Source organism: Pseudothauera lacus (assembly GCF_003034845.1).
Taxonomy (GTDB): Bacteria; Pseudomonadota; Gammaproteobacteria; order Burkholderiales; family Rhodocyclaceae; genus Pseudothauera; species Pseudothauera lacus.
Map to the genome: position 1 here is coordinate 1 of NZ_PZKC01000013.1, position 54,905 is coordinate 54,905.

At 66.5% G+C, this 54,905-nt stretch carries 63 protein-coding genes (1 of these 63 running past the window's edge); 10 read left to right on the forward strand and 53 right to left on the reverse strand.

Features of this window, described 5'->3' with window-relative positions:
* Window positions 1–214: 214 nt before the first annotated feature.
* The gene (locus C8261_RS14205; protein WP_107494394.1) at window positions 215–1,774 is read left to right on the forward strand and encodes an AAA family ATPase; all 1,560 of its coding nucleotides are present in this window, start codon (window positions 215–217) and stop codon (window positions 1,772–1,774) included.
* Window positions 1,775–1,795: 21 nt separating this feature from the next.
* Here the strand turns inward: C8261_RS14205 and dnaB are convergent, their stop codons facing one another.
* The 8 genes from dnaB to C8261_RS14245 form a co-directional block, all read right to left on the reverse strand.
* Entirely contained in the window at window positions 1,796–3,202 is a 1,407-nt protein-coding gene (gene dnaB / locus C8261_RS14210; protein ID WP_107494395.1) for a replicative DNA helicase, read from the reverse strand.
* A gap of 121 nt (window positions 3,203–3,323) precedes the next feature.
* The gene (gene rplI / locus C8261_RS14215; RefSeq protein WP_107494396.1) at window positions 3,324–3,776 is read right to left on the reverse strand and encodes a 50S ribosomal protein L9; all 453 of its coding nucleotides are present in this window, start codon (window positions 3,774–3,776) and stop codon (window positions 3,324–3,326) included.
* Window positions 3,777–3,791: 15 nt separating this feature from the next.
* Window positions 3,792–4,064, reverse strand: coding sequence for a 30S ribosomal protein S18 (rpsR, locus tag C8261_RS14220; RefSeq protein ID WP_107494397.1), 273 nt, complete (start codon window positions 4,062–4,064; stop codon window positions 3,792–3,794).
* A gap of 2 nt (window positions 4,065–4,066) precedes the next feature.
* The gene (gene priB / locus C8261_RS14225; RefSeq protein WP_107494398.1) at window positions 4,067–4,381 is read right to left on the reverse strand and encodes a primosomal replication protein N; all 315 of its coding nucleotides are present in this window, start codon (window positions 4,379–4,381) and stop codon (window positions 4,067–4,069) included.
* A gap of 1 nt (window position 4,382) precedes the next feature.
* Window positions 4,383–4,772, reverse strand: coding sequence for a 30S ribosomal protein S6 (gene rpsF, locus C8261_RS14230; protein ID WP_107494399.1), 390 nt, complete (start codon window positions 4,770–4,772; stop codon window positions 4,383–4,385).
* 123 nt (window positions 4,773–4,895) lie between these two features.
* The gene (gene hrpA, locus C8261_RS14235) at window positions 4,896–9,041 is read right to left on the reverse strand and encodes an ATP-dependent RNA helicase HrpA (RefSeq protein ID WP_107494400.1); all 4,146 of its coding nucleotides are present in this window, start codon (window positions 9,039–9,041) and stop codon (window positions 4,896–4,898) included.
* A gap of 24 nt (window positions 9,042–9,065) precedes the next feature.
* Window positions 9,066–9,449, reverse strand: a complete 384-nt coding sequence (crcB, locus tag C8261_RS14240; protein WP_107494492.1) for a fluoride efflux transporter CrcB — start codon at window positions 9,447–9,449, stop codon at window positions 9,066–9,068.
* 8 nt (window positions 9,450–9,457) lie between these two features.
* Window positions 9,458–10,612, reverse strand: coding sequence for a mechanosensitive ion channel family protein (locus C8261_RS14245; RefSeq protein ID WP_107494401.1), 1,155 nt, complete (start codon window positions 10,610–10,612; stop codon window positions 9,458–9,460).
* A 127-nt stretch (window positions 10,613–10,739) separates the two neighbouring features.
* On the opposite strand from C8261_RS14245, the gene C8261_RS14250 reads away from it, so the two are divergent.
* The 6 genes from C8261_RS14250 (at window position 10,740) to C8261_RS14275 (ending at window position 18,209) form a co-directional block, all read left to right on the forward strand.
* On the forward strand, window positions 10,740–11,993 hold the full coding sequence (locus C8261_RS14250) for a cation:proton antiporter domain-containing protein (RefSeq protein ID WP_107494402.1): 1,254 nt from the start codon (window positions 10,740–10,742) through the stop codon (window positions 11,991–11,993).
* Between the two features lie 95 nt (window positions 11,994–12,088).
* Complete coding sequence (locus C8261_RS14255) at window positions 12,089–13,813, forward strand: glutamine--tRNA ligase/YqeY domain fusion protein (RefSeq protein WP_107494403.1); 1,725 nt, start codon at window positions 12,089–12,091, stop codon at window positions 13,811–13,813.
* A gap of 118 nt (window positions 13,814–13,931) precedes the next feature.
* Window positions 13,932–15,086: an efflux RND transporter periplasmic adaptor subunit gene (locus C8261_RS14260; RefSeq protein WP_107494404.1), complete on the forward strand. Its 1,155-nt coding sequence runs from the start codon at window positions 13,932–13,934 to the stop codon at window positions 15,084–15,086.
* A gap of 8 nt (window positions 15,087–15,094) precedes the next feature.
* Entirely contained in the window at window positions 15,095–15,796 is a 702-nt protein-coding gene (locus C8261_RS14265) for an ABC transporter ATP-binding protein (RefSeq protein ID WP_107494405.1), read from the forward strand.
* A complete protein-coding gene (locus tag C8261_RS14270) occupies window positions 15,796–17,004 on the forward strand; it encodes an ABC transporter permease (RefSeq protein ID WP_107494406.1) in 1,209 nt (402 codons plus the stop codon). Before C8261_RS14265 ends, C8261_RS14270 begins: the two co-directional genes overlap by 1 nt.
* 5 nt (window positions 17,005–17,009) lie before the next feature.
* Window positions 17,010–18,209, forward strand: coding sequence for an ABC transporter permease (locus C8261_RS14275; RefSeq protein ID WP_107494407.1), 1,200 nt, complete (start codon window positions 17,010–17,012; stop codon window positions 18,207–18,209).
* 17 nt (window positions 18,210–18,226) lie between these two features.
* Here the strand turns inward: C8261_RS14275 and C8261_RS14280 are convergent, their stop codons facing one another.
* The 4 genes from C8261_RS14280 to C8261_RS14295 all read right to left on the reverse strand — a co-directional run bounded on the left by C8261_RS14280 (window position 18,227) and on the right by C8261_RS14295 (window position 22,613).
* Window positions 18,227–20,221 (reverse strand): EAL domain-containing protein, encoded by a 1,995-nt coding sequence (locus tag C8261_RS14280; RefSeq protein WP_181358955.1) that lies wholly within the window; start codon window positions 20,219–20,221, stop codon window positions 18,227–18,229.
* Between the two features lie 158 nt (window positions 20,222–20,379).
* Window positions 20,380–20,760 (reverse strand): sirohydrochlorin chelatase, encoded by a 381-nt coding sequence (locus tag C8261_RS14285; protein ID WP_107494409.1) that lies wholly within the window; start codon window positions 20,758–20,760, stop codon window positions 20,380–20,382.
* Complete coding sequence (locus C8261_RS14290; protein WP_107494410.1) at window positions 20,760–21,569, reverse strand: tRNA threonylcarbamoyladenosine dehydratase; 810 nt, start codon at window positions 21,567–21,569, stop codon at window positions 20,760–20,762. Before C8261_RS14290 ends, C8261_RS14285 begins: the two co-directional genes overlap by 1 nt.
* A 78-nt stretch (window positions 21,570–21,647) precedes the next feature.
* On the reverse strand, window positions 21,648–22,613 hold the full coding sequence (locus tag C8261_RS14295) for an MBL fold metallo-hydrolase (protein WP_107494493.1): 966 nt from the start codon (window positions 22,611–22,613) through the stop codon (window positions 21,648–21,650).
* 115 nt (window positions 22,614–22,728) lie between these two features.
* Between C8261_RS14295 and C8261_RS14300 the strand changes: the two genes are divergently transcribed.
* On the forward strand, window positions 22,729–23,871 hold the full coding sequence (locus C8261_RS14300) for a MalY/PatB family protein (RefSeq protein WP_107494411.1): 1,143 nt from the start codon (window positions 22,729–22,731) through the stop codon (window positions 23,869–23,871).
* On the opposite strand, the gene C8261_RS14305 is transcribed toward C8261_RS14300, so the two are convergent.
* From C8261_RS14305 to C8261_RS14325, 5 genes are all read right to left on the reverse strand, one after another.
* Complete coding sequence (locus tag C8261_RS14305; RefSeq protein ID WP_107494412.1) at window positions 23,872–26,364, reverse strand: two-component system response regulator; 2,493 nt, start codon at window positions 26,362–26,364, stop codon at window positions 23,872–23,874. It lies immediately after the preceding gene.
* 8 nt (window positions 26,365–26,372) lie between these two features.
* Complete coding sequence (locus C8261_RS14310; protein ID WP_107494413.1) at window positions 26,373–26,813, reverse strand: response regulator; 441 nt, start codon at window positions 26,811–26,813, stop codon at window positions 26,373–26,375.
* The gene (locus tag C8261_RS14315) at window positions 26,810–29,044 is read right to left on the reverse strand and encodes a sensor histidine kinase (protein ID WP_107494414.1); all 2,235 of its coding nucleotides are present in this window, start codon (window positions 29,042–29,044) and stop codon (window positions 26,810–26,812) included. Before C8261_RS14315 ends, C8261_RS14310 begins: the two co-directional genes overlap by 4 nt.
* A 176-nt stretch (window positions 29,045–29,220) precedes the next feature.
* Window positions 29,221–29,697: a single-stranded DNA-binding protein gene (gene ssb / locus C8261_RS14320; protein WP_107494415.1), complete on the reverse strand. Its 477-nt coding sequence runs from the start codon at window positions 29,695–29,697 to the stop codon at window positions 29,221–29,223.
* 15 nt (window positions 29,698–29,712) lie between these two features.
* Window positions 29,713–30,915, reverse strand: a complete 1,203-nt coding sequence (locus C8261_RS14325; protein WP_107494494.1) for an MFS transporter — start codon at window positions 30,913–30,915, stop codon at window positions 29,713–29,715.
* Window positions 30,916–31,050: 135 nt separating this feature from the next.
* Here C8261_RS14325 and uvrA point away from each other — a divergent pair, with 135 nt between their 5' ends.
* Window positions 31,051–33,870, forward strand: coding sequence for an excinuclease ABC subunit UvrA (uvrA, locus tag C8261_RS14330; protein WP_107494416.1), 2,820 nt, complete (start codon window positions 31,051–31,053; stop codon window positions 33,868–33,870).
* Window positions 33,871–33,964: 94 nt separating this feature from the next.
* Window positions 33,965–34,264: a hypothetical protein gene (locus C8261_RS14335; protein WP_107494417.1), complete on the forward strand. Its 300-nt coding sequence runs from the start codon at window positions 33,965–33,967 to the stop codon at window positions 34,262–34,264.
* Window positions 34,265–34,332: 68 nt separating this feature from the next.
* Here the strand turns inward: C8261_RS14335 and C8261_RS14340 are convergent, their stop codons facing one another.
* The 36 genes from C8261_RS14340 to rpoC form a co-directional block, all read right to left on the reverse strand.
* Window positions 34,333–34,716, reverse strand: coding sequence for a DUF2237 family protein (locus C8261_RS14340; protein ID WP_107494418.1), 384 nt, complete (start codon window positions 34,714–34,716; stop codon window positions 34,333–34,335).
* Window positions 34,717–34,774: 58 nt separating this feature from the next.
* A complete protein-coding gene (gene galE, locus C8261_RS14345) occupies window positions 34,775–35,803 on the reverse strand; it encodes a UDP-glucose 4-epimerase GalE (protein ID WP_107494419.1) in 1,029 nt (342 codons plus the stop codon).
* Between the two features lie 72 nt (window positions 35,804–35,875).
* Window positions 35,876–36,280, reverse strand: a complete 405-nt coding sequence (gene rplQ / locus C8261_RS14350) for a 50S ribosomal protein L17 (RefSeq protein WP_107494420.1) — start codon at window positions 36,278–36,280, stop codon at window positions 35,876–35,878.
* A 25-nt stretch (window positions 36,281–36,305) separates the two neighbouring features.
* Window positions 36,306–37,286 (reverse strand): DNA-directed RNA polymerase subunit alpha, encoded by a 981-nt coding sequence (locus tag C8261_RS14355; RefSeq protein ID WP_107494495.1) that lies wholly within the window; start codon window positions 37,284–37,286, stop codon window positions 36,306–36,308.
* Between the two features lie 40 nt (window positions 37,287–37,326).
* The gene (rpsD, locus tag C8261_RS14360; protein ID WP_107494421.1) at window positions 37,327–37,956 is read right to left on the reverse strand and encodes a 30S ribosomal protein S4; all 630 of its coding nucleotides are present in this window, start codon (window positions 37,954–37,956) and stop codon (window positions 37,327–37,329) included.
* Between the two features lie 14 nt (window positions 37,957–37,970).
* A complete protein-coding gene (gene rpsK, locus C8261_RS14365; protein WP_011237995.1) occupies window positions 37,971–38,360 on the reverse strand; it encodes a 30S ribosomal protein S11 in 390 nt (129 codons plus the stop codon).
* A 12-nt stretch (window positions 38,361–38,372) separates the two neighbouring features.
* Window positions 38,373–38,735, reverse strand: a complete 363-nt coding sequence (gene rpsM / locus C8261_RS14370) for a 30S ribosomal protein S13 (protein WP_107494422.1) — start codon at window positions 38,733–38,735, stop codon at window positions 38,373–38,375.
* Window positions 38,736–38,788: 53 nt separating this feature from the next.
* Window positions 38,789–38,902, reverse strand: coding sequence for a 50S ribosomal protein L36 (rpmJ, locus tag C8261_RS14375; protein WP_004258276.1), 114 nt, complete (start codon window positions 38,900–38,902; stop codon window positions 38,789–38,791).
* 22 nt (window positions 38,903–38,924) lie between these two features.
* Window positions 38,925–39,143, reverse strand: a complete 219-nt coding sequence (gene infA / locus C8261_RS14380; RefSeq protein ID WP_002931617.1) for a translation initiation factor IF-1 — start codon at window positions 39,141–39,143, stop codon at window positions 38,925–38,927.
* A gap of 3 nt (window positions 39,144–39,146) precedes the next feature.
* On the reverse strand, window positions 39,147–40,472 hold the full coding sequence (gene secY / locus C8261_RS14385; RefSeq protein WP_107494423.1) for a preprotein translocase subunit SecY: 1,326 nt from the start codon (window positions 40,470–40,472) through the stop codon (window positions 39,147–39,149).
* Between the two features lie 14 nt (window positions 40,473–40,486).
* The gene (rplO, locus tag C8261_RS14390; protein ID WP_107494424.1) at window positions 40,487–40,927 is read right to left on the reverse strand and encodes a 50S ribosomal protein L15; all 441 of its coding nucleotides are present in this window, start codon (window positions 40,925–40,927) and stop codon (window positions 40,487–40,489) included.
* Window positions 40,928–41,110: a 50S ribosomal protein L30 gene (rpmD, locus tag C8261_RS14395; protein WP_107494425.1), complete on the reverse strand. Its 183-nt coding sequence runs from the start codon at window positions 41,108–41,110 to the stop codon at window positions 40,928–40,930. It abuts the gene before it with no gap.
* Between the two features lie 3 nt (window positions 41,111–41,113).
* On the reverse strand, window positions 41,114–41,638 hold the full coding sequence (gene rpsE / locus C8261_RS14400) for a 30S ribosomal protein S5 (RefSeq protein WP_107494426.1): 525 nt from the start codon (window positions 41,636–41,638) through the stop codon (window positions 41,114–41,116).
* Window positions 41,639–41,650: 12 nt separating this feature from the next.
* A complete protein-coding gene (gene rplR, locus C8261_RS14405; protein ID WP_107494427.1) occupies window positions 41,651–42,004 on the reverse strand; it encodes a 50S ribosomal protein L18 in 354 nt (117 codons plus the stop codon).
* A 12-nt stretch (window positions 42,005–42,016) separates the two neighbouring features.
* Window positions 42,017–42,550 (reverse strand): 50S ribosomal protein L6, encoded by a 534-nt coding sequence (rplF, locus tag C8261_RS14410; protein WP_107494428.1) that lies wholly within the window; start codon window positions 42,548–42,550, stop codon window positions 42,017–42,019.
* 9 nt (window positions 42,551–42,559) lie between these two features.
* On the reverse strand, window positions 42,560–42,955 hold the full coding sequence (rpsH, locus tag C8261_RS14415; protein ID WP_107494429.1) for a 30S ribosomal protein S8: 396 nt from the start codon (window positions 42,953–42,955) through the stop codon (window positions 42,560–42,562).
* Between the two features lie 14 nt (window positions 42,956–42,969).
* A complete protein-coding gene (gene rpsN / locus C8261_RS14420) occupies window positions 42,970–43,275 on the reverse strand; it encodes a 30S ribosomal protein S14 (RefSeq protein WP_107494430.1) in 306 nt (101 codons plus the stop codon).
* A 7-nt stretch (window positions 43,276–43,282) separates the two neighbouring features.
* Window positions 43,283–43,822 (reverse strand): 50S ribosomal protein L5, encoded by a 540-nt coding sequence (gene rplE / locus C8261_RS14425; protein ID WP_107494431.1) that lies wholly within the window; start codon window positions 43,820–43,822, stop codon window positions 43,283–43,285.
* 9 nt (window positions 43,823–43,831) lie between these two features.
* Window positions 43,832–44,149 carry a 50S ribosomal protein L24 gene (rplX, locus tag C8261_RS14430; protein ID WP_107494432.1) on the reverse strand — a complete coding sequence of 106 codons (318 nt, stop codon included), beginning with the start codon at window positions 44,147–44,149 and terminating at the stop codon, window positions 43,832–43,834.
* 12 nt (window positions 44,150–44,161) lie between these two features.
* Window positions 44,162–44,530, reverse strand: a complete 369-nt coding sequence (gene rplN / locus C8261_RS14435) for a 50S ribosomal protein L14 (protein ID WP_107494433.1) — start codon at window positions 44,528–44,530, stop codon at window positions 44,162–44,164.
* A 144-nt stretch (window positions 44,531–44,674) separates the two neighbouring features.
* Window positions 44,675–44,944: a 30S ribosomal protein S17 gene (gene rpsQ / locus C8261_RS14440; RefSeq protein ID WP_107494434.1), complete on the reverse strand. Its 270-nt coding sequence runs from the start codon at window positions 44,942–44,944 to the stop codon at window positions 44,675–44,677.
* A complete protein-coding gene (gene rpmC / locus C8261_RS14445) occupies window positions 44,941–45,135 on the reverse strand; it encodes a 50S ribosomal protein L29 (protein ID WP_107494435.1) in 195 nt (64 codons plus the stop codon). The genes rpsQ and rpmC overlap by 4 nt, the downstream gene beginning before the upstream one ends.
* 3 nt (window positions 45,136–45,138) lie before the next feature.
* Window positions 45,139–45,552 (reverse strand): 50S ribosomal protein L16, encoded by a 414-nt coding sequence (gene rplP, locus C8261_RS14450; protein WP_107494436.1) that lies wholly within the window; start codon window positions 45,550–45,552, stop codon window positions 45,139–45,141.
* Window positions 45,552–46,325 (reverse strand): 30S ribosomal protein S3, encoded by a 774-nt coding sequence (gene rpsC, locus C8261_RS14455; protein ID WP_107494437.1) that lies wholly within the window; start codon window positions 46,323–46,325, stop codon window positions 45,552–45,554. The genes rplP and rpsC overlap by 1 nt, the downstream gene beginning before the upstream one ends.
* 9 nt (window positions 46,326–46,334) lie before the next feature.
* Window positions 46,335–46,664: a 50S ribosomal protein L22 gene (gene rplV, locus C8261_RS14460; RefSeq protein WP_107494438.1), complete on the reverse strand. Its 330-nt coding sequence runs from the start codon at window positions 46,662–46,664 to the stop codon at window positions 46,335–46,337.
* Between the two features lie 9 nt (window positions 46,665–46,673).
* On the reverse strand, window positions 46,674–46,949 hold the full coding sequence (gene rpsS, locus C8261_RS14465) for a 30S ribosomal protein S19 (RefSeq protein WP_107494439.1): 276 nt from the start codon (window positions 46,947–46,949) through the stop codon (window positions 46,674–46,676).
* 10 nt (window positions 46,950–46,959) lie between these two features.
* Window positions 46,960–47,787, reverse strand: coding sequence for a 50S ribosomal protein L2 (gene rplB, locus C8261_RS14470; protein ID WP_107494440.1), 828 nt, complete (start codon window positions 47,785–47,787; stop codon window positions 46,960–46,962).
* A 6-nt stretch (window positions 47,788–47,793) separates the two neighbouring features.
* Window positions 47,794–48,099: a 50S ribosomal protein L23 gene (rplW, locus tag C8261_RS14475; protein WP_107494441.1), complete on the reverse strand. Its 306-nt coding sequence runs from the start codon at window positions 48,097–48,099 to the stop codon at window positions 47,794–47,796.
* Window positions 48,096–48,716, reverse strand: a complete 621-nt coding sequence (gene rplD, locus C8261_RS14480) for a 50S ribosomal protein L4 (RefSeq protein WP_107494442.1) — start codon at window positions 48,714–48,716, stop codon at window positions 48,096–48,098. Before rplD ends, rplW begins: the two co-directional genes overlap by 4 nt.
* An 11-nt stretch (window positions 48,717–48,727) precedes the next feature.
* The gene (rplC, locus tag C8261_RS14485; RefSeq protein WP_107494443.1) at window positions 48,728–49,372 is read right to left on the reverse strand and encodes a 50S ribosomal protein L3; all 645 of its coding nucleotides are present in this window, start codon (window positions 49,370–49,372) and stop codon (window positions 48,728–48,730) included.
* Window positions 49,373–49,484: 112 nt separating this feature from the next.
* Complete coding sequence (gene rpsJ, locus C8261_RS14490; RefSeq protein ID WP_107494444.1) at window positions 49,485–49,796, reverse strand: 30S ribosomal protein S10; 312 nt, start codon at window positions 49,794–49,796, stop codon at window positions 49,485–49,487.
* A 54-nt stretch (window positions 49,797–49,850) separates the two neighbouring features.
* Entirely contained in the window at window positions 49,851–51,041 is a 1,191-nt protein-coding gene (gene tuf, locus C8261_RS14495; protein ID WP_107494445.1) for an elongation factor Tu, read from the reverse strand.
* A gap of 27 nt (window positions 51,042–51,068) precedes the next feature.
* Window positions 51,069–53,168, reverse strand: a complete 2,100-nt coding sequence (gene fusA, locus C8261_RS14500; RefSeq protein ID WP_107494446.1) for an elongation factor G — start codon at window positions 53,166–53,168, stop codon at window positions 51,069–51,071.
* A 106-nt stretch (window positions 53,169–53,274) separates the two neighbouring features.
* Entirely contained in the window at window positions 53,275–53,745 is a 471-nt protein-coding gene (gene rpsG, locus C8261_RS14505; protein ID WP_107494447.1) for a 30S ribosomal protein S7, read from the reverse strand.
* A gap of 33 nt (window positions 53,746–53,778) precedes the next feature.
* Window positions 53,779–54,156 (reverse strand): 30S ribosomal protein S12, encoded by a 378-nt coding sequence (gene rpsL / locus C8261_RS14510; protein WP_107494448.1) that lies wholly within the window; start codon window positions 54,154–54,156, stop codon window positions 53,779–53,781.
* A gap of 132 nt (window positions 54,157–54,288) precedes the next feature.
* Window positions 54,289–54,905, reverse strand: partial view of a DNA-directed RNA polymerase subunit beta' gene (gene rpoC, locus C8261_RS14515; RefSeq protein WP_107494449.1) — the end only. 3,598 nt of this gene lie beyond the right edge of the window; 617 of the gene's 4,215 nt are visible here — the last part of the coding sequence; the start codon falls outside the window, past its right edge — the gene reads right to left on this strand; it ends in the stop codon at window positions 54,289–54,291.

Sequence of the window (54,905 nt, forward strand, 5' to 3'; positions counted from 1 at the left end):
AACCGCAAAACCGCTGAAAGTACCGCCCTTCGCCGCTCCGAGCCCGTTTCCGGACTTGCCGGAAAACACCGCTCGGCGCTGAAGAGGGGCGAATTATAGACACTCGATCAGGGGTGTCAACAGGGAACGCGAAGAACTTTATCCGCCACCTTCGCGACAGGCGCGCGCGGGATCGACGATAATCCTTCCGTCATCCATCACGAACTGCCGCACCATGAACGATCAACGCGACCTTGCCGCCCTGCTGCGCTCCCGCACGCCGATCATCGTCATTGAAACCATGGAAGAGCTGCGTGCGTTGCGTCTCCTGGAGCAGCTCGGCAACAGTCTGGACATTCCCCTCTACCGCTGGTCCGCGGCAAGCGGACTGGTGCATGCGAACTTCCGCTACGGTCCGCGCGACAGCGGCCGCCAGGAAGGGCGTGGCTTCGGCATTGTCGGCGACTATCCGCGCAACCAGGGCAGCGCCGGCAGCGAGCGGCGGGAGCATGCGGTGGAGGACACCCGCAAGCTCGGCCAGGCCCTCGACTTCATCGACAAGCGCGGACAGAAGGGCATCTACGTGCTGCTCGACATCCATCCCTATATGGAGGATCCGGTGGTGCTGCGCCTGCTGCGCGAGATCGCCCTCGACCATGCCATCGACGGGCGGACCCTGGTACTGATCAGCGCCCGCCTCGAACTGCCCACCAAGCTCGCCCGCCACGCCGCCAGCGTGCGCCTGTCCTTGCCCGACGAAGCGCGCATCCGTGCGCTGATGGAAGAGGAGTTCGCCCTCTATGCGCGCCAGGGCAAACCGGCACGCCGCGATGGCGCCGTCGAGGACGCCATGGTGCGTTACGTCAGCGGCCTGTGCGAGGAGGACGTGCGTCATCTGCTGCGCCAGTCCATCCACGACGACGGCGCCCTCACCCGGGAGGACCTGGCGCGCGCCGCACGTTACAAGGAGACCGCCCTGCCCGGCCTGAGCCTGGAAAGCGTGGTCGACACCCCCGACGCCATCGGCGGCCTGCTGCGCCTGCGGCGCTGGCTGGCGCAGCGCCGGCCGATCTTTCTCGGCGAGGTCGAGCGCCCGGGTCTGCCGCCCCCCCGCGGGGTGCTGATCATGGGTGTACAGGGCACCGGCAAGAGCCTCACCGCCAAGGCTACCGCTGCTTCATGGGGGCTGCCGTTGCTGCGTCTGGACATCGGCGCGCTGTACGACAAGTTCCAGGGCGAGACCGAGCGCAAGTTGCGCGAAGCGCTGCAGGGCGCGGAGAACATGCAGCCGCTGGTGCTGTGGATCGACGAGATCGAGAAGGCCGTAGCCACCGACGACAACGACGGCGGGGTGTCGCGGCGTGTGCTCGGCACCCTGCTGACCTGGCTGGCGGAGCGCCGTGCGCGCATCTTCATCGTCGCCACGGCCAACGACGTGCAGGCGCTGCCGCCGGAACTGGTGCGCAAGGGGCGCTTCGACGAGCTGTTCTTTGTCGATCTGCCCGATGCGCCGGCGCGTGACACCATCTTCCGCATCCACCTCGGCCGCCATCGCCTCAACCCGGCGAACTACGCCCTTGCCGAACTGGTTGCCGCCAGCGCGGGCTTCTCCGGTGCCGAGATCGAGCAGGCCGTGGTGGCGGCGCTTTACGAAGCGCTGCCGGACGGGCGCGAGCCTGACAGCGCGACGCTGCTCGCCGAGATCAGGCGCACGCGTCCCCTGTCGGTGGTGATGGAGGAGAAAATCGCCGCCCTGCGCGCCTGGGCCGCCGAGCGCTGTGTGATGGCCGACTGAGGGCGCGATCGCGGCTCGCCCTCAGTAGCCCCCGGGGGCGCCGCCGGCGTAGTTCTCGAAGCGCGTGCTTTCGCCGATGAAGGTCATCCGCACCGTGCCGGTCGGGCCGTTACGGTGCTTGCCGATGATCAGTTCCGCGGTGCCCTTGTCGGGCGAATCGGGGTTATAGACCTCGTCGCGGTAGATGAACATGATGATGTCGGCGTCCTGTTCGATGGCGCCCGATTCACGCAGGTCGGACATCACCGGGCGCTTGTTGGGGCGCTGCTCGAGACTGCGGTTGAGCTGCGACAGGGCGATGATCGGCACGTGCAGCTCCTTGGCGAGCGACTTCACCGAGCGCGAGATCTCCGACAGTTCGGCGGCACGGTTGTCACCGTCGCGCGTGCTGCTCATCAGCTGCAGGTAGTCGATGACGATCAGGCCGAGCTTGCCGCACTGGCGCGCCAGGCGGCGGCAGCGCGCGCGCAGGTCGATGGGATTCAGGCCTGGCGTCTCGTCGATGTAGATCGGCGCCTCGTAGAGCTTGCCCATCGCCGCGGTGAGGCGCTGCCAATCCTCATCGCCGAGGCGCCCCGAGCGGATCTTGCTCTGGTCGATGCGGCCGATCGAGGAGATGAAACGGGTGGCCAGCTGGGTGCCGGGCATTTCCATCGAGAAGATTGCCACCGGCAGACGGCACTCGACGGCGATATGCTCGGCAACGTTGAGCGCAAAGGTAGTCTTGCCCATTGCCGGACGGCCGGCAACGACGATCATGTCGGAGGGCTGCAACCCGGAGGTCATGCCGTCGAGGTCCACCAGGCCGGTCGGCACGCCGGTGACGTCGCTGGGGTTGTCGCGGTCGTACAGTTCCTGGACGCGGTCGACCACCTGCTTGAGGATGGGCTGGATGGAGACGAAGCCGCTGCTGTGGCGCGCGCCGGCCTCGGCAATCTCGAACACCTTGGCCTCGGCCTCGTCGAGCAGGATCTTGGCATCCTTGCCGGAGGGCGCGAGCGCGCTGGCGGCAATATCGTCGCCGACGGCGACCAGCTTGCGCAGGATGCTGCGCTCGCGGACGATCTCCGCGTAGCGGCGGATGTTCGCCGCCGACGGTGTGTTGTTGGCGATCTCCGCCAGGTAGGCCAGGCCACCGGCCTGCTCCGCCTCGCCGCTCTTTTCCAGCGACTCGAACACCGTCACCACGTCGGCAGGCTTGCCGAGGTCGATGAGGCGGGCGATGTGGCGGTAGATGCGCCGGTGGTCGTCGCGGTAGAAGTCGACCTCGCCGACCAGGTCGGCAATACGTTCCCAGGCCGCGTTGTCGAGCAGGATGCCGCCGATCAGCGACTGTTCGGCCTCCAGCGAATGGGGCGGCAGCTTGAGGGCGCTCATCTGCGGATCGGCGCCGCCATCTGGGAATCTGCTGCGTGCGGAAGTGGCCATGGGGGGTGTGCTGAAACTGCGACGAAGGTGGGATTCTACCCGTGCGGAGCGACGCGCGCTGCGCCCCAAAGACAAGGGGCTGCCGAAGCAGCCCCCTGGGACAGACGAAGCAGGCTTGCGCTTACTGCTGGTCGCCGAGCACCGAGACGGTGATGGTAGCCAGCACGTCGGCGTGCAGGGACACTTCGAGCTGCACGTCGCCGACCTGCTTGAGGGCGCCGTCGGGCATGCGGATGGCGGAGCGGTCGATGTCGTAACCGAGGGCCACCAGGCCTTCGGCGACGTCGGCGTTGTTCACCGAGCCGAACAGGCGGCCGTCCATGCCGGCCTTGCGGGTCACCTGGACGGTGACGCCTTCGAGCTTGCCGGCCAGTTCCTGGGCGGCAGCCAGCTTCTCGGCCTGTGCGCGCTCCAGCTCGGCGCGACGGGCTTCGAACTCGGCCATGTTGGAGGCGGTGGCACGCTTGGCCTTGCCTTGCGGGATCAGGTAGTTGCGGGCGTAACCGTCCTTGACCTTGACCACGTCACCGAGGCCACCGAGGTTCACGACCTTTTCGAGAAGAATGATCTGCATGTTTCCGTTCTCCTCTTACTGGTGCAGGTCGGTGTACGGCAGCAGGGCCAGGAAGCGCGCGCGCTTGACGGCCACGGAGAGCTGACGCTGATAGCCGGCCTTGGTGCCGGTGATGCGCGCCGGCATGATCTTGGCGTTCTCGGTGATGAAGTCCTTGAGGATGTCCACATCCTTGTAGTCGACTTCTTCGATCTTCTCCGCGGTGAAGCGGCAGAACTTGCGACGCTTGAACAGACCGCGACCGCGGTCGTCCTTCTTCTTGAACTTGGATTTGGGCTTGAAAGCCATTTTCAGTTTCCTTCCAGAAATTCGATCTTGTTCAGGTGCAGCACCGGCGCCCTGCTGCGCAGACTCTTCGCTGCGAGAAAGCCGCTGGCCCGCAATTTCACGCCTGGAGCCGCCACCGCCAGCACATTGGCCAGCTCGCCGACTGCCACCGCCTGCAACTCCACCGCAACCTCACGCTTCACGGCAGCTTCGATCTGTTGCGACTGGTGCGCCAGCAGGCAATTCACCACTGGCACCCCGGCGGGGGTTCGACGCAGCGGCTGAAGTTCGGCCAGCACGACGTCGATGCGGACTTGGTTGAGCTCCGGCTCAGACACCTCAGGCAGATTCGGTTTCGCTCGCCGGTGCTTCCTCGCCGGCAGCGGCGGGAGCGGTCAGCGAACGCGACTTCTCTTCCTTCATCATCGGCGACGGGGTGGTGACGGCCTTCTTCATCTTGACGACGAGGTGGCGCAGCACGGCATCGTTGAACTTGAAGGCGTGCTCCAGCTCAGCCAGGGCTTCGCCGTCGCATTCGATGTTCATGAGCACGTAGTGGGCCTTGTGCACCTTCTGGATCGGGTAGGCCATCTGGCGGCGGCCCCAGTCTTCCAGGCGGTGGATCTGGCCTTCGCGGGCGGTGACGATCGCCTTGTAGCGGTCGATCATCGCCGGCACCTGCTCGGACTGGTCCGGGTGGACGATGAAAACAACTTCGTAGTGTCGCATGTAGACTCCTTGCGGTTGATTGCAGCCCCCCGGCATGCGATGACCGGTGGGGCAAGGGAAAGCCGGGCAGCGTAGCAGAAACAGGCACGCCCATCAATGGTTTTGTCAAGCCCTGCGGCAGGGTCAGCGCGGGCGCGCATCCCAGATCTTCTGCAGGCGCTTCACCGATACCGGCATCGGTGTCTTCAGCTCCTGGGCGAAGAGGCCGACGCGCAACTCTTCGAGCAACCAGCGGAATTCCTCGAGCTGCGGGTCGTCCACCCCGGCGCGGCGCTTGGCAGTGCACTCGCGCTCCCACTGCTGGGCGAGTGCGCGCCACTCGGCGAGAAGTTGCGCGTCACGCGCGGGGTTGTTGCGCAGCTTGTCGAGACGGCTCGCCGCCCCTTTCAGATAGCGGGGAAACTGTGCCAGGCGCTCCCATGGATAGGCGAGCAGGAAATCCTTCGGCATCAGGGCGCCGACCTGGACCTGGATGTCGGCCACCGCCTCCGGGAAGGTCTTCAGCCCTGCAAGGCGCTTCTGCAGCGCGCCGTGCTCGGCCACCAGCTGGCCGGCCAGACGCATGAACTCCTGCGCCACCAGGGCGATGCGCGGCTTGGCTTCGGCGCAGCGACGCGCAAAGGCTTCGGCGTCCACCGGCAGCGGCTCAAGCAGGCAGCAGCGGCGCAGCGTGGCGGCGACCAGGCGGGCCTTGAGCTCGGTCTCCGAACCGAAGCTCATCATCTGCAGCGCCAGCTCGCGGATGCCCGGCAGCTTCTCGATGGCGCGCACCTGGTCCTTCAGGTTGAGGGCGAAGAGGCGCGCCAGCCCGGCGCGGTGGACGCGTGCGGCCTCTTCCGGGGTGTCGTAGGGACGCAGCGAGACGCTCTCGCCGTCGTCGTGCAGGGCGGGGAAGCCGATCACCTCACGCCCCGCCACACGCACTTCGAGCAGTTCCGGCAGCGCCCCGAAGGTCCATGCGGTGAAGCCGCTCAGCCCGCCTTCGGCATCCGCAGGTGCAGTGACCGCGGGCGGCGCGACCTTCTTCGCCCCCGCTGCGACCGGCACCTCGGTGGCTGGCGCAGCCACACCCTCGATGCGCGCGGCGCGGAACTGGCTGGCGACCTGCTCGCGGAACTTGGCCCGCAGTTCCGCGAGGTTGCGCGACTGGCCGAGCACCCGGCCGTGCTCGTCGACCAGGCGGAAGTTCATGAAGCAGTGCGGCTTGAGGTTCTCGGCGCGGAAGCTCTCGGCCGGCAGCTTGAGCGACACGCGTTCCTCGACGAAGCGCTGCAGGGCGCGCAGCAGCGGCTCGTCGACGTCCAGCTCGCCGGCCTCGAACCGCGCCATGAAGGCCGCTGCGCTGTCGGCGATCGGCTGCAGGCGGTGGCGGTGCTTCTGCGGCACGGTGCGCAGCAGCGCGGCGACCTTCTCTTCCAGCAGGCCGGGCACCAGCCATTCACAGCGCGCCGCGGGAATCTGGTTGAGCATGGCGAGCGGCACGGTCAGCGTGACGCCGTCGTCGGCCTCGCCTGGCGCGTGCAGGTAGGCCAGCCGGAGCGTCTGGCCGAGCACCTCGAAGTGGGCCGGGAAGCGCTCGGTGGTGATGCCCTCGGCCTCGTGGCGCATCAGCTGCTCGCGCGACAGATGCAGGATCTTCGGCTCCGCCTTCTCGGCCTGCTTGCGCCAGCGCTCGAAGCTGGCCAGGTCGACCAGCTCGGGCGGCAGCTTGGCGTCGTAGAAGGCGTGGATCAGTTCCTCGTCCACCAGTACGTCGGGGCGGCGACTCTTGTGTTCCAGACGCTCGATCTCGGCGACCAGCTTGAGGTTGTGGCGCAGGAAGGGCATGGCGCGCGCCGCCCCCTCGGCAATTTCGCCCTGCACCAGGCCTTCGCGGATGAACAGTTCGCGGCACAGCGCCGGGTCGGTGTCGCGGTAGGACACCCCGCGCCGCGCATAGAGCACCAGGCCATGCACCGTGCCTCGCTCCCAGGCGCGCACCGCGCCGCTGCTCTTCGACCAGTGCGGCTCGAAGACGTGGCGGCGCAGCAGATGGGCGCCGACCTCCTCCACCCATTCCGGCTCGATGCGCGCCAGGCAGCGGCCAAACAGGCGCGTGGTATCGACCAGCTCGGCCGCCATGATCCACTTGCCCGCCTTCTTCGCCAGCGCCGAACCCGGGTGCGGCCAGAAGCGGATGCCGCGCGCGCCCAGGTAGCTGCCGGCCTGCGGCCCGGAGGCGTCTTCGGCGCGACAGCCGATGTGACCGAGCAGGCCGGCGAGCAGCGCCTTGTGCAGGGGTTCGTAGGCGATCGGGCGCGGTTCGGCGCCGGCCTCGCCCGCTGCGGCCTTGGCGCCGCGCGACGGCGGTACGGCCTCGGCGGCGGTCTCCGGATGCCAGCCGTGCTCGGCGCACAGGGCATGGAGCTGGGTGTGCACATCGCGCCATTCGCGCATGCGCAACCAGGACAGGTAGTGCTTCTTGCACCAGGCCTTCTGCTTGCTGCTGCTCTCGTGGCGCAGCACCTCGCTCCAGGCGCGCCACAGATGGATGTACCAGAGGAATTCGGAGCGCTGGTCCTGCTCGCCGCCGCGAAAGCGCGCATGCGCCTGATCGGCCGCGCCGGGACTGTCCTGCGGGCGTTCGCGCGGGTCCTGCACCGACAACGCGGCGGCCACCACCAGCATTTCGGCCAGGCAGCCGCGCTCGCGCGCGGCGAGGATCATGCGTCCGACCTTGGGGTCGAGCGGCAGCTTGGCCAGTTCGCGCCCCACCGCGGTGAGCTCGCGCGCGTCGTCGTCGCTGACCGCGCCCAGTTCGGTGAGCAACTGGTAGCCGTCGCCGATCATGCGCGGCGAGGGCGGATCGATGAAGGGGAAATCCTCCACCGCGCCGAGCTTCAAGGCCTTCATGCGCAGGATCACGCCGGCCAGCGAGGAGCGCAGGATCTCCGGGTCGGTGTGTGGTGGGCGGCGCTCGAAATCTTCCTCGTCATAGAGGCGGAAGCAGATGCCGTCCATCACCCGGCCGCAGCGTCCGGCGCGCTGGCGCGCGGCGGACTGGGCGACCTTCTCGATCTGCAGCTGCTCGACCTTGTTGCGGTAGCTGTAGCGCTTGACCCGCGCCAGGCCGGTATCGACCACGTAGCGGATGCCGGGCACGGTGAGCGAGGTTTCCGCCACGTTGGTGGCCAGCACCACGCGCCGCCCCTTGGAGCCGGCGAACACCCGCGCCTGCTCCTGCGCCGACTGGCGGGCGAACAGCGGCAGGATCTCGGTGCCGGCGGCGTGATGCGCATGGCGCAGGGCTTCGGCGGCCTCGCGGATCTCGCGCTCGCCGGGCAGGAAGACCAGCACGTCGCCGGGGCCGCTCAGCTGCGCCTCGTCCACCGCGTCGACCAGGGCTTCGTAGAGGTCGCGCTTCTTCGCGTCGCGTCGCGCGGGGGAGTTGGTATTGGCGTTGGCGCTGTCGCCGTCGTCCTCGGCGACCGGGCGGTAGCGCATCTCGATCGGGTAGAGGCGGCCGGAAACCTCGATCACCGGCGCCGGCTGACCGGCGGCATCGGCGAAGTGGCGGGCGAAGCGCTCGGCATCCAGCGTGGCCGAGGTGACGATCACCTTCAGGTCCGGGCGGCGCGGCAGCAGGGTGCGCAGGTAGCCAAGCAGGAAGTCGATGTTGAGGCTGCGCTCGTGGGCCTCGTCGATGATCAGCGTGTCGTAGGCCGACAGCCAGGGATCGCCCTGGGTTTCCGCGAGCAGGATGCCGTCGGTCATCAGCTTGATGCTCGACGCCGGGCTGAGGCGGTCGGTGAAGCGGATCTTGTAGCCCACCGCCTGGCCGAGCTCGCTCTTCAGCTCCTGGGCGATGCGTGCCGCGGTGCTGCGCGCGGCGATGCGGCGCGGCTGGGTGTGGCCGATCAGGCCGTGCACGCCACGCCCCAGCGCCAGGCAGATCTTGGGCAGCTGGGTGGTCTTGCCGGAGCCGGTCTCGCCGCACACGATGATCACCTGGTGCGCGGCGATCGCCGCGGCGATTTCCTCGCGGCGCTGGTTGACCGGCAGATCGGCGGGGAAGTCGGGCACCGGCAGGGCGGCGCGGCGCGCAGCCACCGCGGCGCGCGAGCGTTCCAGCAGCGCCTCCAGGTCGGCCTGCAGCTTCGCCCGCTTGTCGCCGGTGGCACGGTGCAACGCACGCGCCAGGCCGATCAGGCGGCCGCGGTCGGCGGCCAGGCAGTCATCGGTGTTCAACGCGGCGCGCGGCGCGGCCTGCGGGGACGAGGAAGAGGTCATCGATACGGCGGAACGCGATGCGGATCAGCTGCGCAAGGCATTGAACAAGGTATAGCCGGCCCAGGTCATCAGCAGCGCACCGGCCACATGGGCGAGCAGGTGGCCGGCGAACCAGCCCCACTCACCACGCTGGACGAGGTGAAAGGCCTCGGCGGAGAAGGTCGAAAAGGTGGTCAGCCCGCCCAGCACGCCGGTGGTCATCAAGAGCTTCAGTGCCGGACTCATTGCCGGCCAGGCCTGGATCACCGCCAGCACCACGCCCATCAGGAAACCGCCCAACAGGTTGGCCACCAGCGTGCCGAGAGGCAGCAGCGGGAACAGACCATTGAGCAGCAGGCCCAGCCCCCAGCGCAGCCAGGCGCCGCAGGCTGCGCCGATGCCCACCGCGGCAAAGGCGGCAAAACCCAGATGGGCACTCATGCCGCACTCGCGGGCGCCGCAGCGGCGGCAAGCGCCGCCTCCGCGGCCGGCCCGTCGACATGCACACCTTCGGGCAGGTGCAGGGTGCGGGTCGGGAAGGCAATCTCGGCGCCATGTGCGGCAACGATGTCGGCAATCTTCAACATCACGTCCTGCTTGATCTCGTGGAACAGCACCCAGGCGGTGGTCTTGGTGAAGGTGTACACCATGATGTCGAGCGAGGACGCGCCGAACTTGTTCAAGTTCACAATCATGGTCTGGCTCTGGTCGATATCGGGGTGCTCACGCAGCATGGCCTTGATGCCGGCGGCGATAGCCTCCACCCGATCCAGATCGTCATAGCGCACGCCCACGGTCTCGAAGATGCGCCGGTTGGTCATGCGCGAGGGGTTCTCCACGGTGATCTGGGTAAACACCGCGTTGGGCACGTAGAGCGGGCGCTTGTCGAAGGTACGGATACGAGTGAGACGCCAGCCGATCTCCTCCACCGTACCCTCGATCTCCTTGTCCGGCGAGCGCACCCAGTCGCCCACCGCGAAGGGACGATCCAGATACACCATCAGCCCGCCAAAGAAGTTGGCCAGCAGGTCCTTGGCCGCGAAACCCACCGCGATGCCGCCGATGCCTCCGAAGGCGAGCACGCCGGAAATCGAAAAACCCAGACTCTGCAAGCCGACCAGGGTGGCGGTGATCAGCACCGACACGCGCAACAGCTTGCCGATGGCGTCCACCGTGGTGCGGTCCACCGGTTCGCCACGCGCCACGCGCTGCTGCACGATGCTGTCCTGCACGTTACGGATGAACTGGATGAGGAACCAGGTGATGCAGGCGATCACCCCGACCGTGCGCGCCGGACCAACCGCCTCGAAGATCGCCGCATCGGTCTCGGTGTGCACGATCTGCGCGGCAAAGGCAATGCCTATGATCCACGCCAGCACGGTGAGCGGCTTGCGCGCCGCCGACACCAGGGCGTTGTCCCACGGCGTGGCGGTATGCAGGGTGCGCTCTTCCAGTTTCGCCAGCGCGCGGCGCAGGAAGAAATTGGCCACCACCACCGCCAGCACCACCAGGAAGATCTGCGTGATCAGCATCAGGGTGGCATCGCCCCCGGTGATCTCGGCGATGAACTTGTCTACCGTGCTTTCGTCCATGTGTCTGCGAACCGTCAAACGTGCGGCAAAGTGCGCATTCTACCGGACCCCCTCCGGAACCGCCGTCGCGATGGTGTAGCATGGCCCACCGCCTATCCGGCACGGACGCCTTCCGGACCCAGGACGCATGGCCCTGACCTTCTTCTCCCTCGGACTGATCGTCTTTCTCGCCTACCTGTTCCGGGCGCTGTTCGATCGCACGCGCATACCCGACGTGCTGCTGCTGATGCTGCTCGGCATCCTCATCGGCCCGGTGCTGGGTTGGGCGGAGGGCGACGACTTCGGCAAGGCCGGGCCGGTGCTGGCCACCCTGGCGCTGATCGTGATCCTGCTGGAGAGCGGCACCTCGCTGCACCTGACCACGCTACGGCGCTCGCTGTCCAGCACGCTGGGGCTCACCCTGGCATCCTTCTTCGGCACCATGGCGGTGGTCGCCGCCATCGGCCACCTGCTCTTCGGCCTGCCGCTGCTGCTCGCGCTGGTGCTGGGCGGCACGCTGGGCGGCACCTCGTCCGCGGTGGTGATCCCCATGGTGCAGGGCCTGCGCATGAGTGAGCGCAGTTCCACCGTGCTGGTAATGGAGTCCGCGCTCACCGACGTGCTGTGCATCGTCGCGGTATATGCGCTGCTCGACGCCAAGCGCTACGGCGAGCTGGCGCTCGGGCCGATGAGCTTCGGCATCGCCCAGTCGCTGGGGCTGGCGGTGCTCGCCGGGCTGGCCGGCGGGGTGTGCTGGCTGCTCATCCTGCGCGCCGTGCGGCGCATCCCCGCGAGCCTGTTCGCCTCCATCGCCTTTGCGATGATCCTCTACGGCGCCGCCGAACACCTGCAGATCTCCGGTGCCATCACCGTGCTGGCCTTCGGCATCACCCTCACCAACCGCTCGCGCCTCGGCCTGGCGCGGCTGGGCAAGCTGCCGGCGCTGTCCGGCGCCGATCTGGGTTACTTCCGCGAATGGGTGTTCCTGCTCAAGGTGTTCTTCTTCATCTATCTCGGCCTGGCGCTGGAGTTTACCGACTGGCGCCTGTTTGCCATCGCCGGCGCGCTGGTGCTGGGCATCTACCTGCTGCGCCTGCTGCTGATCAACTTCGTAGCCGACCGCAACACGCCGCGCAGCGAAGGGCCGGTGATGGCGGTGATGGCGCCGAAGGGGCTCGCCGCCGCGGTACTGGCGGGGGTGCCGCTGCAGTACGGCATCGAGGAAGGCATGCTGATGCAGGACTTCAGCTTCGTCGTGGTGTTCGTCAGCATCACCCTGACCGCATTGCTCATCCCGTTGCTGAGCCTGCCGGCGGTGCGACGGCCGTGGGAACTGCCGCTGCGCAGGCTGACGCCCGACAGCACACCGGCAAGCGACGGCACGCCGGGCGAGACACGCTGAAGCCGTATTGAGCCCGCGGCCCGCCCGCCGGGCTTGGGCTACAATTGCGCGCTATTCACGCCGGATGCGGCGTGGCAACCTCCTCCGAACAGCACATGAACCCCAATACGCCCAAGGACGCCGCCCCCGCGGCCGCCAGCAACTTCATCCGCAACATCGTCGAAGAAGACATGCGCAGCGGCAAATGGAACGGCCGCGTGGAAACGCGCTTCCCGCCCGAACCGAACGGCTACCTGCACTACGGCCACGCCAAGTCGATCTGCCTGAACTTCGGCCTCGCCGAACAGTACGGCGGCGTCTGCCACCTGCGCTTCGACGACACCAACCCGGAGAAGGAAGAGCAGGAGTACGTCGATTCCATCGTCGAGGCGGTGCAGTGGCTGGGCTACGACTGGGGCCAGCACCTGTATTTCGCCTCGGACTACTTCGAGCGCATGTACGAGTACGCCGAATACCTCATCCGCGCCGGCAAGGCCTACGTCGATTCGCTCTCCGCCGAAGAGATGCGCGCCTACCGCGGCACGCTCACCGAAGCGGGCAAGGACAGTCCCTTCCGTACCCGCAGCGTGGACGAGAACCTCGACCTCTTCCGCCGCATGCGCGACGGCGAGTTTCCCGACGGCACGCACATCCTGCGCGCCCGGATCGACATGGCCAGCCCCAACATCAACCTGCGCGATCCGGCCATCTACCGCATCCGCAAGGTGGCGCATCACCGCGCCGGCGACAAGTGGTGCGTGTACCCGATGTACACCTTCGCGCACCCGATCGAAGACGCCATCGAGAACATCACCCACTCCATCTGCACGCTGGAGTTCGAGGACCAGCGCCCGTTCTACGACTGGCTGCTCGACGCGCTCGCCGAAGGCGGCCACTTCGCCCGCCCGCTGCCGCAGCAGATCGAGTTCGCGCGCCTTAACCTGACCTACGTGGTGCTCTCCAAGCGCAAGCTGATCCAGCTCGTCGATGAAGGCCATGTCGCCGGCTGGGACGACCCGCGCCTGCCCACGCTGATCGGTGCACGCCGCCGCGGCTACACGCCGGAAGGCTTCCGCCGCTTCGCCGAGCGCATCGGGGTGTCGAAAGCCGATTCGTGGATCGACATCAGCGTGCTCGAAGAGTGCATGCGCGAGCACCTCAACGAAGCGGCCGAACGCCGCGTCGCCGTGCTCGACCCCTTGAAGCTGATCATCACCAACTACCCGGAAGGCGAGAGCGAGCTCTGCCAGGCGCCCAACCATCCGCTGAAGCCGGAACTCGGCAAGCGCGACATGCCCTTCACCCGCGAACTGTGGATCGAGCGCGAGGACTTCATGGAAGCGCCGGTCAAGGGCTACCACCGCCTCTACCCGGGCAACATGGCGCGCCTGCGCTACGGCTTCGTCATCCAGTGCACCGGCTGCGAGAAGGATGCCGACGGCAACATCACCGCGGTGCTCGCCGAGTACATGCCGGACTCCAGGTCCGGCACGCCGGGCGCCGACAACTACAAGGTCAAGGGCAACCTGCACTGGGTCTCGGCCGCGCACGGCTACCAGGCCGAAGTGCGGCTCTACGACCGCCTCTTCGCCCACCCCAATCCCGGCGCGCGCCGCGAGGGTGATGCGGAAGGGCTGGAGCGCAGCTTCCTCGACGACATCAACCCGGACTCGATGCGCGTCATCCAGGCCTGGCTGGAGCCCGCGCTCAAGCATGCCCGGGCGGAGGAGCGCTTCCAGTTCGAGCGCCACGGCTACTTCGTCGCCGACCGCCGCGATTCGCGCGACGGCGCACCGGTGTTCAACCGCACGGTGACCCTCAAGGACACCTGGAAGAAGTAGGTCGACAGCCCGCCTGAGGGCATCGCGAGCAGGCCCGGAAGCCCTTTCCGGGCACCCGGGCTACGCAAGGACGGTGCGATCCGGGTAGCATGGGCGTACCGCAGCACGGAAGCGCCCCATGACACGCAGCTCGCGCGGCATCCTCATCGCCCTCGCCATCATCGCGGCGCTCGCCGCCGCCGCGATGTGGCTGACCCGCCCCCAGCCCCTGCCGGTGATCGCCAAGGCGGTCGACCGCGGGCGGGTGGAGGCCAGCGTCTCCAACACCCGCGCCGGCGAGGTTGAAGCCTGCCAGCGCACCCGGCTGTCCACCATCCTCGGCGGACGCATCGAATACCTCGGCGTCAAGGAAGGCGACCGGGTCGAGGCCGGCCAGGTGCTGATGCGCCTGTGGCACCAGGACATCCAGGCACGCGCCGAGGTGGCCGCGGCGCAACTGGCCACCGCACGCAGCCGCGCCAACGAGGCCTGCGCCGTCGCCGCCAATGCGGAGCGCGAGGCCGAGCGCCAGGAGGCGCTGGCCGCGCGCGGCTTCGTCTCGCCCTCGCGCGCCGAGGGCGCACGCAGCGAGGCCGAGGCGCGGCGCGCCGGCTGCAGCAGCGCGCGCGCCGACATCGCCACCGCGCAGCGCCAACTCGACGCGGCCGGCACCGACCTGGGGCGCATCGTCATCGCCGCGCCCTTTGCCGGCACGGTGGCGCGCATCACCGGCGAACTGGGCGAATACTCCACCCCGTCGCCGCCCGGCGTGCCCACGCCGCCCGCCATCGAGCTGCTGGACGATTCCTGCCTGTACGTGAAGGCGCCGATGGACGAGGTGGACGCCCCGCGCATCCAGCCCGGCCAGGCCGCCCGGGTCAGCGTCGATGCGCTGCCGGGACGGCAGTTCGAGGCCACCGTGCGGCGCGTCGCCCCTTACGTCTCGGCGCAGGAACGCCAGGCGCGCACGGTGGACATCGATGTCGACTTCGCCTCGCAGGACGAGGCACGCGGCCTGCTGGTGGGCTACAGCGCGGACGTGGAGATCATCCTCGCCACCCGCGAGGATGTGCTGCGCGTGCCCACCGCGGCGCTGCGCCCGGGCAACACGGTGCTGGTGGTGGGCGCCGACGGCATACTGGAGGAGCGCAGCCTGCAGACCGGGGTGGCGAACTGGGAGTACACCGAGGTCACCGGCGGTCTCGCCGCGGGCGAGCGCATCGTCACCTCGCTGGAGCGCGAAGGCGTGCGCCCCGGCGTGCGGGTCACAGTGGAAGGCGCGGACGGGGGCTGACGGCGGCGATGGCGCTGATCGAACTCGACGGCATCGAGCGCACCTTCACCCTCGGCGACAGCCAGGTGCATGCGCTGCAGGACGTGAGCCTGCGCATCGAAGCGGGCGAGTATCTTTCGGTGATGGGTCCGTCCGGCTCGGGCAAGTCCACCCTGCTCAACCTGCTCGGCCTGCTCGACCGCCCCAACGCCGGCCACTACCGCCTGGAGGGACGCGACGTCACCACGCTCGACACCGACGAACAGGCGCGCGTGCGCCGCGAGCGCATCGGCTTCGTGTTCCAGAGCTTCCACCTGGTGCCGCGCCTGTCCGCCGCGGAGAACATCGCCCTGCCGCTGATGCTGGCCGGCATGCCGGCTGCCGAGCGCCAGCAGCGGGTGGCGCGCGCGCTCGCCGACTTCGGCCTGGAGACGCGCGCCGGCCACCGCCCCGAGGAGCTCTCCGGCGGCCAGCGCCAGCGCGTCGCGATCGCGCGCGCCACCATCATGCACCCGGCGCTGCTGCTGGCCGACGAACCCACCGGCAACCTCGACCGCGCCACCGGGCAGGAGGTCACCCGCCTGCTCGAAGAACTCAACACCGCCGGGGTGACCCTGATCGTGGTCACCCACGATCCGCTGATGGGCGCGCGCGCGCGGCGCCGCATCACCATGGAGGACGGGCGCATCGTCGGCGACCTGCGCCAGCCGGCCGGTGCGGAAGCGCCCTGATGCGCGCCGCCGACACCCTGCGCTTCGCCACCCGCGCGGCCACCGGCAACCCGCTGCGCACCGCGCTGATGGTGCTGGCGATGGCCATCGGGGTGGCCGCGGTGGTGGTGCTCACCGCGCTCGGCGACGGCGCGCGGCGCTACGTGGTGGGCGAGTTCGGCGCGCTCGGCAGCAATCTCATCATCGTGCTGCCCGGGCGCTCCGAGACCGGCGGCATCAACCCGGGCAGCTTCGTCACCTCGACGCCGCGCGACCTCACCGTGGGCGACGCCGAGGCCCTGCTGCGCTCGCCCTGGGTACGCCGCGTGGCGCCGTTGTCGGTGGGCAACAGCGAGATCTCCGCCGGTGGGCGGCTGCGCGAAGTGGTGGTGCTGGGCACCAGCGCCGACTACACCGCGGTGCGCCAGACCGATGTCGCGCTCGGCCGCTTCCTGCCGCGCGAAGACCTGCGCCGCGCCACCAACGTGGCGGTGATCGGCGCCACCGTGCAGCGCGAGCTGTTCGGCAACACGCCGGCGGTGGGCCGCCTGGTGCGCATCGGCGACCGCCGCTTCCGCGTCATCGGGGTGATGGCCTCGGCCGGCCAGGGCCTGGGGATGAACACCGACGAGCTGGTGATCGTGCCGGTGGCCGCAGCGCAGGCGATGTTCGACACCAACACCCTGTTCCGCATCCTCGTCGAAGCGCGCGAGCGCGCCGCACTCGAGGTAGCCAAGGACGACATCGCCGAAATCATCCGCAACCGCCACGCCGGCGAGGAGGACGTCACCCTGCTCACCCAGGATGCGGTGCTCGACACCTTCGACCGCATCCTCGGCACGCTGACCCTGGCGGTGGCCGGCATCGCGGCGATCAGCCTGGCGGTGGCGGGCATCCTGGTGATGAACGTGATGCTGGTCGCGGTGACCCAGCGCACCGCCGAGATCGGCCTGCTGAAGGCCCTCGGCGCCGAGACGCACACCATCCGCAACGCCTTCCTGGTGGAAGCCAGCCTGCTCTCGCTGGCCGGCGGGCTGGCCGGGCTGGCGCTCGGCCACGGCGGCGCCGCCCTGCTGCGCCTGACCTGGCCGGTGCTGCCGGCGTGGCCGCCGGACTGGGCGGTGGCTGCCGGCCTCGGCACCGCGCTGTTCACCGGCATCCTCTTCGGCGTGCTGCCGGCGCGCCGCGCCGCCCGGCTGGACCCGGTGCAGGCGCTGGCGAAGAGGTAAGCAGCATGCCCTGGCGCGACTTCGCCCTGCTCGCGCTGCGCGCGCTCACCGCCCACCGCCTGCGCAGCTTCCTCACCCTGCTCGGCATCGCCGTGGGCATCGCCGCGGTGATCCTGCTCACCTCCATCGGCGAGGGCGTGCACCGCTACATGCTCACCGAGTTCACCCAGTTCGGCACCAACATCATCGAGATCACCCCGGGCCGCCAGGGCGCGCGCGGCGGCCCACCCGGCGTGCCCAACACCGCGCGCGAACTCACCCTGGACGATGCCGCGGCGCTGGAACGCCTGCCCAACGTCACCGGCGTCACCCCGGTGGTGTTCGGCAACTCCGAGGTACACGGCAACGGCCGCGTGCGGCGCACCTCGATCTACGGCGTGGGCAGCGACTTCGTCCGCGTGGTCGCCCTGCAGGTGCGCGCCGGGCGCTTCCTGCCGCCCGACGACCCGGCCCATGCACGTGCCTTCGTGGTGCTCGGCGCCAAGCTGAAGCACGAATTGTTCGGCGAGGCCAACGCGCTGGGCGAACGCGTGCGCATCGGCGGCGAGCGCTACCGGGTGATCGGCGTGATGGAGGAAAAGGGCCAGGTGCTCGGTTTCGACCTCGACGACACCGCCTACATCCCCGCCGGACGGGCCCTCGCGCTCTACCAGCGCGATGGCCTGATGGAGATCAATGTGGCCTATGCCGAGGGCGTACCGGCAGCCAGCGTGGCCGCCGACATCCGTCGCGTGCTGAGCGCGCGCCACGGACGCGAGGACTTCACCCTGACCACCCAGGAAGACATGCTGCGCACGCTGTCCAACATCCTCGACATCCTCACCCTGGCGGTGGGTGCGCTGGGCGGCATCTCGCTGGCGGTGGGCGGGGTGGGCATCGTCACCATCATGACCATCGCCGTGGCCGAGCGCACCAACGAGATCGGCCTGCTGGTGGCGCTGGGCGCACGGCGCAGCACCGTGCTGCTGCTCTTTCTCGCCGAGGCGGTGCTCCTCTCCGCGCTGGGCGGCGCGCTGGGTCTGGCGCTCGGCATCGGCATCGCGCAGTTGATCAACGCCGCCGCCCCCGCGTTGCCGGTGAGCACCCCCTGGCACTTCGTCGTCCTCGCCGAAGCGGTGGCAGTGGTCATCGGCCTCGCCGCCGGCGTGCTGCCCGCGCGCCGCGCCGCCGGCATGGACCCGGTCGCGGCGCTGCGCGCCGAGTAAGGGCACCAACGCTGGCTTCAGGCCCCGGTGCGGAGGTAATCCTCCAGTGCCACCGGCGCCAGCGGTCGGCTGTAATACCAACCCTGTACGGCAACCGTGCCATGACGGCCGACAAACTCCAGTTGCGCCGCCGTTTCCACGCCCTCGACGACGACATCCAGCCCGAGCTGGCGGGCCAGTGCGAGCAGGCCGCTGAACACGCGCTGCCCCGCAGCACCGTCGAGCGCAAGGACAAAGCTGCGGTCGATCTTGATCGCGTCGACCTCGAACAGATGCAGGTAGCTGAGCGAGGAATGGCCAGTGCCGAAATCGTCGATATAGATTCGCGCACCGGCACGGCGCAGCGTCCTGAGGGCTGCCGCAACGTTCTCCGGATCCGCGCTAAGCGCCTGTTCGGTGACTTCCAGCGCGAGGGCTCCGTGATGACGGGCAACCAGTTCAGCCAGCTCGGTCACCGCGTCTTCGTCCGCAAGGGTGTCGACGGTAAGGTTGACCTCAACCTGCATGTGCAGACCCTGCTCGGCCCATGCATCAAGCTGCCGGCTGGCGGCACGGGCCACCCACAGGTCGACCTCGCGCAGCAGGCCGGCGCGCTCGAACCAGGGCAGGAAAGCAGCGGGACTCTCCAGGCCGCCGTCGGGCATGCCTACCCGCAGCAGTGCTTCACAGCACAAGGTGCGGCCACTGGCGGGGTCGACAATGGGCTGATAGTGGAGCATGAACTCACCGACACTGAGCCGCTCAAGCTCGCGGCCGACCCGGCTCTGCTCGTTCTGGACGCGCACGGCTTCACTGATGGGGTCGTCGAGGAGGAGGCAGACCTCTTCCTGGCGGCGGTTGAAAGTGGTGTCGAGCGGCGCGAAGTAGCCCTCCTCGGCTGTCCGCCGGCGTCGCAGCGCGCGCACCGCCGGCAGGTAGAGGGCGCAGCCAAGGGCCACATTGAGCAGCTGCACGAGCACGGCGGCCGGCTCACCGCCGCTGACCAGCCAGGCATTGACAAGCACCGGGGCATTGAGCGGCAGATGAGCGCTTACTGCGGGCACCAGGCCGGCACCGGTTGCCGCCGCCGCAACCAGCAGGTTCATCAGCGGAACCGCCAGGAAGGGCAGGAAAAGGCGCGGATTGAGGATGATCGGCAGGCCGAAGAGGAGGAGTTCGTTGACGTTGAACAAGGCGGTGGGCAGGGCGACCAGGGCAATCGTGCGGTGGTGACGGTCGCCGCCAAGCAGCAGGGCGATCAGCAGCGACCAGGTCGCGCCGCTGCCGCCGATGAACACGTAGGCACCGAGGAAGGCTTCGTTGACCACCACCCCTGCGCTGGCGCCGGCCTCGTTGAGCGCGCTGAGCAGGGGCTGGAGCAGGTAATAGCCATGCACGCCGAGAAACCACGACAGCGAGTTCAGCGCCGCATATGCGAGCCCGCCGCCCAGTGCACCGCCATCGGCTACGGCCGGGAGCAGGGTCTGCAAACCGCTCACCGGATCGGCGCGCTTCAGCAGCACGGCCAGAGCCAGCACCACCAGCGCCGCGAACAGCGCCGGCAGCACGAGATTGACGGTTTCGACGACGTTCGCACCGGCCACATCGGCATGGGCCAGACGGGTCCAGCGCCGGCGATGAAAGAAGGCCATCAAGGGCACGCCAACGAGTGGGGTGAACAGTCCGAGGGCCAGGGCAAGGGCACTGGCTTCGTCGTGATCGTTACCAATGCCGGCACTCACCAGCCCCAGCAGGGCAACACAGACGAAGGCAACCGGCGGCCTCGGCAGATGGTGGCGGATCGCCAGCATGGCGCCTATCGAGCCCGACATGGCGTAGGGCAGCAACTCACCGAGCACATCGCCGAGACGGTGGAGGAGGCGCGCCTGCTGCGGCCAGAGATCAAGAAAATCGAACAGCGCCGAGAAGAAGCTCAGCATCGCCGCCAGCAGCAGGAAAGGCAGCAACCACAGCAAGCCATCGCGCAACGCACGGGTGGAGCCGGCAAGCGCTGCGCTTGCAGCTTCGGCCATCCTCTTTGCCGCTTCACGCCACTGCATCACAATCCGCCCCCGGGCCGGCCGCGCCGGCCTACGCATAAGTCATGAAACTATAGCGTCGACGGAGAATCCCTGTGCAAACAATGGTCAAAGCATGGCGGACGGCGTCCGGCGGAACGGCGCAAGGACACTCAATCCGTCCGCACTGCGCCCAGAGCGCAGGCCGCCATCGCCTCGATCACCCCGGAGTCCTCGCCGACCGCCGTCGTCAGGGTGATCCGCAGTGTGGGGTGACGCGCGCGCGCGGCCTCCACCAGCATGGGCACATCGCGCTTCAGGTGCCCGCCCTGGGCGAGGAACATCGGCACCACGACAACCTCGCCGATGCCCTCGCCGGCGAGGGTATCGAGCACCTCCTCCAGCGTCGGCTGCATGAACTCCATGAAGGCCAGCCTGACCTTCAGTTGTGGCGCCTGCTGCTGCAGGCTGCCTGCCGTACGCCGCATCGGCCCGGCCCACTCGGGGTCGCGCGCGCCATGTCCGAACAGCACCACCGCCTTGCCCTGCTCCATCACGCCTCCCTTGCCGTCCCTGCAGTGCCAGCATTGACCGTGTCGGCGAGCAGGCGTTCAAGTACCCGTGCGGCCAGTTGCAGGCCGACCGCGGCAGTCACCATCATCGACGAACCGTAACCGGCGCAGGCCAGGCCTTGCGGCCCCTGGGCGCTGTCGCACAGTGCCTCCGGCATGCGCAGCGGCTCCTCGACGTACACCGCCTCGATGCCGAAGCGCCGCCGGGTGTCGCGTGGAAAGCCGTGCTCGGTACGCAGGCGCTTGCGCACCTTGGCGAGAAGGGGGTCCTGGTAGGTGTGGGCGAGGTCGGCGACGCGCACGTTGCGCGGATCGCGCTTGCCCCCCGCGCCACCGGCAACGATCAGTGGCACATGCGCAGCCGTGCAGGCCAGCACCATGGCGACCTTGGCGCGGACGTTGTCGATGGCGTCGATGACGCAGTCGCAGCCCTGCAGCAGGGTGGCGGCATTGTCGGCATCGACGAACTCCTCCACCGCGCGCAGCGACACCCGCGGATTGATGGCGCGGATGCGCTCGCCCATGGCCAGCACCTTGGCCTGGCCAAGGGAGGTTTCCAGCGCATGGGCCTGGCGGTTGATGTTGGACTCTGCCACATGATCGAGATCGATCAGGGTGAGATGGCCGACGCCGCTGCGCGCCAGCGCCTCCGCAGCCCACGAACCGACGCCACCGATGCCGACCACGCAGACGCGCGCGGCGCCCAGGCGGGCCACCGCACCCTCGCCGTAAAGACGGTCGATGCCACCGAAGCGGCGCGCGGGGTCAGTGTCGAAGTGCGAGGCGTCCATGGCAGCAGCAGAGCGGGCAAAGGCGGCGATATTACCAACCCGGCGCCGCCATGGGTGGGAGCAGCCCGCCGACGGCGCTCAGACCGTCTCCGGCTCCGGCACCTGCAGGCTGTCGAGCCACACGCCGAGCCCCTGGGCATTGAGTTCGAGATCGTCGCGCAGGACTTCGAGGGCGGTGTCCTCGGAGACCGTCCAGCCCTGGCGGGCGGCTTCCTCGCGGACGATCTGCTCAAGCCCGGCGAGGATCTCCACATGGCGGGCGACGCCGTTGCCGCGCGCCGCGCGCGCCACCGCCACCTGGGTATCGATCAGGCGGTGGAGGTCGGCAGCGAGGCGCGGCACCTCGGTGACGCGGCTGTAATGGGTGAGGTACATGGCCTCGGGCCCGAAGGCGAGCATGCGCTCGATGGAGTTGTGCAGCGCGTCGGGATCGAACTGGGTCGGCGTCGTGGTGGGGAAGCAGAACGCCCGCCCATCGACGTCGAGTTCGCGGTAGGACAGCCCGAAGGTGTCGCCGGTGAAGAAGGCGCGGGCCTCGTCGTCCCAGATGCAGATGTGGTGACGGGCGTGGCCCGGGGTATCGAGGATGTGGAACAGGCGGCTGCCCAGGCGCACGCGATCGCCGTCGCCGACCGCGTGGATGCGCGCTTCGGGCACCGGCACCAGCCGCCCGTAAAGCTGGAAGGCGCGCTCGGCGCCATAGACCGCGGCGGTGCCTTCCCACAGCCGGGAGGGATCGACCATGTGGCGCACCCCGCGCGAATGCACCACCAGGCGGGCATTGGGCAGCGCGCACATGAGACTGCCGGCACCTCCGGCATGATCGAGATGAATGTGGGTGAGCATCACCCAGTCAACCGCCGCCGGGGCTACCCCGAGTGCCGCCAGTACCGCCAGCACGCGCGGCACGGAGGCATTGCTGCCGGTATCGACGATGGCCGCACGGCCTTCGTGCACCACCACATGGATGGCTGCCAGCTGCGGGCGGCCATAGCCGGAATCGATGGCATGGATGCCATCGGGGTGAGCGATCACGTCCTGCACTTTCATCTCCCTCGGTCTGTGCGGGTTTGTTTTGCGCAATTGTATCCGCAGCCCGGAACACGCGGATCACCGCAACAGCAGGTTACACTGCCCGGCATCGGCACCAGGATCCAGCATGAGCGACACTGCCAACTTTGACCGCATCATCGACAGGGGTTCCGTGCCCGGCGAGAAGTGGGGACGTTACGCCGGACGCGACGTGCTGCCGCTATGGGTGGCGGACATGGACTTCGCCGCCCCGCCCGCGGTGCTGGCAGCCCTCCATGCGCGCATCGACCATGGCGTGTTCGGCTATACCGAACCGTGGCCGACGCTGGTCGAGGCGGTGGTCGACGGCCTCGCCCGCGACCATCAATGGCGCATCGAGCCGCACTGGCTGGTATGGCTGCCCGGCGTGGTCAGCGGCTTCAACCTGGCCTGCCGCGCGGTCGGCGAGCCCGGCGACGAGGTGTTCACCGCCACCCCGGTCTACCCGCCCTTTCTCAGCGCTCCCGGCAACAGTGAGCGACAGTTGCGGACCTGCGCGCTGGAGGAAATCGACGGCCAGTGGCGCTGGCCGCGCGCCGCGGTGGAGGCGACGATCGGCCCGCGCACGCGCCTGTTCATGCTGTGCAACCCGCACAACCCGGTCGGGCGGGTCTTCGATGACGACGAACTGAGGTGGATCGCCACCCTCGCCGAACGCCACGACATGGTGATCTGCAGCGACGAGATCCACTGCGGCCTGGTCCTCGACGAGGCCACCCCGCACCGTCCCATTGCCGCCCTCGACGAGGCGGTGGCGGCGCGCACCATCACCCTCATGGCGCCCTCCAAGACCTGGAACATCCCCGCGCTGTACTGCGCCTTTGCGGTCATTCCCGACCCCGCGCTGCGCCGCCGCTTCAGCGCCGCGATGCGCGGCGTGGTGCCCCACCTCAACCTCCTCGGCATGGTCGCGGCGGAAGCTGCCTACCGCCACGGCGAGCCCTGGCGCCGGCAACTACTGGCGACCCTGCGCGCCAACCGCGCGCGGGTGCTCGACGCCGTGGCGCAGATGCCCGGGGTGCGCTGCGCCTCGCCGCAGGCCACCTATCTGGCCTGGCTGGACTGCCGCGCCTGCGCCCTGGATGACCCGGCGGCCTTCTTCGAAGCCGCCGGCGTCGGCCTCTCCGACGGAGCACCGTTCGGCGCCCCGGGGTTTCTGCGCCTCAACTTCGGCTGCCCGCCGGCGACCCTCGACGCCGCGCTGGCGCGCATGGTGGCGGCCCTGCGCTGATCAGCGCGCGGAGAGAAAACGCGCGGCGAAGGCTGCCGCCGGCAATGGCCGGCTGCACAGGAAGCCCTGGTAGCTGCCGCAGCCGAGCTCGCGCAGCAGTTCGAGCTGGGCGGGCTGCTCGACACCCTCGGCCTGTACGGCGATCTCCAGCGCACGCGCCATCGCCACCACCGCCGCGGCAATGGCGAGATCGTTGCGGTCATCGGCGATATCCTGGATGAAGCTGCGGTCGATCTTCAGCTTGTCGATGGCGAAGCGCTTCAGGTAGGACAGCGAGGAGTAGCCAGTGCCGAAGTCGTCGATGGCCAGGCGCACCCCTGCCGCCTTCAAGTCCCGCAGCAGCTCGGTGGCCTGCCCGCCCTGCTCCATCAGGCTGCTCTCGGTGATCTCCAGTTCCACCTGCGCTGCATCCAGGCCGGTATCGGCGAGCACGCTGCGCAGGGTACACACCACGTCCTGGCGGCGGATCTGCTCGACCGAGAGATTGACCGCCATCACCCCGGGGCGGTAGCCGGCAGCCAGCCAGTCGCGCAGTTGTGCGCAAGCCTCGCGCAGCACCCACTCGCCGAGCGGCACGATGAGCCCGGTTTCCTCGGCAATCGGGATGAAGGCCCCCGGCGGCACCATCTCCTCGCCGGGCGGTTGCCAGCGCACCAGCGCCTCGGCGCCGAGCAAGGCGCCGTCGGCAACACGGAGCACGGGCTGGTAATGAACGACGAATTCGCCGTTGTCGAGCGCCCGCCGCAGGCGGGTCTCCAGCTCCAGGCGGGCGCTGGCGGAGCGCGTGAGGTCCTCGGTATAGAAGCCGTAGGTATTGCGCCCCTTGGCCTTGGCGCGATACATCGCCGCGTCGGCGTTGCGCACCAGGGCCATGTAGTCGGTGCCGTCCTCCGGGTACAGGCTGATGCCCACGCTGGCACGCATGAACACCTCCTGGCCGTTGTCCAGCGCGAAGGCGGCGGCAAGGGCGCCGATGATGCCATCGGCGACCTGCGCGGCATGCTCGGGGGTATCGAGATCCTCGATCAGCACCATGAACTCGTCGCCGCCCAGACGCCCGAGGGTGTCTTCCTCGCGCAGGCGGGCACGCAGGCGGTCGGCCACCCCGCGCAGCAGCGCGTCGCCGACCTGATGGCCGAGGCTGTCATTGACGTTCTTGAAGCGGTCGAGGTCGAGCATCATCACCGCCAGTCGACCGCCGCGGCGCTGCGCGCGCTCGATGGCGTGCTCCAGGCGTGACATCACCAGCAGGCGGTTGGGCAGATCGGTAAGGGGATCGTGGTGGGTGAGATGGGTGAGGCGCTCCTCGGTCTTGCGCAACTTGCTGTTGTCGGTGAACACGCCGACGTAGTGGGTCACCACGCCCCCGGGGTCGCGCACGGCATTGAGGGTCAGCCACTGCGGGTACAGCTCGCCGTCGCGGCGGCGGTTCCACACCTCGCCCTGCCAGTAGCCGCACTCCTGCAGGGCGGCCCACATGGCCTGGTAGAAGGCACGGTCATGGCGGCCGGACTTGAGCAGGCGGGGGTTGCGCCCGACGACCTGCGCGGCATCGTAGCCGGTGAGCTCGGTAAAGGCGCGATTGACCGAAACGATGGTGCCGGCCAGGTCGGTGATCATCACCCCGTCGTGGGTGCTGTCGATCACCGCGGCATGCAGGCGCAACTCCTCCACCGCCGCACGCAGCGCGGCGCGCTCGCGGACCAGCTCGACCTGGCGGTGGGCGCTGGCAAGCACCACCGGCAGTTCATGCAGATAGTTGCTGTGTTTGACGAGATAGTCCGACACCCCCAGGCGCAGGGCCTGCGCGGCGGTGTCTTCGCTGCCCTGGCCGGTGACCATGACGATGGGGATGTCCAGACCGCGCTGCTGGCGCACCGCCTTGGCGAGGTCGAGAGCATTCATGTCGGGGAGCATGTAGTCGACCAGCAGCACGTCCCAGTCGCAGGCTTCGCCAACAGCCGCGGGCAGGCGGGTGAGCGCCTCCGCCGCACTGCCGACCACTTCGACACGCAGATGCGGCGCACTGTGGGCAAGGTGGCGAAGGGTGAGATCGATGTCGAAAGGGTGGTGCTCGGCGTACAGCACGCGCAGCGGGCGCGAGCGGTGGGCGTGCTCCTGACGTGCGCGCGTCAGCGCCGTCTCCAGCGCCCGCGGCAAGCGGGCCAGATAGTCACCGTCCTTGACCAGATAATCGTCGGCGCCGGCCTTCAGCGCCGCCACCGCGGCGCTCTGGTCGCCGGAGCCGGTGAGCACCACGAAGGCCGCGGGGAGCTTGAGCTCGCGCACGCGGTTGAGCAGGTCCATTCCCGAACCGTCGGGCAAGCAGAGGTCGCAGAGCACCACATCGACCTCGCCGACGCCCTCCAGGCAGGCCCGACCCTCGCCCAGGGTACCGGCGACGCGCAGCTCGGCCTCGGGCAGCACACGGTTGAAGGCGCGCCGCAGGAGATCGGCATCGGCAGGGTTGTCTTCGACGTAAAGGACTTTCATCGGCAGGACTACGCGTTGCGCGGCGGGCGGTTGAGCGCACACCAGTACAGCTCGATCTGATTGGCGACGTGGATGAACTTGTCGAAGTCGACGGGCTTGAGTATGTAGGAGTTCGCGCCGAGACGGTAGGCGGCGTCGATGTCGGCATCCTCATCCGAGGTGGTCAGCACGACGACCGGCAGGGTGGCACTGACGGCGCTCGCACGGTAGGCGCGCAACACCTCCAGACCATGGACCCTGGGCAGCTTGAGGTCGAGCAGCATCACCAGCGGCAGGGGCTCGCCATCCTCCCAGCGCGGCAGGAGGTCGAGCGCCTCCTGACCGTCACGGGCGACGAGGATGGGGTTGAGCAGGTGGCTGCGGGTAAAGGCGCGACGGGTGAGGTCGAGATCGGCGGGATTGTCCTCGACCAGCAGGATGGGGCGGGAAGACGGCGGTGCATCGCTCATGCGGGCAGCTCCAGGTGAAAGGTGGCGCCGGCACCGGGGGCACTTTCCGCCCACACCCGCCCGCCCATGCGGGTCACCGCGCGGCGCACGATGGCCAGGCCGACACCGGTGCCATCGTAATCCTCGGCACGCTGCAGGCGCTGGAAGATCTCGAAGATGCGGTCGTGGAACTTCATGTCGAAGCCGATGCCGTTGTCGCGCACCCACAGATGATCGACGCCGTCGTCGTGGCGCGCGCCGATGCACACCCGCGGCGGTGCCGCATCGCGCGAGTACTTCAGCGCATTGTCGACCAGGTTGCGCAGGACCTGGGCGAGCCCGTCGGGGTCGGCGAGTACGGTCATCGCCGGCACGTCGACCTCGATCTGCGCACCGCCCTGCTCGAGTTCGGTGGCACGCTCGGCGAGAATGCGCTGCACCAGCGCCGGCAGATCGATCACGCTGCGCTGCAGGTTGCGCCGCTCGATGCGCGAATACGCCAGCAGGTCGTCGATCAGGCGTGCCATCTGGCGCACGCCGCTGCGGATGTTGCGGATGAACAGGCGGCCCTCGTCGTCGAGACGGTCGCCGTAGTCCTCCTCCAGCAGATGGCTGTAGCCATCGATGCCGCGCAGCGGCGCCTTGAGATCGTGCGAGACCGAGTAGGCGAAGGTCTCCAGTTCCTTGTTGAGCGCAGCCAGTTCCGCGGTGCGCTGGGCAACGCGCTCCTCAAGCTCCGAATTCAGCCGTTCGAGCGCGTCCTGTGCCGCGCGGCGGGCACTGATGTCGGTGACCAGACCCTCCACCCGTACCGGCACGCCGTTGGCGTCGCGCTGCACGCTGGTCAGGTCCTCGATCCAGATGTAGCTGCCATCGGCCACCTGCAGACGGTACTCCTGCGCATAGGCGGACATCCCGGCAGCCAGGTTGGCCTCCACCTCGCCGCCCACCCGCTCGATATCGTCCGGATGGACCAGGGTGGCGAAGTGGAAGCCATGGGCCATCATTTCCGCCGCACTGTAACCCCAGCGGTTGACGTTCTCGGAGACATACAGCACCGGCCAGCCGGGCGCCATCAGCCAGCGGAAGAGCACCGTCGGACTGGCCTCGACGACCTCGGCGGCTGCGGCCAGCGCGGCGGCGGCATCCTTCTGCGCCTGCAGGTCGAAGCAGCTGCCGAGATAGCCGATGAAACGCCCCTCGGCATCGAAGATGGGTTCGCCATGGTCGCTCACCCAGTGGTAGCCGCCGTCACAGTGGCGCAGGCGGTACTCGATGACGAAGGCCCGCCGGCCGGCAAAGGCGTCCTGCCAGTGCGCCTGCCGGCGCACACGGTCGTCCGGGTGCACACCCTCGCTCCAGCCATCGCCGTACTCCTGCTGCACGCGGCGGCCGGTGAAGCTGAGCCAGGCACGGTTGAAGTAGTCGCGGCAGCCGCTGGCGTCGGCGCGCCAGATCGGATTGGGCATGCCGTCGAGCAGGTGGACATGGAAGTCGCGCGATTCGACCAGCGCACGCACCAGCCTGGCGAGGCGGTCGCCGAGCTGGCCGATCTCGTCGCGGCCGCCGAGCGGCAGCACCTCGTCGCGCCCCTCGACCTGGGCGCGCGCATAGGCCAGCAGGTGTTCGATGCGGTCGGTGAGCAGCATCTTCAGCATCACGCCCACCCCTATGGTGAGCAGGGCGATGGGGATCAGCAGCAACAGGGTGTGGCCGAGGGTGCGGGCGACGAGGCCCTGGCGCCCGCTGTCGAGATCGAGGGCCAGCACCACCAGTCCGCTGTCGCCCCCAGCCGCCCCCGCGGCGGCAGGCAGACGCACCGGGAAGATCGCCCACAGTGTGTTGCCGGAAGCCTCCTCGAGCACCAGCCCCTCGCCACTCTGCCGCGGTGCGGCGAGAAAGGCTGCGGGAGGCGCGGGATCGAGCTCCTGCGCCGGGCGGCCGGCGCTCTGCGCGGCGGTGGTGTGCACCACCCTGTCGTCGGCCCCCAGATAGGCGGCATAGCGCAGATGCGGCAGGGTCGCCTTGCTGGCAATCAGTTGCGCAACGTGACGTTCGTCGCCGACCTGCAGCCCCGACTCGATGTTCGCCGCCAGCGTCCGTCCGGCATGGCGCGACAAGGCGCGGATCTCGGAGAGCATCTCGGCGGAGTAGGTATGCATGACGAACGCAAACTGCCCGCCTGCGACCAGCAGACCGAACAGCACCACCATGCCGAGCAGGAGGTGGCGCAGGGAGTAGTGTGCCTTCATCCGACGCCCTCGCGCGAAGCCCGGCCGGGCAGCACCGGGCACGCGACAAGTTTATGTCAGATGCCCGCGGCATCGGCAGAATTGTTCGCCGCGGAGTGGTAAACGCCACGGGCCGCCCGCAGGCGGCCCGCTTGCCTCGCTGCCGGCCGCCGGAGCAGCCCGGCAGCACCCGCGCCCTAGAACGGGATGTCGTCGTCGAACTCGCCGAAGCCGCCGCTGCCTGCCGGTTTGCCCTGCGGCGCGGCGGCGGGTGCGCGCTCCTGGCGCGCCGGCGGCGCGTCGTAGCCGGCGTCGCGCATCGGCGCCTCGCCACCACCTTCACGGCGGCCGAGCATCTTCATCTCGTCACCACGGATCTCGGTGGTGTAGCGGTCCTGGCCATCCTTGTCCTGCCACTTGCGGGTCTGCAGGCGGCCCTCGACGTACACCTGGCTGCCCTTGCGCAGGTATTGCGCGGCAATCTCCGCGAGGCGTCCGAAGAACACCACGCGGTGCCATTCGGTAGCCTCGCGACGCTCGCCGCTGGCCTTGTCCTTCCATGTCTCGGTGGTGGCGATGGTGACGTTGCAGATCGCGTCGCCGCTGGGCATGTAGCGCGTTTCGGGATCCCGGCCGAGGTTGCCGATCAGGATCACTTTATTCAGGGAAGCCATCCGGAGTCTCCAGTTTCAAACCTGTTGGTGATGGGGTGCAGCCTCCGTGTCGCGCCGGACGGCGCGCACGGGCGGGGCTTTCATGGTCGCCGCGGCGAACAGCCAGAGCAGGGCGAGGGCGGCGCACACCAGACTCACCGCACCCGCGCCGAAGCGCTGGGCGAGCCAGCCGCCGAGCACGCCGCCGAGGAACAGCCCGGCCGACTGCAGCGTATTGTATACGCCCAGCGCCGTCCCCTTCGCATGCGCCGGGGCGATCTTCGAAATCCATGACGGCTGGGTGGCTTCGAGCACATTAAAGGCGACGAAGAAGAGGGTCAAGCAGATCGCCAGTGCCCACAGCCCACTGCCGAAGAAGTACAGACCGAACTGCACCGCGGCGAGCAGCGCGACCGCGGCCATGAACACGCCCTTCATCCAGCCGCGGCGCTCGGCGACGATCACTGCCGGCACCATGACCAGGAAGGACAGCAGCACCGCCGGCAGGTACACCTTCCAGTGTTCGGCGAGGGCGAGCCCGCCGCTGGCCACCAGCGCCGCCGGCACCATCACCCACATGGTGGTCTGGATGAGGTGGAGCACGAAGACCCCGAAGTTCAGGCGCATCAACTGGCCATCGCCGAGCACCTCGGCAAAACGCCCGGTGGCGCGCGGCACCGGGGGTGCCGCAGGCACCACGCGCAGCACTACCCACAGCGCGGCCACCGCCATCGCGGCGGTGAGCCAGAAGATGCCATCCATGCCGATGAAGGCGTAGAGCAGCGGCGCAGCGACCAGCGAGAGGGCAAACACCAGGCCGATGCTGGAACCGATCATCGCCATCACCTTGGTGCGGTGCTGATCGCGGGTGAGGTCGGCGGCGAGCGCGGTCACTGCGGCGGAAATCGCCCCGGCACCCTGCAGTACGCGGCCGGCGATGATCCACGTCATGCTCTCGGCGAGGGCTGCAACGACGCTGCCGATGACGAAGAGCAGCAGACCGAAGACGATCACCGGCTTGCGGCCGAAACGGTCGGAGGCCGCACCGAAGGGAATCTGCAGGAAGGCCTGGGTGAGGCCGTAGGCACCGATCGCCAGGCCCACCAGGAGGAGATTGTCACCGCCGGGCACCTGGTGTGCATGAACCGCAAACACCGGCAGGATGAGGAACAGCCCGAGCATGCGCAGGGCGAAGATCGCGGCCAGGCTGATGCCGGCACGGCGCTCCTGCGGACTCATCTTGTCGTGCTCGGCTGCGGACATCGGCTTCGGGGCGGGGCAAAGGCGAGGATTCTAACACTGCGCTGCAAGCCTTGGCCGTGCTGCGCCTTCTCTCTTATAGTGACAGGTTGTCTTTCCGGCCGGATCAGCTTCATGGACGAAATCCGCATCCGCGGCGCACGCACGCACAATCTGAAGAACGTCAGCCTCGACCTGCCGCGCAACCGCCTCACGGTGATCACCGGGCTGTCCGGCTCGGGCAAGTCGTCGCTGGCTTTCGACACCCTCTACGCCGAGGGCCAGCGCCGCTACGTCGAGTCGCTGTCGGCCTACGCCCGCCAGTTCCTGCAGCTGATGGAGAAACCCGATGTCGACCTCATCGAAGGCCTGTCGCCGGCCATCTCCATCGAGCAGAAGGCCACCAGCCACAACCCGCGCTCGACCGTCGGCACGGTCACCGAGATCCACGACTACCTGCGCCTGCTCTACGCCCGCGCCGGCACACCGCACTGCCCCGACCATCCCGAGCATGCGCTGGAAGCGCAGAGCGTGGCGCAGATGGTCGATCACGTCCTGGCCCTGCCCGAGGACACCCGGCTGATGATCGTCGCCCCGGTGGTCGCCGGCCGCAAGGGCGAACAGCACGACCTCTTTGCCGAGCTGCGCGCCCAGGGCTTCGTGCGCGTGCGCGTGGACGGCGAGCTCCATGAGCTCGACAGCATGCCGGCACTGGAAAAGGGCCGCCGCCACACCGTGGAAGTGGTGATCGACCGTTTCAAGGTGCGCGCCGATCTGCGCAGCCGCATCGCCGAATCCTTCGAGACCGCCCTCACCCATGCCGACGGGCGTGCCATCGCAGTGGAGATGGACGGCGGCCGCGAGCACCTGTTCTCGGCGCGTTACGCCTGCCCGGTGTGCAGCTTCGCGCTCGCCGAGCTCGAACCGCGCCTGTTCTCCTTCAACAACCCGGCCGGCGCCTGCCCGCAGTGCGACGGCCTCGGCCATGTCGATTTCTTCGACCCCGCACGGGTCGTCGCCCACCCCGAACTGTCGCTCGCCGCCGGCGCCATCCGCGGCTGGGACCGCCGCAACCAGTTCTACTTCCAGATGCTGGCAAGCCTGGCCGCGCACTACGGCTTCGACATCGACACGCCCTTCGCCGGGCTCGACGCCCGGCTGCGCGAGATCATCCTCTACGGCTCGGGGCGCGAGTCCATCGCGTTCCGCTACCTCTCCGACAACGGCCGGCTGGTCAGCAAGAGCCATCCCTTCGAAGGCATCATCCCCAATCTCGAGCGACGTTACCGCGAGACCGACTCGCAGGCCGTGCGCGAAGAGCTCGTCAAGCTGCGCGCCAGCCAGCCCTGCCCGGCCTGCGCCGGCACCCGCCTGCGCACCGAAGCGCGCCACGTGCTGATCGGCGGACGCCCGCTGCCGGCACTGAACCGCATGCCGCTGGGCGAGTGCCGCGCGTTCTTCAACGCCTTGCGCCTGAGCGGGCAACGCGCCCAGGTCGCCGACAAGATCGTCAAGGAGATCGCCGACCGCCTCAGCTTCCTGATCAACGTCGGCCTCGACTACCTCTCCCTCGACCGCTCCGCGGACACCCTGTCCGGCGGTGAGGCGCAGCGCATCAGGCTGGCCAGCCAGATCGGCTCCGGCCTCACCGGGGTGATGTACGTCCTCGACGAACCCTCCATCGGCCTGCATCAGCGCGACAACGACCGCCTGCTCGCCACCCTCGCGCAACTGCGCGACCTCGGCAACACGGTGATCGTCGTCGAACACGACGAGGACGCCATCCGCAACGCCGACTACGTTGTCGACATGGGCCCCGGCGCCGGCGTGCACGGCGGCGCCGTGGTGGCCTGCGGCACGCCCGCCGAACTGCTCGCAGCCAGTGGCTCGCTTACCGCCGACTATCTCGCCGGACGGCGGCGCATTCCCATTCCCGCCCGCCGCACCGCCCCCGGCGAGCACTGGCTGCATCTGCGCGGCTGCACCGGCAACAACCTGCGCGCTACCGACCTCGCCCTGCCGGTGGGCCTGTTCACCTGCGTCACCGGCGTCTCCGGCTCGGGCAAATCGACCCTCATCAACGACACCCTGGCCGCCCTCGCCGCCCGCCACCTCTACGGCAGCAACGTCGAACCCGCCCCTTACGGCGAAGTCACCGGCCTGGAGCATTTCGACAAGATCATCGACGTTGACCAGTCGCCGATCGGGCGCACGCCGCGCTCCAATCCAGCCACCTATACCGGGCTGATGACACCGATCCGCGAACTCTTCGCCGGCGTCCCCGAAGCGCGGGCGCGCGGCTACGGCGCCGGACGCTTCTCCTTCAACGTCAAGGGCGGGCGTTGCGAAGCCTGCCAGGGCGACGGACTGATCAAGGTTGAGATGCACTTCCTGCCCGACATGTACGTGCCCTGCGACGTCTGCCACGGCAAGCGCTACAACCGCGAGACCCTGGAGATCCGCTACAAGGGCCGCAACATCTTCGAGGTGCTGGAGATGACCGTCGAACAGGCGCTCGACTTCTTCGGCGCCGTGCCGACAGTGGCACGCAAGCTGCAGACCCTGGTCGACGTCGGCCTTGGCTACATCCACCTCGGCCAGAGCGCCACCACGCTTTCCGGCGGCGAAGCGCAGCGCGTCAAGCTAGCCCTTGAGCTGTCCAAGCGCGATACCGGACGCACGCTCTACATCCTCGACGAACCAACCACCGGGCTGCACTTCCACGACATCGAACTGCTGCTGGGCGTGCTTCACCGCTTGCGCGACCAGCGCAACACCATCGTCGTCATCGAGCACAATCTCGACGTCATCAAGACCGCCGACTGGGTCATCGACCTCGGCCCCGAGGGTGGCAACGGCGGCGGCACCATCGTCGCCACCGGCACCCCGGAAGAAGTCGCGGCATGCGCACGCGGTCACACCGCGCACTACCTCGCCCGCGCCCTGCGCAGTTGAAGCGCGGGCTTACAATTTGCGGACGGCGTTTCCCTTGCATGCCCGTGCGTGACGGGCGAGCATTACAACGTTCAGCCTAACGTGGAGCATCACCATGGCAAGCCCTGCAAGCGACCCCCAGGCCAGTTTCCTCGACCGCATCGAGCGCCGCCTGCGTTTTCTCAAGACCCTGCAGGCGGGCGGACTCGGCGTCTATCTCCCCGGTGACGAGCGCCAGCGCACCCACGCCATCGAGCAGGTGGTACGGATGACCGCGCGCACCAGCGAGTTGCCGCTGCTCACTGCCGACACCCTGAAAACCGCCACCGAAAAGGTCCGCGCCCACCTCGAAGCGATGCAGAGCGTGCTGCCGCACGATGTCCAGTACCGCAACCGCATCAAACGCAGCTGGTAGCCCGGTCCCGTCAGCGGGGTGGGAAAAACGCTGTCAGCGGCACGCACAGCACGTCTGCTCGCACCTTCTCAGCCATCAAGCGCGTAGGCTCGCAGCACATCGAGGCTGACCACCTCCAGCACTGCACGGTGGGTCGCCGCAAGGATCACCGGCGGCGCCTGTCCGGCCTCGCAGGCCTCCACCCAGCGCTGCGCGCACAGGCACCAGCGGTCCCCGGCCCTCAGGCCGGCGAAACGCATCTCCGGTCGCGGCGTGCTCAAATCGTTGCCACGGGCCCGCGAGAAGGCCAGAAAACCTTCCGTCACACGCACGCAAATGACGTGACGGCCGAGATCCTCGGCGCTGGTCTCGCAACATCCGGTGCGGAAGAAGCCGGTCAACGGGGCATAGCTGCAGGCCAGCAGCGGACCGCCAAGGACATTCTTCTGGGTACTGATCAGTTGCTCGCTCATCGCCACGCCCTCCCTGTGGTTCTCTGACTATAGCGCGGCGGGCAAGTTTCCGCCGCGCTCAGGGCGTGGCGGGCAGATAACCGTTGGGATTGGCGTGCTGCCAGCGCCAGGCGTCGGCACACATCTCCGCGAGGTCGCGGCGGGCGCGCCAGCCCAGCAGGGCAGCGGCGTGCGCGGGGTCGGCCCAGCACTCGGCAATGTCGCCCGGGCGCCGGCCGACAACGCGGAAAGGGACCTCGCGGGCGCTCGCCGCCTCGAACGCCCGCACCGCCTCGAGGACGCTGTAACCGCGCCCGGTGCCGAGATTCACGGTGTTCAGGCCCGCCAGTGCGGGCAGGCATTCGAGCGCGCGCAGGTGTCCTTCGGCGAGATCCATGACGTGGATGTAGTCACGCACCCCGGTACCATCGGGCGTCGGATAATCGTCGCCGAAGACCTGCAGGAACGGCCGCCGGCCAATGGCGACCTGGGCGACATAGGGCATCAGGTTGTTGGGAATGCCGGCCGGATCCTCGCCGATACGCCCGCTGGGGTGAGCCCCGACCGGGTTGAAGTAACGCAGCACCACCGCGTTCCAGCGCGGGTCGGCACACACCAGATCGCCGAGGATGTGTTCCACCATGAGCTTCGAGCGCCCATAGGGGTTGGTCGCACCGACAGGGAATTGCTCATTGATCGGCACACTGGCGGGATCGCCATACACCGTCGCCGAGGAGCTGAAGACGATCTGGCGTACGCCATGTTCGGCCATCACCTCGGTGAGCGCGACCGAGCCGCCGACGTTGTAGTCGTAGTAGCGCAGCGGCTGCTCGACCGATTCGCCAACGGCCTTGAGGCCGGCAAAATGGATCACCGCAGCGATCGGATGGGTGGCGAAGATGCGCCGCAGCGCCTCGCGATCACGCACGTCGGCTTCGTGAAAGGCGAGCAGGGATTTGCCGGTGAGCGCCTCGACGCGCACCAGCGACTCGCGGTGGGCGTTCACCAGGCTGTCGACCACGACCACCTCGAACCCGGCCTCGAGCAACACCACGCAGGTGTGACTGCCGATGTAACCCGCGCCACCTGTGACCAGAACGGTCGCCATGCTGCCTCTCCTTCCAGTGATTGGAGACGAAAAAAAACCGGACCAGGTCCGGTTTTTCGTGCTCGTCAGCGTTCAGGCCGCTGCAGCCTCGGCCGGTGCGGCCTCTTCCTCGACGATCTCGGGGCGGTCGAGCAGTTCGACCAGTGCCATCGGCGCATTGTCGCCATCGCGGAAGCCGAACTTGAGGATGCGCAGGTAGCCACCGTTACGGTTGGCAAAGCGCGGACCCAGCTCGTCGAACAGCTTGACGACCATGTCGCGGTCGCGCAGGCGGTTGAAAGCCAGGCGGCGATTGGCCAGCGACGGCTTCTTGCCCAGGGTGATCAGCGGTTCGACCACGCGGCGCAGTTCCTTGGCCTTGGGCAGAGTCGTCTTGATCGCTTCATGTTGCAGCAGGGCGTTGGCCATGTTGCGGAACATGGCCTGACGGTGGCTGCTGGTGCGGTTCAGCTTGCGAAGACCGTTACGGTGACGCATTTTATTTCCTCACTTACCGTACCGTTCAACCGAGCTTTTCAAGCCCGGCCGGCGGCCAGTTTTCCAGTTTCATGCCGAGAGTCAGCCCGCGGGAGGCCAACACTTCCTTGATCTCGTTGAGCGACTTGCGACCCAGATTCGGGGTCTTCAGCAGCTCGGTCTCGGTGCGCTGGATCAGATCACCGATGTAGTAGATGTTCTCGGCCTTCAGGCAGTTCGCCGAGCGAACCGTCAGTTCGAGATCATCCACCGGGCGCAGCAGCACCGGGTCGATGGTCACCGGCTTCGACTCGGGGACGTCGGCCGGCGTGCCTTCCAGGTCGGCGAACACGGAGAGCTGATCCATCAGCACGCGCGCGGCGTAGCGGATGGCCTCTTCCGGATCGACCGCACCGTTGGTCTCGATGTCGATGACCAGACGGTCGAGGTCGGTGCGCTGTTCCACACGGGCACTCTCGACCAGGTAGCTGACCCGACGCACCGGGCTGAACGAGGCGTCCAGCACGATATTGCCGATGGACTTCGACTCGGAGCCGATCGGGCGCACGTTGCCGGGCACGTAACCACGGCCTTCCTCGACCTTGATCTCCATGTCCAGCTTGCCGCCAGGGGCGAGGTGGGCGATGACGTGACCAGGGTTGATGATCTCGACGTCGTGACCAACCTCGATGTCGGCCGCAGTCACCACGCCCTCACCGGACTTGGACAGACGCAGCACGGCCTCGTTGCGGCTGTGGAGCTTGAGCACCACACCCTTGAGGTTGAGCAGCAGATCGACGATGTCTTCGCGCACGCCATCCAGCGTGGAGTACTCGTGCAGCACGCCCTCGATGGTGACCTCGGTCGGCGCATGGCCAGGCAGCGAGGACAGGAGGATGCGCCGCAGCGCATTCCCCAGGGTATGGCCAAACCCGCGCTCGAACGGCTCCATGGTGACGCGGGCCTGGACCGGCGACACACTCTGGACGTCGATAATGCGCGGTTTCAGCAGAGCATTGCTTTGCATCAGCATTTCCTCGAATCTTGGGAGGCTTTATCGTCCCGTATCAACGGGAGTAGAGTTCGACCACCAGACCTTCGTTGATCGTCGCGGACAGTTCGGCGCGCTGCGGGTAAGCCTTGAAGGTACCCTTGCCGGCCTTCGCGTCGACTTCGATCCATTCCGGGAAGCCACGCGATTCGGCGGCCTCGATGGCAGCCTTGACACGCAGCGAGGCACGCGAACGTTCGGTCAGTTCGATGACGTCGCCCGGCTTGACGGTGTAGGACGGAATGTTGGTGCGCTTGCCGTTGACCAGCACGCCATTGTGACGGACGACCTGGCGCGCTTCGGCGCGCGAGGCACCGAAGCCCATGCGGTAGGCGACGGAGTCCAGGCGGCCTTCGAGCAGCTGCAGGAGGTTCTCACCGGTCTGACCACGACGGCGGTCGGCTTCGGCATACACCTTGCGGAACTGGCGCTCCAGCACGCCGTAGAGGCGGCGGATCTTCTGCTTTTCACGCAGTTGCACACCGTAGCCGGAGAGGCGCTGACCGGAACGCTGGCCATGCTGGCCGGGCGCGTAGGCGCGGCGCTCGATGGCACACTTGTCGGTAAAGCACTTTTCGCCCTTCAGGAAGAGCTTTTCGCCCTCGCGTCGGCACTGACGGCACTTGGGATCGAGATTACGAGCCACGTTTCAACTCCTTGTCAGATACGGCGCTTCTTCGGCGGACGGCAGCCGTTGTGCGGGATCGGGGTGATGTCGGTAATGCTGGAGATCTTCATCCCGAGCGCATTGAGAGCACGCACTGCGGACTCACGGCCGGGGCCGGGTCCCTTGATACGCACTTCGAGGTTCTTCACGCCGCATTCCTGCGCGGCCTTGCCGGCAGCCTCGGCCGCCACCTGGGCAGCGAACGGGGTGCTCTTGCGCGAACCCTTGAAGCCGGCACCACCGGAGGTCGCCCACGACAGGGCGTTGCCCTGGCGGTCGGTGATGGTGATGATGGTGTTGTTGAAGCTCGCGTGAACGTGCGCAATACCTTCCGCGACGTTCTTCTTGACCTTCTTACGAACCTTTGCAGCAGTCTTAGCCATTATCAGTTCCTATCACTTCTTGCCGGCGATGGCCTTGCGCGGACCCTTGCGGGTGCGGGCATTGGTACGGGTGCGCTGACCGCGCATCGGCAGGCCGCGGCGATGACGCACACCGCGGTAGCAACCCAGGTCCATCAGGCGCTTGATGTTCATCGTGACTTCACGACGCAGATCGCCTTCGACAACGAAGCGGCCGACTTCGTCGCGCAGCTTCTCCATGTCGGAATCGGTCAGATCCTTGATCTTGGTCGAACGAGCAACACCAGCGGCGTCGCAAATCTTCTGAGCACGCGTACGGCCGATCCCATAGATGCTGGTCAGCGCGATCTCGGCATGCTTGTGGTTGGGAATGTTTACCCCAGCAATACGGGCCATCCGATTACCCCAAAAAGCGAAACATTAAATTTTAATACCCGGGATTGACTAGATCAACCCTGGCGCTGCTTGTGACGCGGATCGGTGCAGATCACGCGGACCACGCCCTTGCGTCGAATGATCTTGCAGTTGCGGCACAGCCGCTTGACCGAAGCCTGGACTCTCATGTTCTTGCTCCTGTTTCTATAATCACTTGGTCCGGAACACGATCCGGCCCTTGGTCAGGTCATACGGCGTCAGTTGCACGGTGACCTTGTCGCCCGGAAGGATGCGGATGTAGTGCATGCGCATCTTGCCGGAGATGTGTCCGAGGACCATGTGCCCGTTTTCGAGCCTGACGCGGAACGTCGCGTTGGGGAGGTTCTCGGTCACCTCGCCCTGCATCTCGATTACATCTTCCTTCGCCATCGCTTACCTGAGCGGAAGACCCGCACCCTTGAAGTTGGCTTTCTTCAGCAGGCTTTCGTACTGATGGGACATCACGTAAGACTGCACCTGCACCATGAAGTCCATGGTCACCACGACGATGATCAGCAGCGAGGTTCCACCGAAATAGAACGGCACGTTCCACTTCAGGATCAGGAACTCCGGCAGCAGACACACCAGCGTGATGTACACCGCCCCGGCCAGCGTCAGCCTGGTGAGGATGCGGTCGATGTAACGTGCAGTCTGATCACCGGGCCGGATACCCGGCACGAACGCCCCACTCTTCTTCAGGTTGTCCGCGGTATCGCGGGCGTTGAACACCAGTGCGGTGTAGAAGAAGCAGAAGAACACGATCGCTGCAGCGTACAGCATCACGTAGATCGGTTGCCCCGGCGACAGCGTCGAGGCGATGTCACGCAGCCAGTACATGCCTTCCGAAGCACCGAACCACTGCCCCAGCGTCGCCGGGAAGAGGATGATGCTCGACGCGAAGATCGGCGGGATGACGCCCGACATGTTGAGCTTCAGCGGCAGGTGCGAAGCCTGACCACCGTACACCTTGTTGCCCACCTGACGCTTGGCGTAATTGACCAGGATCTTGCGCTGACCCCGCTCGACGAACACCACGAACGCAGTCACCAGCACCACCAGCACGCAGATGAACAGGGCCGTAAAGGGATGCATCGCACCGGTACGGACCAGCTCGAACAGACCGCCGATGGCACTCGGCAGACCCGCCACGATACCGGCGAAGATGATCAGCGAGATGCCGTTGCCGATACCGCGCTCGGTGATCTGCTCGCCCAGCCACATCAGGAACATGGTCCCGGTGACGAGGGTGGCGACGGTCACGAAGCGGAACATCAGGCCGGGATCGAGCACCAGACCGGGCTGTCCTTCCAGCGCGATGGCCATCCCCAGCGACTGCGCAAAGGCAAGCAGGAGCGTGCCGTAGCGGGTGTACTGGGTGATCTTGCGGCGACCGGCTTCACCTTCCTTCTTCAGTTGCTCGAGCGCAGGCACCGCCACCGTCATCAGCTGCATGATGATCGATGCCGAGATGTACGGCATGATCCCCAGCGCGAAGATGGTGAAACGCGACAGCGCACCGCCCGAGAACAGGTTGAAGACCCCGAGGATGCCGCCGGCCTGCGACTGGAACAGTTCGGCGAGGCGCTCGGGATCGATTCCGGGCACGGGAATGTGCGCGCCGATGCGGTAGACGATCAGCGCTCCCAGCAGGAACAGGATGCGCCGCTTGAGGTCACCGAAGCGACCGGCGTTTCCCACGGTGGCGGACGGATTGGCCACTGCCTTCCCCTGCCTTACTCGGCAACCGCGACGGAACCGCCGGCGGCCTCGATGGCAGCCTTGGCACCCTTGGTCGCGCCCACGCCACGCAGGTTCACCTTGCGGGTGATCTTGCCGGAGAGGATGACCTTGGCGGACAGCGCATCAGCGGCGACGATACCGGCCTGCATGAGGACCAGCAGATCGACGTCATCGACGGGCAGCTTGTCGAGTTCGGACAGACGCACTTCGGCGTTGCGGGCACGGGTCAGGGACACGAAGCCACGCTTCGGCAGACGGCGCTGCAGCGGCATCTGACCGCCTTCGAAACCGGTCTTGTGGAAGCCGCCGGAGCGGGACTTCTGGCCCTTGTGGCCGCGACCGCAGGTCTTGCCCAGGCCGCTGCCGATGCCACGACCGACGCGCTTGGCCGGCGACTTGGAGCCGGCACCGGGTTTAATGTCATTCAGCCGCATTTAAGCCTCGCACTTCACCAGGTAGGACACCTTGTTGATCATGCCGCGCACTTCGGGCGTGTCCTGCAGTTCGACGGTGTGATTCAGTCGACGCAGGCCCAGGCCGCGAACCGTGGCGCGATGGGACTGTTTGGTACCGATCACGCTCTTCACCAGCGTGACCTTGAGTTTCTTGTCGGACATCGCTTACCCCAGGATCTCTTCGACAGTCTTGCCACGCTTGGCGGCGATCACTGCCGGGGTGTTGACGGCCAGCAGGCCGTTGATGGTCGCACGCACGACGTTGTACGGATTGGTCGAACCGATGCACTTGCAGATGATGTCGGTCACGCCCATCACCTCGAACACCGCGCGCATCGGGCCGCCGGCGATGATGCCGGTACCGCCGGGGGCGGGCTGCATCAGCACTTCGGCCGCGCCGTGCTTGCCGATCACGGTGTGCTGCAGGGTGCCGTCGCGCAGCGGGATCTTGACCAGCTTGCGGCGGGCCTCGTCCATCGCCTTCTGCACGGCCACCGGCACTTCACGGGACTTGCCCTTGCCCATGCCGATGCCGCCGTCGCCATCACCGACCACGGTCAGCGCGGCAAAGCCGAGGATACGACCACCCTTCACAACCTTGGTCACGCGATTGATCGCGACCATCTTCTCGCGCAGGCCGTCGTCGCGCTCCTCGGAGGCCTGCGGGCGTTTGGTTTGCTGCTTAGCCATTCGAATCCTCGCTTAGAACTTCAGACCGCCTTCACGGGCAGCCTCGGCCAGCGCCTTCACGCGACCGTGATACAGGAAGCCCGAGCGGTCGAACGCGACCTGCTCGATCCCGGCAGCCTTGGCGCGTTCGGCAATCAGCTTGCCGACCACTTCCGCTGCCTGCTTGTTGCCGCCGTTCGGCACCTGGGCACGCACTTCGGCTTCCACGGTGGAAGCGGCAGCGAGCACGCGGGAGCCGCAGCCCGAGATGATCTGGGCGTAGATGTGGCTGTTGGAACGGAACACGGCCAGGCGCACCGCCTTCAGCTCCGCAATCTTGGCGCGGGTTTTACGCGCACGGCGAAGACGAACTTGTTTTTTGTCCATGACGAACCGCCCTTACTTCTTCTTGGTTTCCTTGAGCACCACCACTTCGTCCGAATAACGGACGCCCTTGCCCTTGTAGGGTTCGGGAGCGCGGTAGGCCCGCACCTCGGCCGCGACCTGGCCGACCTGCTGCTTGTCGACGCCCTTGATCACGATCTCGGTCTGCGAGGGGGTTTCAACGGTCACGCCGGCGGGCATCTGGTGCGCCACGGGGTGGGAGAAACCCAGCGAGAGATTCAGCTTGTCGCCCTGAGCCTGGGCACGGTAGCCGACGCCTACCAGGGTCAGCTTGCGCTCGAAACCCTTGGACACGCCGGTAACCATGTTGGCCAGCAGGGCACGCATGGTGCCGGACATCGCGCGGGCGTTTTCCACCCCCTCACGTGCCTTGCACACCAGCGCGTCACCTTCGCGCTCGACGCTGACAGCAGCGTGAGCCGGGCGGCTGAGCGTACCCAGCGGACCCTTGACGGTGATTTGTGCTGCGTTGATGGTGACCTCGACGCCCTGCGGGATGGCCACCGGATTCTTAGCTACACGAGACATGGCACCCCCTTAAGCGACGACGCAGATCACTTCGCCACCGACGCGACTGGCGCGTGCGGCACGATCGGTCATCACACCCTTGGGCGTGGACACAATGGCCACACCCAGTCCATTCATGACGCGCGGCAGATCGTCACTACCCTTGTACACACGCAGGCCGGGACGGCTGACGCGTTCGATGCGTTCGATGACCGGGCGACCGGCGTAGTACTTGAGCGCGACGTCGAGCTGCGCCTTGCCGTCGCTGTCGCGCACGGAAAAGTCGTCGATGTAACCCTCGTCCTTGAGCACACGGGCAATCGCCACCTTGAGCTTGGAGGACGGCATGCTCACCGCGGGCTTCTGGGCCTGCTGGGCATTGCGGATGCGGGTCAGCATATCGGCGATGGGATCGGACATACTCATCTTTTGATCTCTCCTTACCAGCTCGCCTTGGTCATGCCAGGCACTTCGCCGCGGAAGGCAATTTCACGCAGCTTGTTGCGGCACAGGCCGAACTTGCGATACACACCACGCGGACGGCCGGTGAGGCTGCAGCGGTTGCGGGTACGCGTAGGATTGGCGTTGCGGGGCAGCTGCTGCAGTTGCAGACGGGCGGCCATGCGCTCTTCCTCGGACAACTTGGAATCGTTGATCTGGGCGACCAGAGCGGCGCGCTTGGCAGCGAACTTCGCCACCAGCTTGCGGCGCTTCTCTTCGCGGTTGATCAGAGCCAGTTTTGCCATATCACCCTCAATTCTTGAACGGGAACTTGAACGCGGCCAGCAGCGCACGCGCTTCCTGGTCGGTCTTCGCCGTCGTCGTGATGCTGATGTTCATCCCGCGCAGCGCATCGATCTTGTCGTACTCGATTTCCGGGAAGATGATCTGTTCCTTGACGCCGAGGTTGTAGTTGCCACGACCGTCGAAACCCTTCGCGGCAATACCGCGGAAGTCACGCACGCGCGGCAGCGCCACGGTTACCAGGCGATCGAAGAACTCGTACATTTGCGGACCACGCAGGGTCACCATGCAGCCGATCGGATAGCCATCACGGATCTTGAAGCCGGCGATGGACTTGCGCGCCTTGGTGGCAACCGGCTTCTGGCCGGCGATCTTGGTCATGTCGCCAATGGCGTTTTCCAGGATCTTCTTGTCACCGACCGCCTCGCCAACACCCATGTTGAGGGTGATCTTGGTGATGCGCGGCACTTCCATGACGGACTTGTAACCGAACTGCTTGAGCAACTCAGGCACGACCGTCTCTTTGTAGAACTCTTGCAAGCGAGCCATTGTTACTCCTTACGCGTCCACGAGCTCGCCGTTCGACTTGAAGAAGCGCGCCTTGCGGCCATCTTCAAGCACCTTGATCCCGACGCGATCGCCCTTCTGGGCCGCGGGATTGAACAGCGCGACGTTCGAAACATGGATGGGCATCTCCTTCTCGACGATGCCACCCACCTCACCCTTCATCGGATTCGGACGGACATGCTTCTTCACGCGATTGACGCCTTCAACGACCACACGCTCGTCATCCACGCGACGCAGCACGGTACCGCGACGACCGCGATCCTTGCCGGCCAGCACGACCACTTCATCACCCTTGCGGATCTTGTTCATCTCGTCGACTCCTCAGAGCACTTCCGGCGCCAGCGAGACGATCTTCATGAACCGCTCGGTGCGCAGCTCGCGAGTAACCGGCCCGAAGATACGGGTGCCGATCGGCTCGAGCTTGTTGTTCAGCAGAACGGCGGCATTGCCGTCGAACTTGATCAGGGAACCATCGGGGCGGCGCACACCCTTGGCGGTGCGGACCACCACGGCGTTATAGACGTCACCCTTCTTGACCCGCCCACGCGGAGCAGCATCCTTCACGGTGACCTTGATGATGTCGCCCACGCCGGCGTAGCGGCGCTTCGAACCACCGAGGACCTTGATGCACATCACCGAACGCGCACCGGTGTTGTCGGCGACGTCCAGCCTGGATTGCATTTGAATCATGAGTTAAATCTCCAACTTATCCCGCGCTGCGGTCAGTCTTGGAACCCGTACGGGTAGAAGCCCCGGACGAGATCCGGAGCAAAGACGAAAAGTATAACAGCTTGGCAAGAGCTTGCCAAGCTGTTCATACCAAAACATCAAAGCTCAGATGACGCGCGCCTTTTCCAGAACTCGCGTGACCTTCCAGGTCTTGGTGCGGGAGATCGGACGGCACTCCTCGATCTCCACCAGATCACCCGCCGCCGCACCACCGTCTTCGACGTGGGCGTGGTACTTGGCCGAACGGGTGATGATCTTGCCGTACAGCGGGTGCTTCACACGACGCTCCACCAGGACGGTGACCGTCTTCTGCATCTTGTCGCTCACCACACGGCCAACGACCGCACGGCGAACCTTTGCGCTTTCTTCACTCATTGCTGACCTGCCTTTTCACGCAGAACGGTCCGCACGCGCGCGATGTCGCGACGCACCTTCCCGAGTTGGCTCGTATTGCTCAGCTGCTGGGTTGCCAGTTGCATGCGCAGCGAAAACTGCGCCTTCAGCAGCTCGAGCAATTCCTGATTCAATTCACCTGCGCTCTTGGCGCGGAGATCACTCGCATTCATGCCTTACCCCACTTGGCGCGTAACGAACACGGTATCGATCGGAAGCTTGGCGGCGGCGAGCCGGAAAGCTTCACGGGCGAGCGCTTCGTCCACACCGTCCATTTCGTACAGCACCTTGCCGGGCTGGATCTCAGCAACCCAGTACTCGGGGTTGCCCTTGCCGTTACCCATACGGACTTCGGCAGGCTTCCTGGAGATCGGCTTGTCCGGGAAGACGCGGATCCAGATGCGACCGCCACGCTTGATGTGACGGGTCATCGCACGACGCGCAGATTCGATCTGGCGGGCAGTCAGGCGCCCACGGCCGGTGGCCTTCAGGCCCCATTCACCGAAGCTGACCTTCGCACCGCGAGTGGCCAGACCGGTGTTGCGACCTTTCTGCTCCTTACGATACTTCCTTCTCGTCGGCTGCAGCATCATTCACTCCTGCTTTCTTCTTGACGGCCGGCGCCATCACGACGGCCGCCACGACGCGCCGGACGGCCCTCGTCGTTGCGCGGCGCGCCACGACGACCGCGGCGGTTGTCTGCTTCCGGCTCGGCGGCCACGGGCTGCTCGTTGCGACCGAGCTGGTCACCCTTGTAGACCCACACCTTGATGCCGATGATGCCGTAGGTGGTCTTGGCTTCGGAGACGCCGTAGTCGATGTTGGCGCGCAGGGTGTGCAGCGGCACACGGCCTTCGCGATACCACTCGGTACGGGCGATCTCGGCGCCGTTGAGGCGGCCTGCGCTCATGATCTTGATGCCCTGGGCACCGAGGCGCATGGCGTTCTGCATCGCACGCTTCATCGCACGGCGGAACATGATGCGCTTCTCGAGCTGCTGGGCGATCGAATCGGCGATCAGCTTGGCATCGATCTCGGGCTTGCGGACTTCCTCGATGTTCACATGCACGGGCACGCCGACGATCTTCTGCAGCTCGCGCTTGAGCAGCTCGATGTCCTCGCCCTTCTTGCCGATCACCACACCCGGGCGGGCGCTGTACAGGGTGATGCGGGCATTCTTGGCCGGACGCTCGATGACCACACGGCCAACGGAGGCGTGCGCCAGGCGCTTCTTGAGGAAATCACGGACCTTCAGGTCTTCCGCAAGCATGCGCGAGAAATCGCGCTTCGGCGCAAACCAGCGGGAACCCCAGTCACGCGTGACCGCGAGGCGGAATCCGGTCGGATGAATTTTCTGACCCATACTTACTCCTTATTCCCCGACGGTCACGTAGACGTGACAAGTAGGCTTGAGGATGCGGTTGCCGCGGCCCTTGGCGCGCGCGGTGAAGCGCTTCAGCGACATGCCTTCCTCGACGTAGATGGTCTTCACCTTGAGGGTGTCGATGTCGGCACCGTCGTTGTGCTCGGCATTGGCGATCGCGGACTCGACCACCTTGCGGATGATCTTGGCACCGCGCTTCGGCGAGAAGGCGAGAATGTTGAGCGCCTGATCAACCGGCTTGCCCCGGACGAGATCGGCGACCAGACGGCCCTTTTGGGCCGACAGGCGAACCCCGCGGAGAATGGCTCTGGTTTCCATAGTGACTCCTTACCTCTTCGCCTTCTTGCTGGCGGCGTGACCCTTGAAGGTGCGGGTCAGCGCGAATTCGCCGAGCTTGTGGCCAACCATGTTCTCCGAGACGAAGACCGGGATGTGCAGGCGGCCGTTATGCACCGCGATCGTCAGGCCGACGAAGTCGGGCAGGATCGTGGAACGGCGCGACCAGGTCTTGATCGGGCGCTTGTCGTTGCTGTTGCGTACGGCGTCCACCTTCTTCAGCAGGTGCGCGTCGACGAACGGGCCTTTCTTGATAGAACGAGACATCTCTTACCCCTTAACGCTTGTGCCGACGCTGCACGATCATGGAATCGCTGCGCTTGTTGCGGCGCGTGCGATAGCCCTTGGCGGGCTGACCCCACGGGCTGCGCGGCACGCCGCCTTCGCCGGTACGGCCTTCGCCGCCACCGTGCGGGTGATCGACCGGGTTCATCGCCACGCCGCGAACGGTCGGGCGGATGCCACGCCAGCGATTGGCGCCGGCCTTGCCGATCTTGCGCAGGCCATGCTCGCCGTTGCCGACTTCGCCGATGGTGGCGCGGCACTCGACATGCACGCGGCGGATTTCACCGGAGCGCAGACGCAGCTGGGCGTACAGGCCTTCGCGGGCCAGCAGCTGCACGGAAGTGCCGGCAGCGCGGGCGAGCTGGGCACCCTTGCCGGGCAGCATCTCGACGCAGTGAATGGTCGAACCCACCGGGATGTTGCGGATCGGCAGGGCGTTGCCGGCCTTGATCGGCGCCTCGGAACCGGAGACGACCTGCTGGCCGACTTCCAGACCCTTGGGGGCGATGATGTAGCGGCGCTCACCGTCGGCATAGCACAGCAGGGCGATATGCGCGGAACGGTTGGGGTCGTACTCGATGCGCTCGACCTTGGCGACGATGCCGTCCTTGTTGCGACGGAAATCGACCAGGCGGTAGTGCTGCTTGTGACCACCACCCTGGTGACGCACGGTGATGCGACCGGAATTGTTACGGCCGGCATTCTTGCTCTGGCTTTCCACCAGGCCAGCGTACGGACGACCCTTGTAGAGGGTGTCGTTCACCACCTTGACCATGGCGCGACGGCCAGCGGAGGTGGGCTTCAGTTTAACCAGTGCCATGACTTATCACTCCCCAGCCACAAAGTTGATTTCCTGGCCGGGCTTGAGGCAGACGAAAGCCTTCTTCCAGTCCTTGCGGCGGCCCATCATCTTGCCGAAACGCTTGACCTTGCCCTTCACGTTCAGGATCTGCACCGACTTGACCTCGACCTTGAAGAGTGCCTCGACGGCAGCCTTCACTTCGGGCTTGGTTGCATCGGAGGCGACCTTGAACACCACCTGCTCGTTCTTGTCGGCGACGAAAGTCGCCTTTTCGGAGATCTGCGGGGCGAGCAGCACCTGCAGCAGACGCTCCTGGCTGATTGCGCTCATTGCCACGCTTCCTCCATCTTGGCCAGCGCAGCCTTGGTGACCAGCACCTTGGCGAAACGCACCAGCGACACGGGATCGGCTTCCTGGACTTCCAGCACCAGCACGTCGTGCAGGTTGCGGGCCGACAGGAAGAGGTTCTCGTCGAGCTCGTCAGTGATGACCAGCACGGAATCCAGCCCCATGCCCTTGAGCTTCTGGGTCAGCAGCTTGGTCTTCGGCGCCTCGACGCTGAAGTTCTCGACGACCGCCAGACGGTCTTCGCGAGCCAGCTGCGAGAGGATCGACGCCACGCCGGCGCGATACATCTTGCGATTGACCTTCTGCGAGAAGTTCTCGTCAGGGGAGTTCGGGAAAATGCGACCACCCCCACGCCACAGCGGGCTGGAAGCCATACCGGCGCGCGCACGCCCGGTGCCTTTCTGGCGCCACGGCTTGCGGGTCGACTTGGCCACGTCGGAACGGCCCTTCTGGGCACGGTTGCCGGAACGGGCATTGGCCATGTAGGCGGTGACCACCTGGTGCACCAGCGCCTCGTTGTAGTCACGCCCGAACAGGACATCGGATGCCTGCAGCGTGGCCGAGGGCTGACCCTGGTCATTCAGTAGTTTCAGTTCCATTACGCCCTCGCTCAGTTACCGGCCTTGACCGCCGGGCGGACGATCACGTCGCCACCCTTGGAGCCCGGCACCGCACCCTTGACCAGCAGCAGCTGACGCTCGGCATCGACGCGAACCACTTCGAGGTTCTGCGTGGTGCGCGTGACGTTGCCGTACTGACCCGCCATCCGCTTGCCAGGGAAAACCCGGCCCGGATCCTGCGCCATGCCGATGGAGCCCGGCGCGTTGTGCGAGATCGAGTTACCGTGCGAAGCGCGGTTGGAGCTGAAGTTGTGACGCTTGATGGAGCCGCTGAAGCCCTTGCCGATCGAGGTACCGGTGATATCCACCTTCTGCCCGACCGCAAAGAGGTCGACACCGATCACGTCGCCGGCCTTGAGGCTGGCAAGCTGAGCGGCTTCGACGCGGAATTCCTTGAGCACGTGACCGGCTTCGACGCCGGCCTTGGCGAGATGACCGGCGAGCGGCTTACTGACGCGGCTCGCACGGCGCTTGCCGAAAGTCACCTGAACGGCGGAATAACCATCCACCTCAGATGTCTTGATCTGGGTCACGCGATTGTTGGACACGTCCAGCACCGTCACCGGGATGGAACGACCATCCTCGGCAAAGACGCGAGTCATGCCAACCTTGCGACCTACAAGGCCTAGACTCATTTTCTTCTCCTGATCCCCGGTTACGATTGACCGGGCCCTAACGAACAATTGCACCAATAGGCGCAAAGGCCGGATTATACCGGCCTTTTCCTTGATCCCGCAAGTATGGTACTTACTGGAGCTTGATTTCGACGTCCACGCCAGCCGGCAGATCCAGCTTCATCAGCGCATCCACGGTCTTGTCAGTGGGATCGATGATGTCCATCAGACGTTGATGGGTGCGGATTTCCATCTGGTCGCGCGAGGCCTTGTTGACGTGCGGCGAACGCAGCAGGTCGAAACGCTCGATGCGGGTCGGCAGCGGCACGGGACCGCGCACCACCGCGCCGGTGCGCTTGGCGGTGTCGACGATTTCGAGCGCGGACTGATCGATCAGGCGATAGTCGAAGGCCTTCAGGCGGATGCGGATTTTCTGGCTTTGCATGGCTTGTTTTCCAAAGAGCGAGGGCGCGGCACGATGCCGCGCCCGGACAGGGAATTACTCGATGATCTTGGCAACCACACCGGCGCCGACGGTACGACCGCCTTCGCGGATGGCGAAACGCAGACCTTCTTCCATGGCGATCGGGCAGATCAGCTTCACGGTGATCGACACGTTGTCACCCGGCATGACCATCTCGGTGCCTTCCGGCAGGGAGATCGAACCGGTCACGTCGGTGGTACGGAAGTAGAACTGCGGACGGTAGTTGTTGAAGAACGGGGTGTGACGACCGCCCTCTTCCTTCGACAGCACGTAGATCTCGCCGGTGAAGTGGGTGTGCGGGGTGATGGAACCCGGCTTGCACAGCACCTGGCCACGCTCGACGTCTTCACGCTTGGTGCCGCGCAGCAGCACGCCGACGTTGTCGCCCGCCTGACCCTGGTCGAGCAGCTTGCGGAACATTTCCACGCCGGTGCAGGTGGTCTTGACCGTGGCCTTGATGCCGACAATCTCGATTTCCTCACCAACCTTGACGATGCCGCGCTCGACACGGCCGGTCACCACGGTGCCGCGGCCGGAGATCGAGAACACGTCTTCGATCGGCAGCAGGAAGGGCTTGTCGATGGCACGTTCCGGGGTCGGGATGTAGGAGTCCAGCGCAGCGGCCAGCTCCAGGATCGCCGGTTCGCCGATCGGCGACTGGTCGCCTTCGAGCGCCTTCAGCGCGGAACCCTTGACGATGGGAATGTCGTCGCCCGGGAAGTCGTACTTGGAGAGCAGCTCGCGCACTTCCATCTCGACCAGCTCGAGCAGCTCTTCGTCGTCAACCATGTCGCACTTGTTCAGGAAGACGATGATGTAGGGCACGCCGACCTGGCGGGCCAGCAGGATGTGCTCGCGGGTCTGCGGCATCGGGCCGTCAGCGGCCGAGCACACCAGGATCGCGCCGTCCATCTGCGCCGCACCGGTAATCATGTTCTTCACGTAGTCGGCGTGACCCGGGCAGTCCACGTGGGCGTAGTGACGGGTTTCGGTCTCGTACTCGACGTGCGCGGTGTTGATGGTGATGCCGCGCGCCTTCTCTTCGGGCGCCGCGTCGATCTGGTCGTAGGCCTTCGCTTCACCGCCGAACTTCTTCGACAGAATGGTGGTGATCGCCGCGGTCAGCGTCGTCTTACCATGGTCAACGTGGCCGATCGTGCCAACGTTTACGTGCGGCTTGGTGCGCTCGAATTTACCTTTAGCCATGAGTATGTTCCTTGTCGATGCAGGTGCTTACTTGCGATTGTTGATGACCGCTTCGGCGACGCTCTTCGGCGCCTCGGCGTAGTGCTTGAATTCCATCGAGTAGGTCGCGCGACCCTGGGTCAGCGAACGCAGCGAGGTCGCGTAGCCGAACATCTCGGCCAGCGGCACTTCGGCCTTCACTTCCTTCATGCCGCCGGGGATGTCGTCCATGCCCTGGACGATGCCGCGACGGCCGGAGAGATCGCCCATGACGTTGCCCATGTAGTCTTCCGGCGTTTCCACCACCACCGCCATCATCGGCTCCAGCAGCACCGGGCTGGCGCGGCGCATGGCTTCCTTGAAGGCCATCGAACCGGCCATCTTGAAGGCGTTTTCGTTGGAGTCGACGTCGTGGTAGGAACCGAACTGCAGGGTAACCTTCACGTCCACCACCGGGAAGCCGGCGAGCACGCCGTTCGGCAGGGTGTCCTGAATACCCTTGTCCACCGCGGGGATGTATTCGCGCGGCACCACACCACCCTTGATGGCATCGACAAACTCGTAGCCCTTGCCCTGCTCGGACGGCTCGAGGTTGATGACCACGTGGCCGTACTGGCCGCGACCGCCGGACTGCTTGACGAACTTGCCTTCGACGTCGGTCACCGCCTTGCGGATGGTTTCGCGGTAGGCCACCTGCGGCGCGCCGACGTTGGCTTCGACGTTGAACTCGCGCTTCATGCGGTCGACGATGATCTCGAGGTGCAGTTCGCCCATGCCGGAGATGATGGTCTGGCCGGATTCCTCGTCGGTGCGCACGCGGAAGGACGGATCCTCGGCCGCCAGGCGGGACAGGGCGATACCCATCTTTTCCTGGTCGCTCTTGGTCTTCGGCTCGACGGCGACGTGAATCACCGGATCCGGGAAGACCATGCGCTCGAGGATGATCGGCGCGCTCGGGTCGCACAGGGTCTCACCGGTGGTAACTTCCTTGAGGCCGACCACGGCGGCGATGTCGCCGGCGAGCACTTCCTTGATTTCCTGGCGCTCGTTGGCGTGCATCTGCAGGATGCGGCCGATGCGCTCCTTCTTGTTCTTGACCGAGTTGAGGACGGTGGAGCCGGACTCGAGCACGCCGGAATACACGCGCACAAAGGTCAGCTGGCCAACGAAGGGGTCAGTCATCAGCTTGAACGCCAGGGCGGAGAACTTCTCGCCATCCTCGGCCTTGCGCGAAACTTCCTTCTCATCCTCATCCGTACCCTGCACCGGCGGAATATCGACCGGCGACGGCAGGAAGTCGATGACCGCGTCGAGCATGCGCTGCACGCCCTTGTTCTTGAACGCAGTACCGCACAGCATCGGCTGGATCTCGCAGGCGATGGTGCGCAGGCGCAGGCCGAGACGGACCTTGTCTTCGGACAGGTCACCGTTCTCAAGGTACTCGTTCATCAGGTCTTCGGAGGCCTCGGCAGCCGCTTCGACCATCTGCTCGCGCCAGCTCTCGGCATCGGCCTGCAACTCGGCAGGGATGTCACGGTAGTCGAACTTCATGCCCTGGGAAGCCTCGTCCCAGATGATAGCCTTCATCTTGATCAGGTCGACCACGCCGGCGAAGTGCTCTTCGGCACCGATGGGGATGACCACCGGGACGGGATTCGCCTTCAGGCGGGTCTTCATCTGCTCGACGACCTTGAAGAAGTTGGCGCCGGAGCGGTCCATCTTGTTCACGAAGGCCAGACGCGGCACCTTGTACTTGGTAGCCTGGCGCCACACCGTTTCGGACTGCGGCTGCACGCCACCCACAGCGCAGTAGACCATGCAGGCACCGTCAAGCACACGCATGGAGCGCTCGACTTCGATGGTGAAGTCGACGTGCCCCGGAGTGTCGATGATGTTGAAGCGGTGCTCGGGATAGTTCATCTCCATCCCTTTCCAGAAGCAGGTAGTGGCCGCCGAGGTGATGGTAATGCCACGCTCCTGCTCCTGCGCCATCCAGTCCATGGTGGCGGCGCCATCATGCACTTCGCCAATCTTGTGATTGACGCCAGTGTAGAAAAGGATGCGCTCGGTGGTGGTGGTCTTGCCGGCGTCAATGTGAGCGGAGATACCGATGTTGCGGTAGCGCTCGATAGGAGTCTTGCGGGCCACGGTTTATTCCTGTCTATCCGGATCGCGCTGCGGCGCGAGGGTTGAACTGATGCGTTACAAAACAATCGAGCCCTTTGCAGGGCTCGAATCACTACCGGCGAAAGGATCAGAACCGGTAGTGGGAGAATGCCTTGTTTGCCTCGGCCATGCGGTGAACTTCTTCGCGCTTCTTCATCGCCGAACCGCGACCTTCAGCCGCCTCCATCAACTCGCCAGCCAGGCGCTGGGCCATGGACTTTTCGGCGCGCTTGCGCGCCGCCTCACGCAGCCAGCGCATCGACAGCGCCATGCGGCGGGAGGGACGAACCTCGACCGGAACCTGGTAGTTGGCACCACCGACACGGCGGCTCTTGACCTCGACCACCGGCTTGACGTTGGCAACCGCGGCGGAGAAGACCTCCAGCGGATCCTTGCCGGACTTGCTGCTGATCTGCTCCAGCGCGCCATAGACGATGCGCTCGGCGACCGACTTCTTGCCGGCCTGCATGATCACGTTGATGAACTTGGAAACATCCTGCGAGCCGAACTTGGGATCGGCGAGGATTTCACGCTTGGGTACTTCGCGGCGACGCGGCATAACGACCTCTGCTTATTATCTTGAGCCGAACAATCAGGCTTTCTTCGGACGCTTGGCGCCATACTTCGAGCGCGACTGCTTCCGGTCCTTGACACCCTGCAGGTCGAGGGAGCCACGCACGATGTGATAGCGCACACCCGGCAAATCCTTGACACGACCGCCGCGGATCAGCACAACGGAGTGTTCCTGCAGGTTGTGGCCTTCGCCACCGATGTAGGAAATGACCTCGAAACCGTTGGTCAGACGCACCTTGGCAACCTTACGAAGCGCGGAGTTCGGCTTCTTCGGCGTGGTGGTGTAGACCCGGGTGCACACCCCACGCTTCTGGGGGCACGCTTCGAGCGCCGGCACCTTGCTCTTGGTGACGGCCATTTGCCGCGGCTTGCGGACGAGCTGATTGATTGTTGGCATAGCTTGAGAATTTCCCAAAAAACCGAGGCAGCCACATCGGGCCGCCTCGGGCGGATTATTCCGGCTGAGACTGACTACGATTGGTCAGTCCACAAAAAGAGGCCGGAGTTTAATTCAAACACTGAACTTCCGTCAACTGGCTTCGACATCCTGGGTCTCCGCCGCGGTTTCCACCACTGCGTCCCAGGCATGTTCGATACCGAGATCGGTACCCGCTTCCTGCGCCTTGCGGTTGCGGTGGTAAGCGAGACCGGTACCGGCAGGGATCAGGCGACCAACGATGACGTTCTCCTTGAGGCCGCGCAGTTCATCGCGCTTGCCCATGATCGCGGCTTCGGTCAGCACCCGGGTGGTTTCCTGGAAGGACGCCGCTGAGATGAAGGAGTCGGTCGACAGCGAAGCCTTGGTGATGCCCAGCAGCACGTTCTCGTAGCTTGCCGGCAGCTTGCCTTCGGCCTCCATGCGATCGTTCTCGTCCAGCACCTCGGAGCGCTCGACCTGCTCCTCGCGGATGAACTTGGTATCGCCCGGATCGGTGATCACCACGCGACGCAGCATCTGACGAACGATCACCTCGATGTGCTTGTCGTTGATCTTCACGCCCTGCAGGCGGTACACGTCCTGCACCTCGTCGATGATGTAGTGCGCGAGCGCCTCGATGCCCTGCAGACGCAGGATGTCGTGCGGATCGGCGGGACCATCGACGATCAGTTCGCCCTTGTTCACCACCTGGCCGTCGTGCACCATCA

Excerpts from the sequence above, each read along its gene's own strand:
- rpsS (WP_107494439.1), bottom strand. The coding sequence starts at position 46,949 with ATGTCTCGTTCTATCAAGAAAGGCCCGTTCGTCGACGCGCACCTGCTG.
- C8261_RS14275 (WP_107494407.1), top strand. The coding sequence starts at position 17,010 with ATGCCCTGGCGCGACTTCGCCCTGCTCGCGCTGCGCGCGCTCACCGCC.
- rpsG (WP_107494447.1), bottom strand. The coding sequence starts at position 53,745 with ATGCCGCGTCGCCGCGAAGTACCCAAGCGTGAAATCCTCGCCGATCCC.
- C8261_RS14310 (WP_107494413.1), bottom strand. The coding sequence starts at position 26,813 with ATGAGCGATGCACCGCCGTCTTCCCGCCCCATCCTGCTGGTCGAGGAC.
- C8261_RS14205 (WP_107494394.1), top strand. The coding sequence starts at position 215 with ATGAACGATCAACGCGACCTTGCCGCCCTGCTGCGCTCCCGCACGCCG.
- rpmD (WP_107494425.1), bottom strand. The coding sequence starts at position 41,110 with ATGTCCGACAAGAAACTCAAGGTCACGCTGGTGAAGAGCGTGATCGGT.
- C8261_RS14270 (WP_107494406.1), top strand. The coding sequence starts at position 15,796 with ATGCGCGCCGCCGACACCCTGCGCTTCGCCACCCGCGCGGCCACCGGC.
- C8261_RS14305 (WP_107494412.1), bottom strand. The coding sequence starts at position 26,364 with ATGAAAGTCCTTTACGTCGAAGACAACCCTGCCGATGCCGATCTCCTG.
- rplO (WP_107494424.1), bottom strand. The coding sequence starts at position 40,927 with ATGCGGCTGAATGACATTAAACCCGGTGCCGGCTCCAAGTCGCCGGCC.
- C8261_RS14250 (WP_107494402.1), top strand. The coding sequence starts at position 10,740 with ATGGCCCTGACCTTCTTCTCCCTCGGACTGATCGTCTTTCTCGCCTAC.
- galE (WP_107494419.1), bottom strand. The coding sequence starts at position 35,803 with ATGGCGACCGTTCTGGTCACAGGTGGCGCGGGTTACATCGGCAGTCAC.
- C8261_RS14255 (WP_107494403.1), top strand. The coding sequence starts at position 12,089 with ATGAACCCCAATACGCCCAAGGACGCCGCCCCCGCGGCCGCCAGCAAC.
- rpmC (WP_107494435.1), bottom strand. The coding sequence starts at position 45,135 with ATGAATGCGAGTGATCTCCGCGCCAAGAGCGCAGGTGAATTGAATCAG.
- C8261_RS14280 (WP_181358955.1), bottom strand. The coding sequence starts at position 20,221 with ATGGCCGAAGCTGCAAGCGCAGCGCTTGCCGGCTCCACCCGTGCGTTG.
- C8261_RS14245 (WP_107494401.1), bottom strand. The coding sequence starts at position 10,612 with ATGGACGAAAGCACGGTAGACAAGTTCATCGCCGAGATCACCGGGGGC.
- C8261_RS14300 (WP_107494411.1), top strand. The coding sequence starts at position 22,729 with ATGAGCGACACTGCCAACTTTGACCGCATCATCGACAGGGGTTCCGTG.
- rpmJ (WP_004258276.1), bottom strand. The coding sequence starts at position 38,902 with ATGAGAGTCCAGGCTTCGGTCAAGCGGCTGTGCCGCAACTGCAAGATC.
- rplC (WP_107494443.1), bottom strand. The coding sequence starts at position 49,372 with ATGAGTCTAGGCCTTGTAGGTCGCAAGGTTGGCATGACTCGCGTCTTT.
- hrpA (WP_107494400.1), bottom strand. The coding sequence starts at position 9,041 with ATGACCTCTTCCTCGTCCCCGCAGGCCGCGCCGCGCGCCGCGTTGAAC.
- rpsH (WP_107494429.1), bottom strand. The coding sequence starts at position 42,955 with ATGAGTATGTCCGATCCCATCGCCGATATGCTGACCCGCATCCGCAAT.
- rplD (WP_107494442.1), bottom strand. The coding sequence starts at position 48,716 with ATGGAACTGAAACTACTGAATGACCAGGGTCAGCCCTCGGCCACGCTG.
- rpsM (WP_107494422.1), bottom strand. The coding sequence starts at position 38,735 with ATGGCCCGTATTGCTGGGGTAAACATTCCCAACCACAAGCATGCCGAG.
- C8261_RS14355 (WP_107494495.1), bottom strand. The coding sequence starts at position 37,286 with ATGCAAAGCAATGCTCTGCTGAAACCGCGCATTATCGACGTCCAGAGT.
- rplQ (WP_107494420.1), bottom strand. The coding sequence starts at position 36,280 with ATGCGTCACCGTAACGGTCTTCGCAAGCTGAACCGCACCAGCAGCCAC.
- C8261_RS14335 (WP_107494417.1), top strand. The coding sequence starts at position 33,965 with ATGGCAAGCCCTGCAAGCGACCCCCAGGCCAGTTTCCTCGACCGCATC.
- rpsJ (WP_107494444.1), bottom strand. The coding sequence starts at position 49,796 with ATGCAAAGCCAGAAAATCCGCATCCGCCTGAAGGCCTTCGACTATCGC.
- rplP (WP_107494436.1), bottom strand. The coding sequence starts at position 45,552 with ATGCTGCAGCCGACGAGAAGGAAGTATCGTAAGGAGCAGAAAGGTCGC.
- rplV (WP_107494438.1), bottom strand. The coding sequence starts at position 46,664 with ATGGAAACCAGAGCCATTCTCCGCGGGGTTCGCCTGTCGGCCCAAAAG.
- rplE (WP_107494431.1), bottom strand. The coding sequence starts at position 43,822 with ATGGCTCGCTTGCAAGAGTTCTACAAAGAGACGGTCGTGCCTGAGTTG.
- rplN (WP_107494433.1), bottom strand. The coding sequence starts at position 44,530 with ATGATTCAAATGCAATCCAGGCTGGACGTCGCCGACAACACCGGTGCG.
- ssb (WP_107494415.1), bottom strand. The coding sequence starts at position 29,697 with ATGGCTTCCCTGAATAAAGTGATCCTGATCGGCAACCTCGGCCGGGAT.
- C8261_RS14285 (WP_107494409.1), bottom strand. The coding sequence starts at position 20,760 with ATGGAGCAGGGCAAGGCGGTGGTGCTGTTCGGACATGGCGCGCGCGAC.
- rplX (WP_107494432.1), bottom strand. The coding sequence starts at position 44,149 with ATGAACAAGATCCGCAAGGGTGATGAAGTGGTCGTGCTGGCCGGCAAG.
- rplF (WP_107494428.1), bottom strand. The coding sequence starts at position 42,550 with ATGTCTCGTGTAGCTAAGAATCCGGTGGCCATCCCGCAGGGCGTCGAG.
- infA (WP_002931617.1), bottom strand. The coding sequence starts at position 39,143 with ATGGCGAAGGAAGATGTAATCGAGATGCAGGGCGAGGTGACCGAGAAC.
- rplB (WP_107494440.1), bottom strand. The coding sequence starts at position 47,787 with ATGGCACTGGTTAAACTGAAGCCCACCTCCGCTGGCCGTCGCGCCATG.
- uvrA (WP_107494416.1), top strand. The coding sequence starts at position 31,051 with ATGGACGAAATCCGCATCCGCGGCGCACGCACGCACAATCTGAAGAAC.
- rplI (WP_107494396.1), bottom strand. The coding sequence starts at position 3,776 with ATGCAGATCATTCTTCTCGAAAAGGTCGTGAACCTCGGTGGCCTCGGT.
- C8261_RS14325 (WP_107494494.1), bottom strand. The coding sequence starts at position 30,915 with ATGAGTCCGCAGGAGCGCCGTGCCGGCATCAGCCTGGCCGCGATCTTC.
- rpsL (WP_107494448.1), bottom strand. The coding sequence starts at position 54,156 with ATGCCAACAATCAATCAGCTCGTCCGCAAGCCGCGGCAAATGGCCGTC.
- C8261_RS14290 (WP_107494410.1), bottom strand. The coding sequence starts at position 21,569 with ATGGACGCCTCGCACTTCGACACTGACCCCGCGCGCCGCTTCGGTGGC.
- rplW (WP_107494441.1), bottom strand. The coding sequence starts at position 48,099 with ATGAGCGCAATCAGCCAGGAGCGTCTGCTGCAGGTGCTGCTCGCCCCG.
- rpsK (WP_011237995.1), bottom strand. The coding sequence starts at position 38,360 with ATGGCTAAGACTGCTGCAAAGGTTCGTAAGAAGGTCAAGAAGAACGTC.
- rpsN (WP_107494430.1), bottom strand. The coding sequence starts at position 43,275 with ATGGCAAAACTGGCTCTGATCAACCGCGAAGAGAAGCGCCGCAAGCTG.
- C8261_RS14260 (WP_107494404.1), top strand. The coding sequence starts at position 13,932 with ATGACACGCAGCTCGCGCGGCATCCTCATCGCCCTCGCCATCATCGCG.
- rpsE (WP_107494426.1), bottom strand. The coding sequence starts at position 41,638 with ATGGCTAAGCAGCAAACCAAACGCCCGCAGGCCTCCGAGGAGCGCGAC.
- C8261_RS14315 (WP_107494414.1), bottom strand. The coding sequence starts at position 29,044 with ATGAAGGCACACTACTCCCTGCGCCACCTCCTGCTCGGCATGGTGGTG.
- rpsR (WP_107494397.1), bottom strand. The coding sequence starts at position 4,064 with ATGGCTTTCAAGCCCAAATCCAAGTTCAAGAAGAAGGACGACCGCGGT.
- rpsC (WP_107494437.1), bottom strand. The coding sequence starts at position 46,325 with ATGGGTCAGAAAATTCATCCGACCGGATTCCGCCTCGCGGTCACGCGT.
- rplR (WP_107494427.1), bottom strand. The coding sequence starts at position 42,004 with ATGGACAAAAAACAAGTTCGTCTTCGCCGTGCGCGTAAAACCCGCGCC.
- rpsF (WP_107494399.1), bottom strand. The coding sequence starts at position 4,772 with ATGCGACACTACGAAGTTGTTTTCATCGTCCACCCGGACCAGTCCGAG.
- rpsQ (WP_107494434.1), bottom strand. The coding sequence starts at position 44,944 with ATGAGTGAAGAAAGCGCAAAGGTTCGCCGTGCGGTCGTTGGCCGTGTG.
- dnaB (WP_107494395.1), bottom strand. The coding sequence starts at position 3,202 with ATGGCCACTTCCGCACGCAGCAGATTCCCAGATGGCGGCGCCGATCCG.
- C8261_RS14340 (WP_107494418.1), bottom strand. The coding sequence starts at position 34,716 with ATGAGCGAGCAACTGATCAGTACCCAGAAGAATGTCCTTGGCGGTCCG.
- C8261_RS14265 (WP_107494405.1), top strand. The coding sequence starts at position 15,095 with ATGGCGCTGATCGAACTCGACGGCATCGAGCGCACCTTCACCCTCGGC.
- tuf (WP_107494445.1), bottom strand. The coding sequence starts at position 51,041 with ATGGCTAAAGGTAAATTCGAGCGCACCAAGCCGCACGTAAACGTTGGC.